This window comes from Pseudomonas cerasi (assembly GCF_027983475.1).
GTDB classification, from domain to species: Bacteria; Pseudomonadota; Gammaproteobacteria; order Pseudomonadales; family Pseudomonadaceae; genus Aquipseudomonas; species Aquipseudomonas cerasi.
This window is the reverse complement of sequence record NZ_JAQJVM010000005.1, coordinates 113,686-170,328: the sequence shown is the minus strand read 5'-3', so window position 1 is coordinate 170,328 and position 56,643 is coordinate 113,686. Positions and strand designations below refer to the sequence as shown.

Sequence of the window (56,643 nt, the reverse complement as noted above, 5' to 3'; positions counted from 1 at the left end):
AGGTGGTGCAGTTCTACACGCAGACCAAGACCGTCACCAGCCGCTGGTTCGATGACGACAGCGTCAACGATGGCGTGAACACCACGATCAATCTGCGCTGAGCGCTGGCGGTCAATTCGCCCGGGAGAACAACCATGAACATCGCATTTATCGGTCTGGGCAATATGGGCGCGCCCATGGCCCGCAACCTGATCAGAGCCGGTCACGCCTTGCAGGTGTTCGACCTCAACAAGAGCGTACTGGCTGAGTTCGCCGAGCTGGGCGCACAGGTCAGTGACTCACCCGCACAGGCGGCTCAGGGCAGTGAGCTGGTCATCACCATGCTGCCCGCAGCGGCACATGTGCGCAGCGTGTACCTGAGCGACGACGGCGTGCTGAAAGGCATCGCACGAGGCGTCCCGGCGGTTGATTGCAGCACCATCGACCCGCAGACCATCCGCGACATCGCCGCTGTCGCTGCGCAGCAAGGCGTGGTGTTGGGCGATGCGCCGGTGTCGGGCGGCACCGGTGGGGCGCAGGCCGGGACCCTGACCTTCATGGTCGGAGGCTCTGCCGGGCATTTCGCCGTGCTCAAACCGGTGCTGGAACAGATGGGCCGCAACATCGTGCATTGTGGTGACGTGGGCACCGGCCAGATTGCCAAGATCTGCAACAACATGCTGCTGGCGATTTCCATGATCGGCGTGGCCGAGTCTATGGCGCTGGGCAATGCACTGGGTATCGATACCCAAGTGCTGGCCGGCATCATCAATACCTCGACCGGTCGTTGCTGGAGTTCGGAGGCCTACAACCCGTGGCCCGGCATCGTCGAAACCGCTCCCGCGTCGCGCGGTTACAGCGGTGGCTTTGGTGCCGAGTTGATGCTCAAGGACCTGGGCCTTGCAACCGAGGCCGCGCGCGCTGCGCATCAACCGGTCATCCTCGGCGCAGTGGCGCAACAGCTGTACCAGGCCATGAGCCTGCGCGGTGATGGCGGCAAGGACTTCTCGGCGATCATTGAGGGGTATCGCCCGAAAGCCTAGGCGTCACCCGTGTCGGGAATCAGTGGGGCGTTGCTGTGTATCCGGTTTTTACATTAGGAAAACGTGGCAGAACCGGCTACTTTGGACCCCGTCAGATCAGCGCAGGGATGCTCGGTACGCTTCGATGAGAAGTGCCGCATCCTCGCCTGGAGGCTGGCGCTTCACTCATCAAACGTCCCTGACCCAGAAAAAGAAGAGATCGACCATGAAGTTCGAACCCCTCGCCAGATCGTTGATCGCGACGGCACTGATTGTCGCGTATTCCCCCACATTCGCGGCGTCACAAGCGCCGGTCGCTGCCGAAAACGGCATGGTCGTGACGGCTCAGCACCTGGCTACCCACGTGGGTGTCGATGTACTCAAGGCTGGCGGCAATGCGGTCGATGCGGCCGTAGCGGTCGGCTACGCGCTGGCGGTGGTCTATCCCGCTGCCGGCAACCTCGGCGGCGGTGGTTTCATGACCATTCAGCTGGCCGACGGGCGCAAGACCTTCCTCGACTTCCGTGAAAAGGCACCGCTGGCCGCGACTGCCAACATGTACCTGGATAAGGACGGCAAGGTCATCCCTGATCTGAGTGCCAAGGGCCATCTGGCCGTCGGCGTGCCTGGCACCGTCTCCGGTATGGAAATGGCCCTGAGCAAGTACGGTACCCGCAAGCGTGAGGAAGTCATCGCTCCGGCGATCAAGCTCGCCGAGGAAGGTTTTGTGCTGGGTCAGGGCGATGTCGACATGCTGTCGAGCGCCACGGATGTATTCAAGGCGGACATGGCCGATTCCGGTTCGATCTTCCTCGACAAGGGCGAACCGATGCAGGTCGGTCAGAAACTGGTGCAGAAAGACCTGGCCAAGACCCTCAAGGAAGTCTCCGAGAAGGGCAGCGACGGTTTCTACAAGGGCTGGGTTGCCAAGGCGCTGGTCGATTCCAGCCAGGCCGGCAAGGGCATCATTACCCAGGCGGACCTCGACCATTACAAGACCCGCGAGCTGGCACCGGTCGAATGTGATTACCGTGGCTACCATGTGGTCTCGGCACCGCCTCCGAGCTCCGGCGGTGTGGTCATCTGCCAGATTCTGAACATCCTCGAAGGCTACCCGATGAAAGAGCTGGGCTTCCGCTCGGCGCAGGGCATGCATTATCAGATCGAGGCCATGCGTCACGCCTACGCAGACCGCAACAGCTACCTGGGCGACCCGGACTTCGTCAAGAATCCGGTCGAGCACCTGCTGGACGTCAAGTATGCCGCCAAGCTGCGCGCAGCCATCGATCCGCAAAAGGCCGGTGACTCGAACAAGATCAAACCCGGCGTCGCGCCCCATGAAGGCAGCAACACCACCCACTATTCGATTGTCGATAAATGGGGCAATGCGGTTTCGGTAACCTACACCCTGAACAACTGGTTCGGCGCGGGCGTCATGGCCAGCAAGACCGGCGTGATCCTCAACGATGAAATGGATGACTTCACCGTCAAGGTCGGCGTACCCAACATGTACGGACTGGTGCAGGGCGAAGCCAACGCCATCGCGCCGGGCAAGACGCCGCTGTCGTCGATGAGCCCGACCATTGTCACCAAGGACGGCAAGGCTGTGATGGTCGTCGGCACGCCGGGCGGCAGCCGCATCATTACCGCCACGCTGCTGACCATGCTCAACGTCATCGACTACGGCATGAACATTCAGGAAGCGGTGGATGCGCCGCGCTTCCACCAGCAATGGCAGCCTGAGGAAACCAACATCGATACCTTCGCGGTCAGCCCTGACACGCTGAAGATACTTCAGAGCTGGGGTCAAAAGTTCGCAGGTCCGCAGCCGCTCAATCATGTGGCGGCGATTCTGGTGGGCGCGCCTTCGCTGGGTGGCAAACCGGTCGGTAACAACCGCTTCTACGGTGCCAACGACCCGCGTCGCAACACCGGGTTGTCGCTCGGCTACTGAGTCACGCTGCTAATCGCGCCACGGCCCTGAGCTTCAGGGTCGTGGCGTTTTGCGTTCTAAGGTCTGCTCAGTTACGCACCCAACGCTGCCTGCTCCAACCGCTCAAAGCGTCGACGGCCAACACCAGTATCAGCATCGCCAGAATCACGGTACTGGCCTGCGCTTCCTGAAACAGGCTGAGGCTGACATACAGCATTTGCCCCAGACCGCCCGCGCCGACAAAGCCCAGCACGCTGGCCATGCGAATGTTGTTCTCCCAGCGATACAGCGTATACGCCAGCAGCTGTGGCCAGAGGTTGGGCAGGGTGCCGTAGCTGAACGCCTGCCAGGCGCTGCCGCCCTGCAGACGAATCGCTGCAGCGGGTTGCGGCGCGGTATTTTCCAGCGCCTCGGCAAACAGACGGCCCAGAACGCCCGTGGTGTGCAGTGCCAGCGCCAGCGTGCCGGCATTGGGGCCGAGCCCGGCAGCCAGCACCATCAACACGGCCCACACCAGTTCCGGAATGGCGCGCAGCGCATTGAGCAGCAGGCGGCTCAGGCTGCGCAGGAACCAGCCGAAGCGTCCGGCCGCGGGCAGTGCCAGGAGCAGACCTGCAATGGCGGCCAGCAATGTGCCGAGTGCAGACATGGCGAGGGTTTCCAGGGTGCCCTGGCCGATTGCCTGCAGATGAGGGGCGCTCAGGTCCGGGCTCATGAAGCGCAGCGCGTAACGGCCCATCTGCGTCAGGTTGTCGTGGCTGCCCAGGGTGAACAGGTCGAGGCCGAGGTACACAAACGATGCGATCACTGCCGCAATCATCGTCAGCACCAGCAGCAGATTGCCTGCGCGCTTCATGTGAACTGCCTGCGCAGCAAGCGGCTGAGCTGGTCGGCGAGCAGCACCAGCAGCAGGAAGGTCAGCAGCATGCTCGCCACTTCGTCACCGGCGAACATGCGCATCGACAGGTCGATCTGCTGACCCAGTCCGCCTGCGCCGACGAAACCCATGACCACCGAAGCGCGCACGGCGCACTCCCAGCGGTACACAGTGTAGGACGTCAATTCGGCGGCCGCGTTGGGCAGGATGCCGTAAGCCAGCGCGGCCAGGCGACCGCTGCCTGCCTGGAGCAGCGCGTGGGCCGGGCGTTGGTCCACCGATTCGAAAATCTCCGCGTACACCTTGCCGAGCATGCCCGCATAGGTGATGGCGATGGCCAGCACGCCGGCCGTCGGGCCCAGGCCGACCGCGCGCACGAACAGCAGCGCCCAGACGATTTCCGGCACGCTGCGCAGGAAGATCAATACTCCGCGTGTCGGCCAGCGCAGGCATTGGCCGAGCCAGCCGGGGCGGCCTCCGTGTGAGGCGGCCGACAACGACAGCGCTTTGCTGGCGAGCAGGCTTGCCGGAACGGCCAGCAGCAAGGCAAGGGCAATGCCGGCCGTCGCGATCGCCAGGGTTTGCAGCGTCGCATCCAGCAGCAGCCCGAGGAATTCCGCAGAGTGCGCCACCGGCCAGAACCCGGAGAGAAAGCTGCCCATCGTCCGCGCATTATCGGCTTGCAGCAGTACCAGCGGATTCAGTTCGGCCAGACGAATGCCCGGCCAGAGCAGGGCGACCGCCAGCAACGTCAGCAACAGGCGTGGCGTTGCCGCCGGGTCGCGCTGATCCCGACTCAGCATCGTGGCGTCCAGCGTATTTCAGCCGCATCCGAAACCGCCTGAGGGCTGAGTTGTTCGTTGGCATACAGCGTGTCGAGATGCTCCCGGCCGACCTCGCTGGCGGCAAGGTCGAAGTGAATTCGCCCGTCACGCACCCCGATGACCCGCGGAAAGTGTGCCAGCGCCAGTTCCACCGCATGCAGGCTGGCGACCAGCGTCACGTTGTGCTCGATGGCGTGCTGACACAGCAGCGCCAGGGTGTGATCGGCGAGGCGCGGGTCCATCGCCGAAACCGGCTCGTCGGCCAGCAGCAGTTCGGGTTGTTGATACAGGGCGCGGGCAATGCCGACACGTTGCAGCTGTCCGCCGGACAACTGCTGGCAACGCTCGAACAATTTGTCTGCCAGGTCCAGACGTGCCAATACCTCGCGGGTGCCGCTGATGTCGAGGGGATGCAGCAGGTTCAGCAGGCTTTTGCCCAGCCCCCACTGACCAAGCCTGCCCGCCGACACCGCAGTGACCACCCGTTGGCGCGCTGGCAACGGCGGTGCCTGATGAATCAGCGCAATGCGGCTGCGCAGGCGCTGGCGTCGTGTGCTGGAGAGCTGCCAGGGATCAGTCCCCAGCACCTGCAGTTGCCCGGCACTGGGCGGCAGAGCGCTGGCCAGCAGGTTGAGCAGCGTGGTCTTGCCCGCACCGGATGGCCCGATGATCGCCACCCGCTCGCCGCGATCAATGCTCAGGTCCAGGCCGCGCAACGCCAGTGTGCCGTCGCTATGGCGCAGCTCGATGTCGGACAGACGCAAGGTCATTTCAGCAGGTCGGCAGCGCGTGCGGCTTCTTCGATGCCTTTGTAGTTCTCGGGCTTGGTCTCGATGAAGCGGCTGGCGGCCTGAAGGTCGAGGATCGCCTTCTGCTCCGGGTTGGCCGGGTCGAGGTCGAGGAAGGCCTGTTTGATCTTCGCTGCCAGTGCCGGGTCGAGGCTGCCGCGCACGGTCCAGTTGTAGTCGAAATAAGCCGGTGTGGTCTGGAAGACATGAACCTTGTTGGTGTCGACCTTGCCGCTGGCGACCAGTTTGTCCCAGACGCTGGCATTGAGCACGCCTGCATCGACCTTGCCCGCCTGAACCCACGCTGCGGTTGCGTCATGCGCACTGGAATAGGCGACGCGGCTGAAGAACGTTTCCGGTTTGATGTTTTCCTTGAGCATGAAATAACGCGGCATCAGGCTGCCGGATGTCGATGACACCGAGCCGAAGGCAAACGTCTTGCCCTTGAGGTCCGCCAGGGTTTTCACGTCCGGATCGGAGGTGATGAATTTGCTGGTGAATTTGGCGTCCTGCTCACGCTGTACCAGTGGCACCGCATTACCGGTCTTGAGGTTGACCTGAACGAAGGTGAAGCCGCCCAGCCAGGCCATGTCGAGCCGGTCAGTGGCCAGCGCTTCGACCACTGCCGGGTAATCCGCGACTGGAACGAACTCGACTTTCATGCCCAGCCGTTGCTCCAGATAAGCACCCAGCGGCTTGAACTTGCGCAGCAGTTCGGTGGGCGCTTCGTCGGGAATGGCCGAGACGCGCAGGGTGTCGGCAGCGTGGCTGGTCAGGGCGGAGAAGGACAGGGCAAGGCCGGCGGCGAGCGCCAGGGTACGCTTGAGCATGGAGGTTCTCCGGTTCAATAGCGGAAAAGGATAACGTGACGCCCGCCAGCACGAGCAGGCGGCGCTTCACAGGATTCGGTGGTGATGCGCGGGGATTATAAGAGGCATGGCGAGAAAGGCCAGTTCGGCAGATTCATCGCCCGAATGCACGATCGGCGCACGACGCGGTTTGCGCTGATAAGGGAACAGCCCCTAGACTCCACAGCCTGTTTCCCGGTAACCGAGAGTGTCGCAATGAATGAGCCAATCCGCCTGACCCAGTACAGTCATGGAGCAGGGTGTGGCTGCAAGATTTCCCCCAAGGTGCTGGACGTGATCCTCGCTGGCAGCGGCGCTCAGAACCTCGACCCCAGACTCTGGGTTGGCAATGCCTCGCGTGATGACGCAGCGGTCTATGCGCTGGATGACGAGCGCGGCGTGGTCTCGACCACGGACTTCTTCATGCCCATCGTCGATGACCCGTTCGACTTCGGCCGTATCGCCGCGACCAATGCCATTAGCGATATCTATGCGATGGGCGGCGATCCGCTGATGGCCATCGCCATCCTCGGCTGGCCGGTCAATATCCTCCCGCCAGAAGTGGCGCGTGAAGTCATTCGCGGTGGTCGTGCCGTCTGCGACGCTGCCGGTATTCCGCTGGCGGGCGGGCACTCCATCGACGCGCCGGAGCCGATCTTCGGTCTGGCGGTGACCGGCGTGGTGCAGAAAAAGCACATGAAACGCAACGACACTGCCTTGGCGGGGAGCACCTTGTACCTGACCAAGCCCCTGGGCATCGGCATCCTCACCACCGCCGAGAAGAAATCCAGGTTGCGCGATGAAGACATCGGTCTGGCGCGTGACTGGATGTGTACCCTGAACAAGCCGGGCAGCCGTTTCGGCAAGCTCGACGGAGTGCAGGCCATGACCGATGTCACCGGCTTCGGCCTGCTCGGGCATCTGGTTGAAATGGCGGACGGCGCAGGTCTGACCGCGCGTCTGGACTACGCTGCTGTACCGCGTCTGCCCGGCGTCGAGCATTACATTGCCGAGGGCTGTGTGCCGGGCGGCACATTGCGCAATTTTGAAAGTTACGGCGACAGGATCGGCACACTGACCGACGCCCAGCGTGACCTTTTGTGTGACCCGCAGACAAGCGGCGGTCTGCTGGTCGCGGTCAGCCCTGAAGGTGAAGCCGAGTTTCTGATCGTGGCCGCCGAACTGGGTCTGCTGCTCAACCCTATCGGCACCCTGCACGAGCGACAGACCCACGCCGTCGAGGTGTTCTGATGGCCGACAACAGCAGCGACTACCGCGCGTTGTTTCTCAACGACGTGCCGATGATGGACGCTCGTGCTCCGGTGGAGTTTTCCAAGGGGGCTTTTCCTGGTGTGATCAACCTGCCGCTGATGAATGACATCGAGCGGCAGAAGGTCGGCACCTGCTACAAGCAACACGGCCAGGACGCCGCTATCCAGCTTGGGCATCAATTGGTCTGTGGTCAGGTCAAGGATGAACGCGTCAATGCGTGGGTCGAGTTCGCCAAGGCCAATCCGGATGGCTACCTGTATTGCTTTCGCGGCGGGCTGCGCTCGCAGACGGTACAGCGCTGGCTGAAGGATGCCGGGGTCGACTACCCACGGGTTCTTGGCGGCTACAAGGCGATGCGCACGTTCCTGCTGGATACCCTGCACGAGGCGGTGAGCGAATGCGAAATCGTCGTGCTTGGCGGAATGACCGGCACGGGCAAGACCGAAGTGTTGACGCAACTGCGCAACAGCCTGGACCTGGAAGGCATCGCCAACCACCGCGGCTCCAGCTTCGGCAAGCGTGCCACCGGGCAACCGGCGCAGATCGACTTCGAGAACCGGCTGGCCATCGACCTGCTCAAGAAGCGCGCAGCCGGTATCGAACAATTCGTTGTGGAAGATGAAAGCCGTCTGGTCGGTAGTTGCAACGTGCCGCTGGAACTGCACCAGGCGATGCAGGGCTGCGCGATGGTCTGGCTGGAAGACAGCTTCGAGAATCGCGTCGAGCGGATTCTCGATGATTACGTGATCAACCTCTGCGCAGAGTTCATCACCGTCAAGGGCGAAGAGCAAGGCTTTGGCCTGTTCGCCGAGCGTCTGTTGCAAAGCCTGAACAACATTCACAAACGCCTCGGTGGCGAGCGTCACCAGCGACTGTCGGGCCTTATGCAGGCGGCGCTGGAAGAACAGCAGCGCAGCGGTGCGGTTGATCTGCACCGTGGCTGGATCGAAGGGCTGCTCGGCGAGTACTACGACCCGATGTACGCTTACCAGCGCGAACACAAGGCGGCGCGTATCGAATTCGCAGGTGATCAAGCGCAAGTGCTGGCCTACCTGCGCGAGCGCTCAGTAAAAGGTTAAGCCTCGACCTCTATCCATCTGGCAAGGGACGCCATGCACTCGATTCTCGATTTCTATCAAACGCTGGGCTGGGGCCTTTCGGCTCTGGTGATCGGCACCTTTCTGCTGGCCGGAACGGTCAAGGGTGTCATCGGCCTGGGCTTGCCCACGGTGGCAATGGGGTTGCTGGGACTGGCCATGCTGCCGGCGCAGGCTGCGGCGTTACTGATCATCCCGTCGACGTTCACCAATGTCTGGCAACTGGCGACGGGTGGCAATCTGCGGCCTTTGCTGAAGCGGCTATGGCCGATGCTGAGCATGATTTTCATCGGCACTCTGGCCGGGGCGTTCTGGCTGGGCATGAGTGGCGGTCATTCTATGACCCGCGCGTTGGGTGGCGCGTTGTTTCTCTACGCACTGAGCGGGCTGTTTTTGCCGACCTTCAGGGTTGCTGCCGCCGCCGAGCGCTGGCTGGGCCCGCTGTGCGGTTTGATCACCGGGGTTATCGCTTCGGCCACCGGGGTATTCGTGATTCCCGTGGTGCCTTATCTGCAGGCTCTGGGGCTTGAGCGCGACCAGTTGGTCCAGGCGCTGGGGTTGTCCTTCACCGCCTCGACGCTGGCGCTGGCGGCGGGTCTGTCGTGGAACGGCACGCTGGGCGGCGCGGAACTGGGCGCATCCACGCTGGCGCTGATTCCGGCCCTGTTGGGCATGCTGCTGGGGCAGTGGCTGCGTCAGCGAATCAGCGCGGTACTGTTCAAGCGTGTGTTCTTCATCGGCATGGGGCTGTTGGGGCTGCATCTGCTGATAAAGGGTTGAGCCTGATGGGGTAAACCCTTTAGCTGTTCACGCATTTCGGTCAATAGTCTTCCTGTCATTCGTGACTGTGAAGCAAGAGTATTTTGCCCTTTGCTGTCTTACTCATGGACGCACATCTCTTTACTCTCGGCTCATCCATTAATCACCTCCACCTCAGCCTCAAGACGGGCGGGGTCGGGTTGCGAGAGATCAGCCATGAAAAAAGTATTGTTCCTCAACGGCGGTAAACAGTTTGCGCACTCGGAAGGCCGCTATAACGCGACCCTGCACGAGGCGGGCGTAGCGTTCATGGACCGTGCCGGTTTCGATGTGAAGCAAACCTTCATTGACGGCGGCTACGACGTGGCCGAGGAAGTGCAGAAATTTCTCTGGGCCGATGTCATCGTCTGGCAGATGCCTGGCTGGTGGATGGGGGCGCCCTGGACCGTCAAGAAATACATCGATGAAGTGTTCACCGAGGGCCACGGCAGCCTGTATGCCAATGACGGCCGTACGCGTTCGGATGCATCGCAGACATACGGCAGCGGCGGCTTGCTGCATGGCAAACAGTACATGATTTCGGCAACCTGGAATGCGCCACAGAAAGCCTTCGACGACCCGTCCGACTTCTTCGAAGCCAAAGGTGTCGATGCGGTCTACTTCCCGTTTCACAAGGCCAACGAGTTTTTGGGCATGACAGGCCTGCCGACGTTTCTGGCAGTGGACGTAATGAAAATGCCCAATGTCGAAGCAGACGTGCAGCGTTACCAGGCTCATCTGGCCAAGGTGTTTGCTGCGCAGTGAGCGCAACCTTTGCACTGAACAGCGTTAATATCCCCTGAGTGTTGAGCAGGGGACAACAATGAAAGCCCGATCCGATGAGTTACAGGTGTTTGTCTCGGTTATCGAAAGCGGTTCGATCTCCGCCGCAGCCGAGAAAATGGGCCAGACGCCCTCAGGCGTCAGCCGCACCCTGTCGCGTCTGGAAGCCAAGCTGGAAACCACGCTGATCAACCGCACTACGCGGCGCATGGACCTGACCGAGGAGGGCAAGTTCTTTCTGGAGCGTGCGCGTCACATCCTTGAGCAGATGGAAAGCCTCGAAGAACGACTCTCCTCCTCCAGGCAGACGCCCGCCGGGCGCTTGCGTATCAACGCCGCGTCACCGTTCATGCTGCATTCCATCGTGCCGCACGTGGCAGAGTTTCGTCAGCGTTATCCGCATATCGAGCTGGAGCTCAACAGCGATGACTGGTTCATCGACCTGCTTGAGCAAAGCACGGATATCGCCATCCGCATCGGTGCGCTGTCCGACTCGACCCTGCATGCCCGCTCACTGGGCAGTTGCCTGCTGAATATCGTGGCCAGCCCGGCTTACCTGCAGCGCCACGGCAGTCCCAAAACTGCAGAAGAGCTGGCGCAGCACGTGCTGTTGGGGTTCACCCATGTAGAGGTCCTCAATCAGTGGCCGTTACGCCATGCCGGGGGCGATCGCCTGCCGATCAAGCCCTCCATCTCGGCATCCAGCGGCGACACCTTGCGTCACCTTGTGCTAGAGGGCGTGGGCATCGCCTGCCTGTCCGATTTCATGACTTGTGATGACCTGCGCGAGGGGCGGATGGTCTGTCTGTTGAAGGAGGCCAACAGCGGCTATCGTCAGCCGATCCATGCGGTGTATTACCGCAACTCTCGACTGGCACTGAGGATTCAGTGCTTTCTGGATTTCATGCAGGAGAAGCTTGAGGACTACGCGCGCTGAGGTCTTGAGTGCGTGTCCGGCTATTAATTGGCTTTCACCCGGGCAACAAAAAGCCCGTCACGCTGGACGGGCTTTTTACCGGGCGACTGTCAATGCGTGCGGGCGACTGCAAACTCGCTTAGTTCGACCAGTGCGTCGCGGTACTCGCTGGGCGGCAGTGCGTCCAGGCAGGCAATGGCACGGGCCGCGTAGTCTCGGGCGAGCTGTGCGGTGTAATCGAGGGCACCGGCGCTTTCCACTGCGTTGCGGATGCTTTCCAGATCTTCCAGGCCACCTTTCTGGATCGCCTGACGAACCAGTGCGGCCTGTTCCGGGCTGCCTTCACGCATGGTGTAGATCAGCGGCAGGGTCGGTTTGCCTTCGGCGAGGTCGTCACCGACGTTCTTGCCCAGTGTCTCGGCATCGCCACGGTAGTCCAGCAGGTCATCCACCAACTGGAAGGCCACACCCAGATGATCGCCGAACGTGCGCAGTGCTTCGCTCTGTTCCTGGGGGGCGTTGCACAGGGCCGCGGCGCTGTGCGTCGAGGCTTCGAACAGCATGGCCGTCTTGCCGCGAATCACTTCCATGTAGGTTTCTTCGGTGGTGCTGGCGTCACGAATCTTCGAGAGCTGCAACACTTCGCCTTCGGCGATGATGCGGGTTGCCTTGGACAGAATCTTCATGACCTCCATCGAGCCCAGTTCGACCATCATTTCGAACGAGCGCGAATAAAGGAAGTCGCCCACCAATACGCTGGGCGCATTGCCCCAGAGCGCGTTGGCAGTGGAACGACCGCGACGCATGCCGGACATGTCGACAACGTCGTCATGCAGCAGGGTAGCGGTGTGCAGGAATTCGATGGTGGCGGCGAGCAGGCGAACGTCATCGCCTTCGCGACCCAGTGCCTTGCCACACAGCAGCACCAGCAACGGGCGCAGGCGCTTGCCACCTGCCGACGTGATGTAATCACCGATTTTCGAGACCAGCGGTACGCGCGACGTCAGTTGCTTTTTGATGATAAGGTCAACGGCACTAAAGTCGTCCGCCACCGCGCGGTAGAAGGCTTGGGGTTGCATCAGCGACACGTGCTCCGGATAGGTTGCGCCGCATGCTAGGTCGCGGGGTAGAGCGTGTCAAGGTATGACGAGGCGCCTCTTGCAACGCGCGAATGCCTTGCGTACAATCGCGCACCCTAACTTTCCTGGGCAGCACCTGCCTTACGCAATGCAAACGGGCCGTTCCAGCCCCATGCAGCCATGCCAGCCGATACTCTTCTTATAAAGAGCTGGGTGAGCAGGATTTTCGGAGAAATACCATGTACGCAGTAATTGTTACCGGTGGCAAGCAGTACAAAGTCGCCCCAGGTGAATACCTGAAAATTGAAAAGCTGGAAATCGCTACTGGCGAATCCGTCACGTTTGACCGCGTTCTGCTGGTTGGCAATGGCGACGACGTCAATATCGGTGCTCCAGTTGTTGCTGGCGCTACCGTTGTGGCTGAAGTGGTTTCGCAAGGTCGTCACGATAAGGTTCGTATCATCAAGTTCCGTCGTCGTAAGCACCACATGAAGCGTATGGGCCACCGCCAGTGGTACACCGAGATCAAAATTACAGGTATTCAGGCTTAATTCAGCCTAATCCTCAACTGGAGAATTGACTCATGGCTCACAAAAAAGCTGGTGGTAGTACCCGTAACGGGCGCGACTCAGAAGCCAAACGCCTTGGCGTGAAGATGTATGGCGGCCAGGCTATCATCCCTGGCAACATCATCGTGCGTCAGCGCGGCACCCAATTCCACGCTGGCTACGGCGTTGGCATGGGTAAAGATCACACCCTGTTCGCGAAAGTGGAAGGCGTGATCAAGTTTCAAGTCAAGGGCGCCTTCGGTCGCCGCTACGTGAGCATCGTTCCGAAGACTGAAGTCTCCGCAGCGTAATCACGCAGTAGCTTAAGAGCCCTGTCTTGCGACGGGGCTTTTTTGTTTGTAGAGGTAGAGAGGCAGGTGAGTCTCTTGCAAAACTGTTTGTGCGGGCTGTTGTGATGTTGACCCGTGGGGTCGCTGGTTTCTGATCGGTATCGCAACGCTCATTTTTGCAAGAGTCTTATGTAATTTATGTGGTTCTGCTCGTCCCTGTGGCGGGAGGCGTGCGTTATGAAATTTGTAGATGAAGTTTCCATTCGAGTAAAAGCCGGTGACGGCGGCAACGGTTGCATGAGCTTCCGTCGCGAAAAATTCATTGAGAACGGTGGTCCCAACGGTGGTGATGGTGGTGATGGCGGCTCGATCTTCATGGTCGCCGACGTCAACCTGAACACGCTGGTCGACTACCGTTACACCCGTCACTTCGACGCCGAGCGCGGCTCCAACGGTGGCAGTGCCGACTGCACCGGTCGCAAGGGTGAAGAGCTGGTGCTGCGTGTGCCGGTCGGGACCACCATCATTGACGCTACTACTCAGGAAATCATCGGTGACCTGACCAAGGATGGTCAGCGCCTGATGGTTGCCCAGGGTGGCTGGCACGGTCTGGGTAACACCCGATTCAAGTCCAGTACCAACCGCGCTCCGCGCCAGACCACACCGGGCAAGCCGGGTGATCAGCGTGATCTCAAGCTCGAGCTGAAAGTGCTGGCCGACGTCGGTCTGCTGGGCCTGCCCAATGCGGGCAAGAGCACCTTCATCCGTTCGGTGTCTGCGGCCAAGCCAAAGGTTGCCGACTATCCGTTCACCACGCTGGTGCCGAACCTCGGCGTGGTCAGTGTCGATCGCTGGAAAAGCTTTGTGGTTGCTGACATTCCAGGTCTGATCGAGGGTGCATCCGACGGCGCAGGCCTGGGGATTCGCTTCCTCAAGCACCTGGCGCGTACTCGTCTGTTGCTGCACCTCGTCGATATGGCGCCGCTGGATGAAAGCAGTGCTCCGGATGCTGCAGAAGTGATCGTCAACGAACTGGAGAAATTCAGCCCGTCGCTGGCCGAGCGTGATCGCTGGCTGGTGCTGAACAAGTGCGATCAGATTCTTGAAGAAGAGCAGGAGGCGCGCAAGCAGGAAATCGTCGATCGTCTGGAGTGGACCGGCCCTGTTTACGTGATCTCGGCAATTGCCAAAGAAGGCACCGAGCAGCTGACTCGCGACATCATGCGTTACCTCGAAGAGCGCAGCCAGCGTATCGCCGAAGAGCCTGGTTACGCTGAAGAGCTGGCCGAGCTCGATCAGCGCATCGAAGATGAAGCCCGTGCCCAGTTGCAGGCACTGGACGATCAGCGTGCCCTCCGTCGCAGTGGCGTGAAGAGCATTCATGACATCGGTGACGATGACTGGGATGAGGAAGACGTGGACGATGAAGACGGTCCGGAAATCATTTACGTCCGTGACTGATCGCTTGAAGTAAACTTGAACGCCGCTACGATTGTTAGCGGCGTTTTTGTATCCCGAATTTGAAAATCTCTGGCTAGGGTTGGAAGAAGATGCGCAGCAAAGTGACGGGCGCCCAGCGCTGGGTTGTGAAGATTGGCAGTGCCTTGCTGACGGCTGATGGCAAGGGCCTGGATCGCAACGCCATGGGTGTTTGGGTGGAGCAGATGGTGGCGCTGCACGAGGCGGGTGTCGAGCTGGTACTGGTGTCTTCCGGGGCGGTGGCTGCCGGCATGAGCCGTCTTGGCTGGACGGCCCGACCCAGTGCCATGCATGAGCTTCAGGCTGCTGCGGCCATCGGTCAGATGGGCTTGGTGCAAGCGTGGGAATCGAGCTTTGCCGAGCATGGCCGGCATACCGCGCAGATCCTTCTGACCCACGATGACCTGTCGGACCGCAAGCGCTACCTGAATGCCCGCAGCACCCTGCGCACGCTGGTCGAGCTTGGGGTTGTGCCGGTCATCAACGAAAACGACACGGTGGTTACCGACGAAATCCGTTTTGGCGATAACGACACGCTGGCTGCGCTGGTTGCCAATCTGGTCGAGGCTGATCTGTTGGTCATCCTGACCGACCGTGATGGCATGTTCGATGCCGACCCGCGCAACAACCCGGAGGCGCAGCTGATCTACGAAGCGCGTGCCGATGATCCGGCGCTGGATGCAGTGGCGGGTGGTACGGGCGGTGCGCTGGGTCGCGGCGGCATGCAGACCAAGCTGCGTGCGGCGCGTCTGGCGGCGCGTTCCGGTGCGCATACTGTCATCGTCGGTGGGCGCATCGAGCGCGTTCTGGCGCGACTCAAGGGTGGCGAGCGGTTGGGTACGCTGCTGTCCCCTGAGCGTGGCATGCTCGCAGCGCGCAAGCAGTGGCTGGCAGGGCATCTGCAGACCCGCGGTACGCTGGTGCTGGATGATGGCGCGGTTGCGGCGCTGGCCAAGGATCAGAAAAGCCTGCTGCCGGTGGGTGTCAAACTGGTCCAGGGCAGCTTCCGGCGTGGCGAGATGGTGGTATGCGTCGCCCCGGACGGTCGCGAGATCGCTCGTGGCCTGAGTAACTACAGTGCCATCGAAGCCCAGAAAATCATTGGTCACTCTTCCGAATCCATCGTGCGCGAGCTGGGCTACATGGCCGAGCCCGAGCTGATTCATCGGGATAACCTGATCCTCGTCTGACTCAAGGCTGCAAAAAAAGGACTATTTGATGCGTTTCATTAAAGGTTTATTAGCGGCCGCGTTGCTGATGCCGGTGCTGGTTTCGGCCGAAGAGATCGGTCAGGTGTCGACCGTGTTCAAGATGGTCGGGCCCAACGATCGAATTGTGGTCGAGGCGTTTGATGATCCCAAGGTGGACGGGGTGACGTGCTACCTGTCACGCGCCAAGACGGGTGGCGTGAGGGGCGGTCTGGGATTGGCCGAGGACCGTGCCGAGGCGTCTATCGCCTGTCGTCAGGTCGGGCCGATCCGTTTCAAGGAAACCCTCAAGGACGGCGACGAGGTGTTCAAGGAGCGTACCTCGCTGGTCTTCAAGACCATGCAGGTGGTGCGTTTCTTCGACAAGAAGCGCAATGCGCTGGTGTACCTGGTCTATAGCGACCGGGTCATCGAAGGCAGCCCGCAGAATGCCGTGACCGCCATTCCTATCCTGCCATGGACAACCGCGCCCGCGCCTTGATGTGGCTCAGGGGTGGACGCAGAGCGTCCAGAACGGCATGCCGATGCGGAGCGTCGCACGATAGTTGAATTATCGTTCCTCACGCTCCAGTGTGGGAATGCCTGTCGTGACGCTCTGCATCACAAGTTTCCGTTGCACCGGCTACTTTCCAGCAGGCAATAAAAAACCGACCCTGAGGTCGGTTTTTTAACAAGCGGGTCGCTTAGGCTGCAGCAGCAAGGCTCAGAGCCTTGATGTGACCGTTCAGACGACCTTTATGGCGAGCAGCCTTGTTCTTGTGGATGATGCCTTTATCGGCCATACGGTCGATAACAGGAACAGCCAGAACATAAGCGGCTTGCGCTTTTTCTGCGTCTTTTGCGTCGATGGCTTTAACTACATTCTTGATGTAGGTACGAACCATGGAACGCAGGCTGGCGTTGTGGCTGCGACGCTTCTCAGCCTGTTTTGCACGTTTTTTGGCGGAAGGTGTGTTGGCCACCGTCGAGCTCCTCGAAAGACTTTGTGAAATAGCAAACAAAATAGGCCGCGAATCATGCCGATGAGTTGAAGTCTTGTCAAGGGCAGTTAAGGTGTTCCGCTGAGTGGTTGCTACATTTGACTGGAGGATTTATTTCCGGCCTGTGACCTGTAAACTCGCGGCCTTTGCTTCGGGCATTTTTGCGGCGCGAAGTATTGCATAAATGGCTGGCTTTATCGCCCATCCTTTGCCGAGGCGCACAACTCTTTCAATGAATCTACTCAAGTCACTCGCCGCCGTCAGCTCTATCACCATGGTTTCCAGGGTTCTGGGCTTTGTTCGCGACACCATTATCGCGCGCACTTTCGGGGCCGGAATGGCCACGGATGCGTTCTTCATCGCCTTCAAACTGCCCAATCTGCTGCGCCGTATTTTCGCCGAGGGTGCCTTTTCCCAGGCATTCGTGCCGATCCTGGCCGAATACAAGAGCCAGCAGGGGGAGGAGGCGACGCGTACCTTCATTTCTTATGTCACCGGACTGCTGACCCTGGCGCTGGCGCTGGTGACGCTGCTCGGGGTGATCTTTGCGCCCTGGGTGATCTGGGCCACCGCGCCCGGCTTTGTCGACACCCCGGAGAAATTCGCGCTCACCTCGGACCTGCTGCGCGTGACCTTTCCTTATATATTGCTGATCTCCCTGTCCTCGATGGCCGGCGCGATCCTCAATACCTGGAACCGCTTCTCGGTGCCGGCGTTCGTGCCTACGCTGCTCAACGTCAGCATGATTTTCTTCGCGCTGTTCCTGACGCCGTATTTCGATCCGCCGGTCATGGCGCTGGGCTGGGCGGTTCTGGTCGGTGGCCTGCTGCAACTGCTTTACCAACTGCCGCACCTGAAAAAGATCGGCATGCTGGTGCTGCCGCGTCTGAATCTGCGCGACACCGGAGTATGGCGGGTAATGAAACAGATGCTGCCTGCCATCCTTGGCGTTTCTGTCAGTCAGATTTCTCTGATCATCAACACGATCTTTGCCTCGTTCCTCGTCGCCGGCTCGGTGTCATGGATGTACTACGCCGACCGCCTGATGGAGCTGCCTTCCGGCGTGCTGGGTGTGGCGCTGGGGACGATTCTGCTGCCGATACTGTCCAAAACCTACGCGCAGCGGGATCGCCAGGAGTACTCGCGGATTCTCGACTGGGGCCTGCGACTGTGTTTCGTGCTGGTTCTGCCTTGCACGCTGGCGCTGGGGCTGCTTGCCGAACCGTTGACCGTTTCGCTGTTTCAGTATGGTAAATTTGACTCGCTCGACGCGGCCATGACTCAGCGTGCGCTGGTCGCCTACTCGGTCGGGTTGCTGGGGATCATCCTGATCAAGGTGCTGGCCCCCGGTTTTTATGCTCAACAAAATATCCGCACCCCGGTGAAAATCGCGATCTTCACCCTCATAGTGACTCAATTGCTCAACCTGGCCTTCATCGTGCCCTTGCAGCATGCCGGTCTGGCGCTGGCGATCAGTGTGGGGGCGTGCATCAATGCCGGGTTGCTGTTCTGGCAGTTGCGCAAGCAGGATCTGTTTCAGCCGCAGCCTGGCTGGACGAAGTTCCTGTTCAAGCTGGTAATTGCCGTCGCGATGATGTCGGCGGTGCTGTTGGGGCTCATGCATGTCATGCCTGCATGGGACGAAGGTCATATGCTGGAGCGTTTTCTGCGTCTGGGTGCGCTGGTTGCAGCCGGCGTCGTGACCTATTTCGCCATGCTTCTTTTATTAGGCTTCCGCCTCAGGGATTTTGCCCGCAAAGCCATTATGTAGGGCGCGTCGCAGCGGTTGACCTTCGGTTTTTGTCGCCACACGCCGAGAACCTTCATCCGGTCTTGGTGTGTTGCCTGTCGTCCACGGCCGTGTGTGGTTATAATCGGCCACTTTATGAGCAAGAAGTGCGTTATGCAGCTGGTTAGAGGCCTTCACAACCTGCGCCCCGAACATCGGGGCTGCGTCGCCACGATTGGCAATTTCGACGGCGTTCATCGCGGCCACCAGGCTATCCTGGCGCGTCTGCGCGAGCGTGCCGTCGAATTGGGTGTGCCCAGTTGTGTGGTGATCTTCGAGCCGCAGCCGCGTGAGTTTTTTGCGCCCGAAACGGCGCCGGCCCGTCTGGCCCGTCTGCGTGACAAGCTCGAGCTGCTCAGTGCCGAAGGCGTTGACCGGGTACTTTGCCTGTCCTTCAATCAGCGTCTGTGCAAGCTCAGCGCGGCGAGTTTCGTCGAAACCGTGCTGATCGACGGTCTGGGTGTTCAACACCTTGAAGTGGGCGACGATTTTCGTTTTGGCTTCGACCGGGTCGGTGACTTCGACTTCCTGCAACAGGCCGGCACGACGTATGGTTTTACTGTAGAAGCGGCGCAGACCGTTGAAATAGATGGCATCCGGGTCAGCAGTACCAAGGTGCGCAAGGCGCTGGCTGCGTCGGACTTTGCCCTGGCCGAGCGCATGCTCGGTCGTCCGTTCCAGATCGCCGGGCGGGTATTGCACGGCCAGAAGCTGGCACGTCAGCTGGGTACGCCCACCGCCAACGTACAACTCAAGCGTCGTCGTGTACCGCTGAGCGGAGTCTATCTGGTCAGCACGGAGATCGATGGCAAAGCCTGGCCGGGGGTCGCCAACATCGGCGTACGCCCGACGGTAACGGGTGATGGCAGTGCCCACCTTGAAGTGCATCTTCTGGATTTTGCCGGCGATCTTTATGACCGGCGTTTGACGGTGGCTTTCCACCACAAGCTGCGTGATGAGCAGCGTTTCGCCTCACTGGAGGCGCTCAAGACGGCGATCAATGCGGACGTCGCCGCCGCCCGTGCCCATTGGCATGGCTAACCGCTAAACAAGAGCCTGAAATGACTGACTATAAAGCCACGCTAAACCTTCCGGACACCGCCTTCCCTATGAAGGCCGGCCTGCCCCAGCGCGAGCCGCAAACTCTGCAGCGCTGGGACAGCATTGGCCTGTACCAGAAGCTGCGCGAGATTGGCAAGGATCGTCCCAAGTTCGTTCTGCACGACGGTCCTCCGTACGCCAACGGCAATATTCACATCGGTCATGCGGTCAACAAGATTCTCAAGGACATGATCCTGCGCTCCAAGACCCTGGCTGGCTTCGATGCCCCGTATGTGCCGGGCTGGGACTGCCATGGTCTGCCGATCGAGCACAAGGTCGAAGTGACCCACGGCAAGAACCTCTCCGCAGACCGTACGCGTGAGCTGTGCCGCGCCTATGCGTCCGAGCAGATCGAAGGCCAGAAGTCCGAATTCATCCGTCTGGGCGTGCTGGGCGACTGGAGCAATCCGTACCTGACCATGAACTTCGCCAACGAAGCCGGAGAAATCCGCGCGCTGGCCGAGATGGTCAAGGGCGGTTTCGTCTTCAAGGGCCTCAAGCCGGTCAACTGGTGCTTCGATTGCGGCTCGGCACTGGCTGAAGCCGAAGTCGAGTATCAGGACAAGAAGTCCTCGACCATCGACGTGGCGTTCCCGATCGCCGACGAAGCAAAACTGGCAGCTGCATTCGGCGTGCCGTCGCTGGGCAAGCCTGCGTCCATCGTGATCTGGACCACCACACCGTGGACGATCCCGGCCAACCAGGCGCTGAACGTCCACCCTGAATTCGAATACGCGCTGGTCGATGTCGGCGACAAACTGCTGGTACTGGCCGCCGAACTGGTCGAGAGCTGTCTGGCCCGTTACAAGCTGGAAGGCACCGTCATCGCGACCACCACCGGTCAGGCGCTTGAGCTGATCAACTTCCGCCATCCGTTCTACGATCGCCTGTCGCCAGTCTATCTGGCTGACTACGTCGAACTGGGTGCGGGCACGGGGATCGTTCACTGCTCGCCTGCCTATGGCGTAGACGACTTCACTATCTGCAAACAATATGGCCTGAGCAACGACGACATCATCAGTCCGGTGCAGAGCAACGGTGTGTATGTCGAGTCGCTGGAGTTCTTCGGTGGCCAATTCATCTTCAAGGCCAACCAGAACATCATCGACAAGCTGGTCGAAGTCGGCAGCCTGATGGACACCGAAACCATCAGCCACAGCTACATGCACTGCTGGCGCCACAAGTCGCCCTTGATCTACCGCGCCACGGCGCAGTGGTTCGTGGGCATGGACAAGCAGCCTGAAAGCGGCGAGACCCTGCGCAAGCGTGCGGTCAAGGCCATCGAAGACACTGAATTCGTTCCGGCATGGGGGCAGGCGCGCCTGCACTCGATGATCGCCAACCGTCCTGACTGGTGCATCTCGCGTCAGCGCAACTGGGGCGTGCCGATTCCGTTCTTCCTGCACAAGGAAAGCGGCGACCTGCACCCACGTACCGTCGAGCTGATGGAAGAAGTGGCGCAGCGTGTCGAGAAAGAGGGCATCGAGGCCTGGTTCAAGCTCGACGCCAGCGAGTTGCTCGGTGACGAAGCCGGCAAGTACGACAAGATCTCCGACACCCTGGACGTCTGGTTCGACTCGGGCACCACGCACTGGCATGTGCTGCGCGGCTCGCACCCGATGGGCCATGAAAGCGGTCCGCGTGCCGACCTGTACCTGGAAGGCTCGGACCAGCATCGCGGCTGGTTCCACTCCTCACTGCTGACCGGTTGCATGCTGGACGATCACGCACCGTATCGCGAGCTGCTGACCCACGGCTTTGTGGTCGACGAGAACGGCCGCAAGATGTCTAAATCGCTGAACAACGTGGTAGCACCGCAGAAGGTCAACGACTCGCTGGGTGCCGACATCATGCGTCTGTGGGTATCGGCAACCGATTATTCCGGCGAGATGGCGGTTTCCGACCAGATCCTGCAGCGCAGCGCCGACGCCTACCGTCGTATCCGCAACACTGCACGCTTCCTGCTCTCCAACCTGACGGGCTTCAACCCGGCGACCGATATCCTGCCTGCCGAGGAAATGCTCGCGCTGGACCGTTGGGCCGTGGATCGCACCCTGCTGCTGCAACGCGAGCTGCAAGAGCATTACGGCGAATACCGCTTCTGGAACGTGTACTCGAAGATCCACAACTTCTGCGTGCAGGAGCTGGGTGGTTTCTACCTCGACATCATCAAGGATCGTCAGTACACCACGGCGGCCAACAGCACCGCGCGTCGTTCATGCCAGACGGCACTGTTCCACATCTCCGAAGCGCTGGTGCGCTGGATCGCGCCGATCCTGGCGTTCACCGCCGACGAGCTGTGGCAGTTCCTGCCCGGCGAGCGCAATGAATCGGTGATGCTCAACACCTGGTACGAAGGCCTGACCGAAATGCCTGCCGACTTTGACATGGACCGCGCCTACTGGGAGCGGATCATGGCGGTGAAGACCTCGGTCAACAAGGAAATGGAAAACCTGCGCGCTGCCAAGGCCATTGGCGGCAACCTGCAGGCTGAAGTGACCCTGTATGCCGAGGAGTCGCTGGTGGCTGACCTGTCGAAACTGAGCAACGAGCTGCGCTTCGTGCTGATCACCTCGACAGCCAGTGTGGCGCCGCTCGCGTCCGCGCCAGCCGATGCCGTGGTCACCGAAGTTGCCGGCCTGAAACTGAAAGTGCTCAAGTCCAGTCATGCCAAATGCGCCCGTTGCTGGCACCACCGCGAGGATGTAGGGGTAAACCCCGAGCATCCGGAAATCTGCGGTCGTTGCGTAGACAACATCAGCGGTGCAGGCGAGGTTCGTCACTATGCCTAACGCCTCGTTTGGCCGTCTGGCCTGGCTGTGGTTGAGCGTGCTGGTTCTGGTCATTGACCAGGCCAGCAAGTATTACTTCGAGAACGCATTGACCCTGTACCAGCAGATCATCGTGATTCCGGATCTGTTCAGCTGGACCCTGGCCTACAACACCGGTGCCGCCTTCAGTTTTCTGGCTGATGGTGCCGGCTGGCAGCGCTGGTTGTTCGCCCTGATCGCAGTGGTGGTCAGCGCTGTGCTGGTCGTCTGGCTCAAGCGTCTGGGGCGTGACGACACGTGGCTGGCCGTTGCACTGGCGCTGGTACTGGGCGGCGCACTGGGCAACCTCTACGACCGTATCGTGCTGGGCCACGTGATCGACTTCATTCTGGTTCACTGGCAGAACCGCTGGTACTTCCCGGCGTTCAACGTCGCGGACAGTGCGATCACCGTCGGGGCAATCATGCTGGCGCTGGACATGTTCAAGAGCAAGAAAACCGGAGAGACCGTCAATGACTGAGCAATCTTCGACTCAAGGCTCGTCCAACGAGCTGCGCATCGGTCAGAATACGCAGGTCACTCTGCACTTCGCCCTGCGTCTGGAAAACGGCGATACCGTCGACAGCACCTTCGAAAAGGCCCCGGCCACCTTCAAGGTCGGTGATGGCAACCTGCTGCCAGGCTTCGAAATGGCGATTTTCGGCTTCAAGGCGGGTGACCGAAAGACCGTCGAGATTCTGCCGGAAAACGCCTTTGGTCAGCCCAACCCACAAAACGTGCAGATCATGCCACGCTCGCAGTTCGTGGGCATGGAACTGTCCGAAGGGTTGCTGGTGATCTTCAATGACGCCGCCAATACCGAGTTGCCCGGCGTGGTGAAAGCATTCGATGATGATCAGGTCACCATTGACTTCAATCACCCGCTGGCAGGCAAGACTCTGAGCTTTGAAGTGGAAATCTTCGAAGTGAAGGCGATTCTGGCTTCCTGACCTTCGCCGTCTAGCCCGGCCCAGGCCGGGCTACCCCGTACCAACCATGAGGCACTGCATGCAAATCAAACTCGCCAACCCCCGCGGCTTTTGTGCCGGAGTGGACCGCGCGATCGAAATCGTCAATCGCGCTCTGGAAGTGTTTGGTCCGCCGATTTATGTGCGCCATGAAGTTGTTCACAACAAATTTGTCGTCGAAGACCTGCGCTCTCGCGGTGCTATCTTCGTCGAAGAGCTGGATCAGGTGCCGGACGACGTCATCGTTATCTTCAGCGCCCACGGTGTCTCCCAGGCTGTGCGTACCGAAGCTGCAGGCCGTGGTCTGAAAGTGTTCGATGCTACCTGTCCGCTGGTGACCAAGGTACATATCGAGGTCGCCCGTTACAGCCGCGACGGCCGCGAGTGCATCCTGATCGGCCACGCCGGTCACCCGGAAGTCGAAGGCACCATGGGCCAGTACGATGCCGCCAATGGTGGTGCGATCTATCTGGTCGAGGACGAAGAGGATGTTGCCAGCCTGCAGGTGCGCAACCCTGAAGCCCTGGCCTTTGTGACCCAGACCACCTTGTCCATGGATGACACCAGCCGGGTGATCGATGCCTTGCGCAAGCGCTTTCCGGCCATTGGCGGGCCGCGCAAGGACGACATCTGCTACGCCACGCAAAACCGTCAGGACGCGGTCAAGCAACTGGCCGATGAGTGCGATGTGGTGTTGGTGGTGGGCAGCCCGAACAGCTCCAACTCCAATCGCCTGCGCGAGCTGGCCGAGCGCATGGCGACTCCGGCCTACCTCATCGACGGCGCCGAAGACATGCAACAGGACTGGTTCGACGGTGTAGAGCGTATCGGCATCACTGCGGGCGCTTCGGCCCCCGAAGTGCTGGTGCGCGGCGTGATCCAGCAATTGCAGGCCTGGGGCGCGACCGGTGCGGATGAGCTTGCCGGCCGCGAGGAGAACATCACCTTCTCCATGCCCAAGGAATTGCGCGTCAAGTCGCTGCTCTGAGGCTATTCAGCCACACAGCGCTGCATCGATTTTCGTGTCCTCGACCCTCACGCGGCCGGCCGGTGCGACTATCACTCGATAGTTGCTCACCGGCTGGTCTGCAGAGCAAATGTGCAACGTCCTGGCGGTTCTGCGCCGTAACGTCCCCAAACCGTTGAAACTGATTTCCTCTACACGCTTGCGGTTATCGACCACTCGCGTTGTGCCGCCATTGGCGCGTTCGATCAGCACCGGATCGTTTTCGTCGGGACCTTTGCCATCTGCGTCGAGTATGATCCGCCAGCCGTTGCTCCAGTCGTTCTCGATGGCATGAAGCGTAACGATCTGGTTGCGTGTGATTGCGGCCGCTCTCGCCGAACGAATGCCGCTGGCCAGCTCCCGGGCGGTCGCAAGGCCTCGGCTGGAATCAATGAGTTCCTTGAAAGAGGGGGTTGCGACGTTGGCCAGGATGGCCACCAGTGCAACGACGATCAATAATTCGATCAGTGTGAATCCTGCATGCTTCATATGCTTTCCTCCCTGGAAACCGCCGTTTCAACACACTGCGGGCGTTCGTCGTCGCAAAACAACCGTACGTCCCGCTATGGATTTTCCAGCGGCGTTGCTGCCTTATAGTCGTAACGTCTAGGAGACACTCAATGCGTCATATAGCCAAGGGATTCAGCCTCATCGAATTGTTAGTCACTGTGTCCCTGGTGGGCATCCTGGCGGCTATCGCTATCCCGAATTTCACCAGCTCCATCCAGAGCAACAAGGCCGATACCGAACTCAGCGATTTGCAGCGGGCGCTCAACTATGCGCGACTCGAGGCGATAAACAGGGGAGTGGCGGTGCGTATAGCGCCGACCAGCGGGACGGCGTGGACCAACGAATTGCAGGTGTATCTGGTTTCCGATACTCAGACGACGCCCACTGCGCTGCGAAAAGTAGCGGCCATGAGCAGCGGCGCCACGCTGGTGGCCGATAACAATGCCACAGCAATTGATTTCAACAACCTGGGCGCGCTCATTGCCCCGGCTGCGGCGGTGACCATGACTTACACCCGAGGCACCATTAGCAAAACCATAAAGGTCTGTCTGACCGGTCGTATCACCTTGGGTGGAGGCTGCTAATGGCTGGTGAAACCCGATATCGCCAGACCGGTATGACCTTGATCGAGGTACTGGTCTCGGTATTGATTCTGGCCATCGGCCTGCTGGGCGCCGCGGCCATTCAGCTCAACGCGCTCAAGTACACCGACAGCGCGACCATGAGCAGTCAGGCGAGCTTCATTGCTTACGACATGATGGACCGCATCCGTGCCAATGTTGATGGTAATGCCAGTGCCAATGGGTCGACCAATGTACTGGCGACTTATGCCTTGGCGAATCTGGATGCGGCGCCAGCGGCCAATCCGAACGATGCCAGAGCGCAGGATCTCTCTGATTTCAGAGGCAACATCATCAACTTTGCAGGCTCGAGCGGTACCGGCAGCATTGATATCACCGGAGCTCCTGAAGTGACCATTAACATCGGCTGGAGCGACACAAGGGCTGCGGGATCGAGCAATCAGGCAACCGGGAACACGACCGGCAGCCCGACCAACCGGAGTTTTACACTGACCTCGCGGATCGGGGTCAACCCATGAGAAAGCTTTCCAGAGGCTTCGGTCTGGTCGAAATCATGGTGGCGCTGGTCCTGGGGCTGGTGGTCAGCCTGGGTATCGTGCAGATATTCACGGCTGCCAGAGGCACCTACCAGAGCCAGAATGCCGCAGCGCGGATGCAGGAGGATGCGCGTTTCCTGCTGAGCAAACTGATTCAGGAAATCAGGATGACCGGCATGTATGGCTGCCTGAGCTTCAAAAACTACACGCCTGTATCTCCTGCTATCCCGTGGCCGATTGCACTGGATACTCCAATTCTCTGGGATAATCCGAGCAGGACGCTGACGCTGGTGACTGCCGACGTGGGGACCACAGGCAGTACGCCCACCTGGACCATCGTTTCAGACTGTCAGTCCAAGACGCAGCTTTACGCCAGTACTCGTGCGCCAGATGCGGGGCAGACGGCCTTTCCGTTGCGGCAGTTGGTCTACACGCTCAGTGGAACAGACTTGACCATAAAATATGGCACGGACGGCACTCCGCAGCCGCTGTTGCAGAACGTCGCGGACTTCAGTGTTTCTTTCGGCATGACGGGTAACCCGATGTCCTATACCACGGCTGTTACCAAGGCCAACGCCGACGCTGTGCGCAGTGTGCGTATCAGCCTGACGCTGCAGGATGGGCAGAACGGCATCGTCAAGCCTCAGCAGTACAACGTTGTCGCTTACTTGCGTAATCGCTTTTGAACGGGCCGGGCATGAACAGGATCGTGCGATTCAAATCGATACAGGCTTTCCCTGCACGGCAGGGCGGTATGGTGTTGCTGGTCAGTCTGGTGTTTCTGCTGCTGCTCACTCTGCTGGGTATCTCTTCCATGCAGAACGCCACGCTGCAGGAAAAGATGGCGGGAAGCGTCACCCTGCGCAATCAATCCTTCCAGAAGGCCGAAGCGGCATTAAGGCTGGGAGAGTCTTCGATCAAGATGACGGGCTTTACCATGGCCAAGTGTACAACTGCATCTTGTGCACCGCCTGTGGAATCCACTTCTTTGACGACGGCTGGGGTAGGAGCATCCGGGGTTAATTGGATCGCTGCGGCAGGCGGTTTCTACGGTATACAGAATCTGGGGACCACTGCGACACCTGTGAATCGGCCACCGATCTGTACCGGGACAGTAACGCTCTATCGCGTGACATCAGTCGCTATTCAAGGCACGTCGCGCACGGTGCTGGAGAGTATTTATGCCAATTGCTGAGAAACTCCGTCGCAGCCTGAAGTATCTCGGCGGTGCGCTTTTGGCTTTTTATGCCCTTACGCCCGTGTATGCGTTTACGCCAGCACAAGTACCGTTGCTCAGTGCGTCGGCCGTGCCGCCTAACCTGATGCTGCTGGTGGATAACTCCGGGAGTATGTACAACATCATCTGGGCCGCCGGCTTTGATCCGACGGTGACCAATCGTCCGTCGATTATCTATGCGCAGCCAGGGTCATGCGGTGTTTTTAACTGCAGAGGCGTCTCCATTCAGGGCGACGACACGCTCTCGCTGGACTCTGCCGGGCCTTACACGTGCAGAAGCGACTACACCTACGTTGCGCGTGACAACGTGGGTTACTGCCTGAAATTGCCCGATCCGGCCGGCAACGAGAGCACCACTCGCTACACTGCAGATTACCTCTCTTATCTGGTTGACCTGACGCGGGCCGCCAACACCACTACCAAAGACTTCACCGTCAATAACATCATTCCCAACGATTACCGTATCAATGTCGCGCGCAACGTTTCATTGAACCTCGTTGCCAACAACAAATCCCTGAGAATCGGTCTGGCCGGGTTCAACCCGCCGACCAACGCTGATCCCGGGCGTGGAGGGAAGATTTCCAGACCTGTTGCAGACCTGTCCCCTGTCGCCAGTAACCCTTACAACAACGGCGGTGTCAGCCAGGCTGATGCAAACGATAATGTCACTGCCCTCAATGCGGCCATCAATGCACTGCGAGGCGACTCCAATACGCCGTTGGCCGAAACGTATTATGAGATAACCCGCTACTTTCGGGGCATGACCCCGTATTACGGTTATAGCGGGGCACCGACGACCTACACCAGCCCTATACAGTACCGGTGCCAGAAAAACTTTGGCGTGGTGATTACTGACGGCTTGCCGACATACGATCGGACGTTCCCGACCAACGATCCGGAGGATGTACTCAATACCTCCCGCTCACTGCCCAATTGGGACTTGAATGCGGCCAATGACGGGGCCAATCTTAATGGTGATGGTGAGGGCGATACGCTTTATCTGGACGACCTCGCCAAGTTCGCCTATGACATCGACATGCGAAGAGCGAGCAGTACACCTGCCACTGACCTGACCAAGAAGAGTTGGGACACCGACGGCTTCTCTCAACAGAACATGACTACCTACACCATTGGTTTCACCGCCGCCAACCAGATGCTGATAGACGCTGCTGACAATAATCATGGGCACGGCAAGTATTTCCAGACCAATGACAGCGCCGGTTTGAACAACGCCTTGAACCTCGCATTGAGCGATATCTATGCCAAGGCCGGTTCGGGCGGCGGTGGCGTGGCAAACTCGTCCACCCTTCAGGCGGGCAGCCGCTTCTACCAGACGCTTTATGACCCGACGGACTGGCATGGCACGATCAAGGCTTACAATCTGGACGCTACGACAGGAGCGCTGAGCGCCCCTGTCTGGTCCACCGATACCACGATCACCAGCAGCACCAAGGCGCCTGTGTTCGAGTCATGGAGCACAGCGGCGACACCGACGAAAATCACCCTGGATTTTCTGAATTTCACGCAGGCGCAACGCGATGCCTTTACCGCTACGCTGCCGAGCGGAGTGACCGGCGCGGAGGTTATTGCCTGGGCCAAAGGCACGGCCAATGCCAAGCTTCGTACTCGTGCCACGCTCTTGGGCGATATCGTCAATTCATCATTGGGTGCCGGGCTGCCGACAGAGAAGACGGCGTCTGATTTGCTTGGCGACACCACTTACACGACGTACCTTTCTGCCAAGTCCAGCAACATGAGTTCCAGTCTGCTGGCCAACGCCAACGATGGCTTCTTCAATGTGATCGACGCCAGCTCCGGTGCGCGTAAATACGCGTATATGCCGTCCACGTCTCTGAGTTCATTGGCGACCATTTCATCCTCTTCCTACGGTTCCGGCGTTCACCGTTTCACGGTGGATGGTCAGATTGCAGTCTTCGATACGCAGGCATCCGCAGGGAGTGTATGGCGCACGGTGGCGTATTCCGGGCTGGGCGCTGGCGGCAAGGCTTTTTTTGCGATCAAGCTTTTCGAAGGTTCGGCAGACAGCATCGGGGCATTGTGGGAGGTCAAGGCTCCCGACACTTCAGACGCCAACAACAAGTTCAACAACCTTGGATACACCTACTCCAAGCCGGATGTAGCACGTATGGCCGATGGCACCGGGATCGTTGTTGTGGGCAACGGTTACGGCAGTTTTACCGGGAGGGCGTCTCTGTATGTACTCAACGCCAACACCGGACAGTTCATTGCCGAAATTCCGACTCCGGTCACTGGCAGCGAAACGGATAACGGGTTGTCTTCGGTGAAACTTCGGGTCAATTCGCAGAATGTCGTTCAAGCAGCCTATGCGGGCGATCTCAAGGGGCGCCTGTGGAAGTTCGACATGAGCGGGGCCGCAGCATCCAGCTGGAAAGTCGCTTTCAATGGCTCACCCCTGTTCACTGCACCTCAAGGCGCCAGTCAGTCGATTACCGTTCAGCCCTTGTTGCTGGACCATCCACTCAACGGCAAGATCGTGTATTTCGGCACCGGAAAATTCAGCGAAACCGCGGACAAGCAGACCAGCTCGCTGCAGGATTTCTATGCCATCTGGGATGGCGACAACGGTTCAGGCAACATCGTTGAGGCCAATCTGCAGCCCCAGGCCATTAACGGGACGGTAGTCGGAAGTGGCAATACGTATTACACCACGACTTCCAATGATGTGGATTGGGGCACCAAGAAAGGCTGGTACCTGCCGTTGGCAACCACGGCCCCCTATGTCGGCGAGCGGATTATCTATCCGGCACAAACCTCTCGCGGTCGTATCATCTTCACCACGGCAGCCGTCAACTCTACCGACCCTTGCGAAAGCACCGGGACCGGGCGCTTGTTCGAGCTGAACGCCGCGACTGGCAGCATGCTTAATTACCAGGTACTGGATACCAACAATGACGGCGATATCAACTCTTCGGATTTGATCATTGGCGGTCTCGGTATCGGTACCGGTATCCCGGTAGTGGCTTCTATCGTTGCCGGTACCAATGGGGCCAACGATAACAAGTACGTGATTGACTCCAGCGGCGGCCCGCCCACCAAGATTACTGAGAAGGGCGGTAGCGCTAACGTCTTCCAGCGCATCATGTGGCGACAAATCCAATAGGGAAACTAGACATGCGAGTGACATCCAGGGGCTTTACGTTGATCGAACTCATGATCGTCGTGGCGATTGTCGGTATTCTGGCGGCCATCGCGTACCCCAGTTACACCGAATACGTGAAGCGCACCCAGCGGTCGGCGATTGCCAGCCTGCTGTCTGAGCAAAGCCAGGCGCTGGAGCGGTTTTATTCGCAGAAGGGAAATTACTCGGATTACAAAGGAGTATCTGGTGGCAATACGTACTACAGGATAACGCTGACCCCAACTGCCACCGACTTCACCCTGACAGCTGACCCTCTCGCAGGCACGCTGATGGCTGGCGACAAGTGTGGCAGTTTCGTGATTACTAACACGGGGGCGCGTACCAACACGGGCGCAACCAGCGGCGTCACTGCCAAAGATTGTTGGGGCCGCTAAACCGTTTCCTTGTCACGAGACCAAGATGTCCAAGCAGAAAGTAGTCATCGTAGGCGGTGGCGTCATAGGTCTGCTGACCGCCTTCAATCTCGCCTCCGAGCAGGTCAGCGTCGTGCTGCTGGATCGTTCGGGCGTTGGCCAGGAGTCTTCCTGGGCAGGCGGCGGGATTGTCTCGCCGCTTTACCCGTGGCGCTACAGCACTGCGGTCACCGCGCTGGCGCATTGGTCGCAGGACTTCTACCCGCACCTCGCCGAGCGTTTGCTCGCACAGACCGGCATTGACCCTGAAGTGCACAGGACTGGCCTGTACTGGCTCGATCTTGATGACGAGCAGTCTGCGCTTGAATGGGCTGCCCGCGAAAAACGTTCGTTGAACCGCGTGGATATCTCGGCGGTGAATGATGCCGTGCCGGTGCTGGGTGAGGGCTATTCGCGGGCGATCTATATGGCCGATGTGGCCAACGTACGTAATCCCCGTCTGGTCAAATCGCTCAAGGCCGCCTTGCTGGCATTGCCCAATGTCGAGATTCGCGAGCACTGTGAAGTCAGCGGCTTTACCCGTGAAGGCAGCAGGATTTCGGGTGTGCAGACATCTGCAGGGGATATCACCGGTGATCGGGTGATTCTGGCGGCGGGTGCGTGGAGCGGCGAGTTGCTCAAGACCCTGAGTCTGGAACTGCCGGTCGAGCCGGTAAAAGGCCAGATGATTCTCTACAAGTGTGCATCGGACTTTCTGTCGAGCATGGTGCTGGCGAAAGGGCGCTACGCGATCCCGCGTCGTGATGGGCATATCCTGATCGGCAGCACCCTGGAGCATGAAGGGTTCGACAAAACCACCTCGCAGGCCGCATTGGAAAGTTTGAAGGCGTCGGCCGTCGAATTGCTTCCGCCATTGGCCCACGCCGAGCCCGTCGCCCAATGGGCAGGCCTGCGCCCTGGTTCGCCTGAGGGCATCCCGTTCATTGGCCCGCTGGAAGGTTTTGACGGCCTGTGGCTCAACTGCGGGCATTACCGCAACGGTCTGGTGCTGGCTCCGGCGTCTTGCCAGTTGATCACTGACCTGCTGCTGGACCGCGAGCCCATCATTGACCCTGCACCCTACGCGCCTGCGGGGCGCCTGGCAGGCTAGCCATCCTTTCGGTCATGCGGAGCGTGGGGCACGATGGTGTTCTCTCGCGCACCTATCGTTCCGCACGCTCCCGCGTGGGAACGCCTTTCGTGACGCTCTGCGTCACACGTTTTTCGCCGCGCAACGCATTCAATCCAGGCCCAGCTTCTTCAGGCGATAGCGCAGTGACCTGAACGACAAACTGAGCCTTTCTGCCGCCGCAGTGCGATTCCAGCGTGTTTCTTCCAGTGCCTGCAGGATGAGCTGGCGTTCGATGCTTTCCAGGTAGTCTTCAAGGTTGTCGATGTCGGCCAGGCTCGGGCCGTCGCTCTCCTGAGGGCTGGCGGACTCTGTCAGGCGCAGGTCGCTGGCGTGGATTTCATCGTTCTCGCACAGCGTGTAGGCGCGCTCCAGCATGTTTTCCAGTTCGCGCACGTTACCGGGGAAGCGGTAGCTCTTCAGCGTTTCCAGCGCCTGCGCGTTCAGGCGTGCGACGGGTTGTGCGCCGTTCCCGGCAAGGCGCTTGAGCACGCTGGCTGCCAGTTGGTCGATATCCTCACGGCGCTCGCGCAATGGGGGCACGCGCACTTCGATCACGTTCAATCGGTAATAAAGATCCTGACGAAACCGACCGGCCGCGACCTCTGCATTCAGGTTCTTGTGGGTGGCACACAGAATACGTACGTCGACAATCTGCTCTTGCTGGCCGCCGACGCTGCGGATGGATTTTTCCTGAATGGCGCGCAGCAGTTTGACCTGCATGGCCAGCGGCAGGTCGGCGACCTCATCGAGAAACAGCGTGCCGGTGTGCGCCGCCTGAAACAGACCGGGCTTGTCTTCGTGGGCACCGCTGAAGCTGCCTTTGCGATGACCGAAGAATTCGCTTTCCATCAGCTCGGAAGGAATGGCGCCGCAGTTCACCGGTATGAAAGGTTTGTCGATGCGCGGACCCTGCTCGTGGATCAGACGCGCTACAAGCTCCTTGCCGCTGCCCGACTCGCCGCTGATGTAGATCGGCGCCTGGCTGCGGGCCAGCTTGCCGATCTGATTGCGCAAGGTACGCATTGCCAGCGAGTCGCCCAGCAGGCGGTTGTCGATGCTTCGCGTCGGTGGTGCGCCGGGCAGGCTCAGCGCGCTATTGACCAGCTCGCGCAACCTGCCGAGGTCGACCGGCTTGGTCACAAAGTCGAAAGCCCCGGCCTTCAGCGCGTTGATCGCCGTGTCCAGATTGCCGTGGGCAGTGATCATCGCCACCGGCACGTGGGGGTAGCCGTGCTGTATGTGTTGCACCAGCTCAAGGCCATTACCGTCAGGCAAACGCATGTCGGTCAGGCACATGTCGAACGGTTCGCGGGCCAGCCAGTCGTGCGCTTCGGCGACGTTACGGGCACTGCGGGTGTCGAGTTTCATGCGCCCCAGCGTGATCTCCAGGAGTTCGCGAATATCCGGCTCATCATCGACTATCAGGATTTTTTGCCGTTGGGTCATGCTCAGCTCGTCTTGAACGGGTGGGCGAAGGTAATGCGCAGGCAACTGCCACCCGTGGGGCGGGGCGCATATTCCAGGTGCGCCTGATTGCTTTCGCACAGTTCACGTGACAGATATAGACCAAGGCCGGTGCCTTTGCTCTCTGTGGTGAAAAACGGTTCGAAGATCTTGCTCAGGTGTTGCTCGCTGACCCCCGGCCCGTCGTCCAGCACTTCCAGCGTAGGCAGCTCGCTTCTGGGGTCATTGTGCAGTTTCAGCCAGACCTGTGCTGATGGATGATTTTTGCCGCTGTAGCGCAGGCCGTTCTGCAACAGGTTGGTCATGATTTGCGTCAGTTGTCCAGAATCCATGCGGGTTGTCAGCGTGCCGGGGCTTATGTCGACATGAATCGACTGATTGGGCGCAGCGGAACTGCGAAATTCAGCGACAAAGTGTTCCAGCCAGGTTTTCAGGTCGAGCAGTTCGGGCTGCGCTTCGCGCCTGCGCGACAATTGCAGGACATTTTCGATGACCCGATCAATGCGTCCCGACTGCTCATGAATGATCTGCCCCAGGCGTCGATCCGCTGCACTGAGCTCTTCCGATTCATTAAGCAACTGCGCCGCATGACTGACGGCACCCAGCGGGTTGCGTATTTCGTGGGCAATCCCGGCGGTCAGGCGTCCCAGTGCGGCAAGCTTGAGCTGCTGCGCCTGATGGGCAATCTGCGACAGGTCTTCGAGAAAAACCAGCGTCTGACGCTGATCGCCACGGTTGAGTGTGGCGAAGCTCGGTTGCAGTACCAGCCCCACGGGGGCGGTGGTGATGCTGCGCGGCACCATGATCGGATTGACGAGCCACTGGCGCAGGCGTTCGACCAGTTGTGGCGAGCAGGTGTCGATGAGCTGGCCGACCAGTTGTTCCTGGCCCAGCAGGTGCAAGGCCCCCTGATTGGCCAGCAGCACCTGATGGTTGGCATCCAGCACCAGAATGCCGGTACGCATGCGTTGCAGAATGAGTGCGTTGAGTGCCTCCAGGCTGTCGACATCCGCCGCACGCTGCTCGGCCAGTACCTCGCTGACCTGCATGCGCGCTGTCAGCGCCTGCACCAGTAGGGCGGCGGCGAAGCACAGGGCGCCCAGCGAGCCAGCCTGCACGTAGTCGTTGGAAACCGAGGGTGTGCCGAAGCTGATGTAGAACGTCAGGTAGATGATGCCGATGGCCGAAACCGCAGCGATCAACAAGCCGATACGGCCGCGCAGCAACACATTGCTGATCGCTACCGAGGCAATCAACAGGTTGCCGATACCGCTGGAGGGCCCGCCGGCTGCATAGAACAGCGCGGAGAGCATGATCGCGTCTGTCATCGCCAGGCCGAAAAACTGTGCCTGACGGCTGGGGCGTTCCAGCAGCACGACGACCAGAATGTTGAACACCAGATACAACCAGCAGCCCGAGCGGAACAGGTTCGGGTTGGCCAGTTGCAGCAGCTCGGTTTCCAGGCTGCTGGAAATCAACAGGACCAGTACGACGCCGATGGTCAGTCGATAGAGGTGGTACAGCCGCAGAATCCGCTGCGCCTGCGGGCTGACAAGGGACGGTGAGTCAGCGGTCACGTGCCGCGGGGCCCTGCAGCCGGTGTGCCTCGCTGCAATACCATTGCTGTGCCTGGCTCAGCGCACGATCCTGCGGCAGATGAACGCCACACTGCGCGCATCGCACCATGGGTGTCGAAGCCAGTTCAGGCGGCTCGGCGCGGGATTTCGGCTTGGGGGGATTGATCAGACGCTTGACGAACCAGACCAACGCCGCGATCAACGCGACCCACATAAGTAAGCGAACCATGACTACCAGCTTAGTGATTGACGATGGCGCAGTGTAGCCAAGCCGCGAGCGGGCGCACAGGGGCAAAATTGATGCACAAAAAAAGAGGCCCGAAGGCCTCTTTTTTTTATGCACTCAGGATCAGTCGAACAGACCCAGGGTCATGTAGCTGAACCACGAACGGCTCTTGGTGCCTTTCGCTTCGGCGTCTTTTTCCGCCTGTTCGTCCAGCTCGGCCTGATTCTCCGGCAGTAGTTCTTTCGGAATGGAATCCTTGGCGTCCTGGTACTGCTTCTTCATGTCCTGATCGGCGCGGGTCTGGCCCGGTGGCAGCGGAGCGCTGCCGTCGATCAGGCCAAGGGTCGCTTTCGACAGCCATGAGCGGTTATCGGCCTCGGCTTCACGCGGGGTGAACTTGCCGTCAGCCAGTTGCGGGTGGTTCGGGTAGTTGGTCTTCAGCACTTCCAGGCTGGTGGCAGCCAGGTCGTCAAGGTGCAGACGCTGATAGGACTCGACCATCACCGCCAGACCGTCGCCGACCGAAGGCGTCTCCTGGAAGTTTTCCACTACATAGCGGCCACGGTTGGCGGCGGCGACATAGGCCTGACGGGTCAGGTAGTAGTCGGCTACGTGGATTTCGTAGGACGCCAGCAGGTTGCGCAGGTAAATCATGCGCTGCTTGGCGTCAGGCGCATAGCGACTGTTCGGAAAGCGGCTGGTCAACTGGGCGAATTCGTTGAACGAGTCACGCGCAGCACCCGGGTCACGCTTGGTCTGGTCCAGCGGCAGGAAGCGCGCCAGGAGGCCCACGTCCTGGTCGAAGGAGGTCAGGCCCTTCATGTAATACGCATAGTCGACGTTCGGGTGCTGCGGATGCAGGCGGATGAAACGCTCGGCAGCGGATTTGGCTGCTTCGGGTTCACCATTCTTGTAGTTCGAGTAGATCAACTCGAGCTGAGCCTGATCGGCGTAGCGACCGAACGGATAGCGAGATTCCAGCGCCTTGAGCTTCTCAGTGGCACTGTTATAGCTGTTATTTCCCAGGTCGGCCTGCGCCTGCTGGTACAGCTCGACTTCGCTGAGGTTTTCGTCGATGACTTCCTTCGACGAACAGGCCGCAGTCAATGCGAGGATGGCGATCAGCAGCAGGTGTTTCACTTGCATGGCGGCTTGCGTCCCTATAACGGCCTGCTGTCTTGGGCGGGGCCGTCCTGTTATGATGAGCGCCCCGCGATACCGGCGGGACAAAAGACGCCGTATTTAACCACAAGCGCGCTGCCGAAACCAAAGGCTAGCCGCCACCTAGTCTGGTCATGTCCGAAAATATAGAACTTCGCGCAGAGGTGCCGTCCGAATTGGGCGGTCAACGCCTCGATCAAGTCGCCGCACAATTATTCGCTGAGCACTCGCGCTCGCGCCTTTCCGCCTGGATCAAGGACGGCCGCCTGACTGTGGACGGAGGCGTTCTGCGCCCTCGCGACATCGTGCACGGTGGCGCTGTTCTCGAGCTGATTGCCGAGCAGGAGGCCCAGGGTGAATGGGTCGCTCAGGACATCGAACTCGACATCATCTATGAAGACGACCAGATCCTCGTCATCAACAAGCCCGCCGGGCTGGTGGTGCACCCGGCTGCCGGTCATGCCGACGGCACGCTGCTCAACGCCCTGCTGCACCATGTACCGGACATCATCAATGTTCCGCGTGCCGGCATTGTGCACCGTCTGGACAAGGACACCACCGGCCTGATGGTGGTCGCCAAGACCATTCAGGCGCAGACACAGCTGGTTACCCAGTTGCAGAGTCGCAGTGTCAGCCGTATCTACGAGTGCATCGTGATCGGCGTGGTGACCGCAGGCGGCAAGATCGACGCGCCCATCGGCCGTCACGGTCAGCAGCGCCAGCGCATGGCGGTGATGGAAGGCGGCAAGCAGGCGGTCAGTCATTACCGCGTGCTGGAGCGCTTCCGTTCGCACACCCATGTACGGGTCAAGCTGGAAACCGGGCGTACCCACCAGATTCGCGTGCACATGGCGCATATCAACTATCCGTTGGTCGGCGACCCTGCCTACGGCGGTCGTTTCCGTATTCCGCCAGCGGCCAGCCTGACCATGGTCGATTCGCTCAAGACCTTCCCGCGGCAGGCGTTGCATGCCCGCTTCCTGGAGCTGGATCATCCGACCACCGGTAAGCGCATGAGCTGGGAATCGCCATTGCCGGACGATTTCGTCTGGTTGCTGTCCCTGCTCAAGCAGGATCGCGAGGCGTTCATCGGGTGAATGACTGGCTGATACCTGACTGGCCTGCGCCAGCACAGATCAAGTCCTGCGTTACCACTCGCTCGGGTGGGGTCAGCCTGGCCCCGTTCGACAGCTTCAATCTGGGCGATCACGTCGATGACAGCCCAAAGGCCGTGGCGAGCAATCGCCAGCGCCTGACCGCCAGTCTCAAGGCTCAGCCCGCCTGGTTGAAGCAGGTGCACGGCGTAGACGTCGTACCTGCCGATCCATCCCGCGTCGTCGAGGCCGATGCCAGCTGGACGAGCACGCCTGGCGTGGCCTGCACCATCATGACCGCCGACTGCCTGCCCGCGCTGTTCTGTCGTCGTGACGGTACGCGTGTGGCTGCCGCGCATGCCGGCTGGCGTGGGCTGGCGGCCGGGGTGCTGGAAGCGACGGCCGACAGCCTGCAGAGTGCTGCCGAAGACATCATGGTCTGGCTGGGGCCGGCCATCGGCCAGCCGTCGTTCGAAGTCGGTCCCGAGGTGCGCGAGGCCTTTACCGCCAGCCACCCGCAGACAGCCGCTGCGTTTGTCGCCAGTTCGAATCCTGATCGTTTCATGGCCGACATCTACGCGCTCGCCCGGTTGCGACTGGCAGCCCAAGGTGTCTCTGCCGTGTATGGCGGCGGCCTGGATACCTTCACCGACCCGCGCTTCTTTTCCTACAGGCGTGCCGCGCGCACTGGCCGCTTCGCTTCGCTGATCTGGATCGAACACGCCTGATTGCCGGGCTGTTTTGCACATTCCAGCTAGACTTGCCTGAACACTCGTCTGATCTGTATCAACCCCGGCCCGCTTGAAACGCGCAGAATCGTCCGCATCTAACTGGCTATTCAGCAGGTTTTCTTTATAGGTGTGTTCATTGCTCCGGCCTGCATTAAAGGAAGGTGACTAATGCGTATTGACAGATTGACCAGTAAACTACAGTTAGCGTTATCCGATTCTCAGTCGCTGGCCGTTGGCCTCGACCATCCCGCCATCGAACCTGCGCACTTGATGCAGGCGCTGCTTGAGCAGCAGGGCGGTTCCATCAAGCCTTTGCTGTTGCAGGTAGGCTTCGACATCAACAGCCTGCGCAAGGAACTGAGTGCAGAGCTGGATCGGTTGCCAAAAATCCAGAACCCGACCGGCGACGTCAACATGTCGCAGGATCTGGCGCGCCTGCTCAATCAGGCTGACCGTCTGGCGCAGCAGAAAGGCGACCAGTTCATTTCCAGCGAGCTGGTGCTGCTCGCGGCAATGGACGAGAACAGCAAGCTCGGCAAATTGTTGCTGGGGCAGGGCGTCAGCAAGAAAGCTCTGGAAAACGCCATCAACAACCTGCGCGGCGAAGGTGCCGTGAATGACCCGAACGTCGAAGAGTCGCGTCAGGCGCTGGACAAGTACACCGTTGACCTGACCAAGCGTGCCGAAGAGGGCAAGCTCGACCCGGTGATCGGTCGTGATGACGAGATTCGTCGCACCATTCAGGTCCTGCAGCGCCGCACCAAGAACAACCCGGTGCTGATCGGCGAACCAGGCGTGGGCAAGACCGCCATTGCCGAGGGCCTGGCGCAGCGCATCATCAATGGTGAAGTGCCCGATGGCCTGCGCGGCAAGCGCTTGCTGTCGCTGGACATGGGCGCGCTGATCGCCGGTGCCAAGTACCGGGGTGAGTTCGAAGAGCGCCTCAAGTCGCTGCTCAACGAACTGTCCAAGCAGGAAGGCCAGATCATCCTGTTCATCGACGAGCTGCACACCATGGTCGGCGCCGGCAAGGGCGAAGGCTCGATGGACGCTGGCAACATGCTCAAACCTGCACTGGCGCGCGGCGAGCTGCATTGTGTCGGCGCCACCACGCTCAACGAGTACCGCCAATATATAGAGAAGGATGCGGCGCTTGAGCGTCGATTCCAGAAGGTCCTGGTCGACGAGCCAAGCGAAGAAGACACCATTGCGATCCTGCGTGGCCTGAAAGAGCGCTACGAAGTGCACCACAAGGTCGCCATCACTGACGGCGCGATCATCGCAGCGGCCAAGCTGAGCCACCGCTATATCACTGACCGCCAGTTGCCGGACAAGGCCATCGACCTGATCGACGAAGCGGCCAGCCGTATTCGCATGGAGATCGACTCCAAGCCTGAAGTACTCGACCGCCTTGAACGTCGCCTGATCCAGCTGAAAGTAGAAGCTCAGGCCCTCAAGAAGGAAAAGGACGAAGCGGCGATCAAGCGGCTGGAAAAACTTCAGGGTGAAATCCAGCGTCTTGAGCTTGAGTACGCGGACCTTGAAGAAATCTGGACCTCGGAAAAAGCCGAGGTCACCGGCTCGGCACAGATCCAGCAGAAAATCGAACAGTCTCGCCAGGAACTGGAAGCCGCGCGCCGCCGGGGCGATCTGAACCGCATGGCCGAGTTGCAGTACGGGATCATTCCCGACCTGGAACGCAGCCTGCAAATGGTCGACCAGCATGGCAAGCCGGAAAACCAGCTGCTGCGCAGTAAGGTGACCGAGGAAGAAATTGCCGAGGTTGTGTCGAAGTGGACCGGTATCCCGGTGTCGAAGATGCTCGAAGGCGAGCGCGAGAAGCTGTTGCGCATGGAAACCCTGCTGCACAACCGGGTGATCGGCCAGGAAGAAGCGGTGGTCGCCGTCTCCAATGCCGTGCGTCGTTCGCGTGCCGGGCTTTCCGACCCTAACCGTCCGAGCGGATCCTTCATGTTCCTCGGCCCGACCGGCGTGGGCAAGACCGAACTGTGCAAGGCGCTGGCCGAATTCCTGTTCGACACCGAAGAGGCGATGGTGCGTATCGACATGTCCGAGTTCATGGAGAAACATTCCGTGGCTCGCCTGATCGGTGCGCCGCCAGGCTATGTTGGTTACGAAGAGGGCGGCTACCTGACCGAAGCCGTGCGTCGCAAACCGTATTCGCTGATTCTGCTCGATGAGGTCGAGAAGGCGCATTCCGATGTGTTCAACATCCTCTTGCAGGTGCTTGAAGACGGACGCCTGACGGACAGCCACGGGCGCACGGTGGACTTCCGCAATACCGTGATCGTCATGACTTCCAACCTGGGCTCTGCGCAGATCCAGGAGCTGGTCGGTGACCGTGAGGCGCAGCGTGCTGCAGTGATGGACGCAGTCGGTACGCACTTCCGTCCGGAGTTCGTTAACCGGATCGACGAAGTGGTGATCTTCGAACCGCTGGCGCGTGACCAGATCGCCGGTATCACCGACATCCAGCTGGGCCGCCTGCGCAAGCGTCTGGCCGAGCGCGAGCTGTCGATGACCCTGAGCCCCGAGGCGCTGGACAAGCTGATCGCCGTTGGTTACGACCCGGTCTATGGCGCACGGCCGCTGAAGCGGGCGATTCAGCGCTGGATCGAGAACCCGCTGGCGCAGATGATCCTCTCGGGCAGCTTCATGCCCGGTACGACTATCACCGGCAAGGTGGTCGACGACGAGATCACGTTTGTCTGACAGCGCTCGTCAACGCTCTATAGAAGGGCCCTCGAACCGAGGGCTTTTTTTTGAGGCGTGGTCAGCAGTAGAATCAGGTCCGAGAGGCGATCTGAAAAAAAATCGCAAATCATTGTCTTAAAAAGCAATTTATAGGGTTGACAGGTGTTTTTAAAATTGTAGAATAGCGCGCCTCAGAGACGTGAACGCAACGATACAAACGAAGCGGAAAGGTCGATGAGATTGAAATCAACGAGTTAACAGCAAGCTGGTTTCAAGGCGACAGGTTGTAAAGTTGAATCTGAAATCGATAGTTCCGCGATAGCTCAGTTGGTAGAGCAAGTGACTGTTAATCACTGGGTCCCTGGTTCGAGTCCAGGTCGTGGAGCCAGATTTCGCAAGGTTCAATGCAGTTTCAGTCGGGGTATAGCGCAGTCCGGTAGCGCGCCTGCTTTGGGAGCAGGATGTCAGGAGTTCGAATCCCCTTACCCCGACCATATTTGGGTCGTTAGCTCAGTTGGTAGAGCAGTTGGCTTTTAACCAATTGGTCGTAGGTTCGAATCCCACACGACCCACCATTTTTGGTCAGTTTGTATCTGGCTGGATCTTAGGGAGTGACGCCACAAGCGTCACCCAAATAGAAAACGCCTCCTCGGAGGTGTTTTTTAGCATCATCGGGGTATAGCGCAGTCCGGTAGCGCGCCTGCTTTGGGAGCAGGATGTCAGGAGTTCGAATCCCCTTACCCCGACCATTTTCGCCCAGCTGTATCAGGGTTGAAGATCAGGACTCAAGAACAGTCGTTTTGAGTCCAACAGAAAAGGCGTCCTTCGGGACGCCTTTTTTGTTGGGTGCATTTTCATTTGAAATCGCGCTAAGCCGCCGTCTGATGCGAAATAGGGCACCGGCAAGCTCTGTGATGTCTGGAGCGCGCCGTACCGAGCGAGTGCTTGTGTACGGGGCCTCACGCATGACATCGGGTACTGGAATCAACGTGCTCGCAACTGACAGGCCGCTGCCTGCCTTACTGACTGGCGCGCGTCGGCGCTTTTTGACCCAGGCGTATCAGTTCGTTGGAGAAGCACAAACCAGCGATGATCAGGGCCGCTCCCGGATAGAGGCTTTCGCGCGGTACTTCATTGAGGGCTACAAATGCCAGCAATGCCGCAAACAGCGGTTCGGTGAGTTCAAGCGCTTGCACCTGGGATGGCTTGAGGTACTCAATGGCCTTGGTCGTGCAGAAAAAGCCGAGGATGGTCGGCAGGGCGGCCAGCGCCAGCAGTGCGGCAATAGCCATTGATGACAGCTCGCCGATCACGAAACCATCGGCAGCGGCCGGCATCAGCAGGTACAGGCTGCCGAAGAAGAGCAGTTGACGAGTGAAATGCAGGCCCCCCGAAACGCCCATTTTTTTCATGGCAACTGAAAACGCTCCGTAGCCACAGCCTGCGATCGAGGCCAGGGCTGCACCTTCCAGAGTGAAGCCCTGTTGCAAATCAGCGCCGAAGATCACTGCAATCCCTGAGATGGCAAGTGCGGCCCCCACTGTTGCGTTTGCAGTGATGGCATCCTTCAGTAACAGGCGCCCCAGAATGATCGACGAGATTGAGGCACTGGCCATGAGTACGACGACGACACCCGCCGCAGCGTAATGTCGGTAGGCGGACGTTTCGAAATGGAACAGCACGAAAATACCGAGGAACGCGCAGATCGCGGCCTGGCTCCATTTGGCGGCTGATGTCGGACGCTTGAGGAAGCGCAGCACGATCGAGAGCAGGATGCACCCCAGTATCGTTTTGATGACGGCAACGCTGCTGGAGGTGAAGCCATTGCTCATGAGTACCTTGCTTAGCACACCAATGGTTGCGTTCAGTGCGGCGGCGGAGAGCGCAAAGATAACGCCCTTGCTGAAATTGGATTGCATTGATGACGTTCCCTGTCGCTGGTTTGTCGTTTGAGAGGAGTGAAGCGATTGCGGGTGGCCTGCAGATCCACGCTGGCCTTGGCAATCATCGGTCAATGTTCGGCGAGTTAGATAAACCAGGTCAAGGCCTGAAAAGTTGTCGAATGCGGCAGCAACCCATAAAGCAGATAATCCTTGACGCCTGACACGAGCGTCAAAAGCAGTGCGAGCAAGACGTTGGCGCACGACCACGGAAAGCAGTTCCAGCTTACTGGGGCTGCGAATCAGCCGATTGACCAGCAGATACTTCAGGTTTGCCGGTGCGCCGATCAGCAGGCTTGCCAGTAGTAACAGCCGAGGCGTGGACTCGCCCAGGTAAATCGCCAGGCTGTGCCGGAAAGTTGATATTGTTTCGCCATCTTAATCGTCTGGGTTCAGTTGTTGATGTACGTTACAGAGACCGTGTTACCCGGGTTTACATTATGGACGATCATGATATATTAACGCGATAATGTGTTTAAAGGTGGATAAATTAAATTTAATTGTTGTTTCTCGATCAGTGAATGTACGCTCGTTTAAATATTGCCAGAGGGCGATAATGAGCATGCGTACGTCGAGGCGCTACAGGGCTTAATTCAATAGATTACCCGCTAATATGAGTGACTGCCATGAGTGATATTCTAAATAAAATAAAACATTACAAGCTTCAAGAGATAGAGGCGGCAAAAACTAACGTACCATTAAGTCGCATCAAGCAGCGTGCCCTCGAACAGTCCAGTCCCCGCGGTTTTTATAAAGCACTGAAAGCAAAAGAACAGCAGGGTCTGTTGGGGCTCATTGCAGAAATAAAGAAAGCAAGTCCATCAAAAGGCCTGATTCGCGAAGACTTCAACCCGCCCGAACTGGCGAAGGCTTATGAAACCGGTGGGGCCGCCTGTTTATCCGTTCTGACCGACACGCCCAGCTTCCAGGGTTCCCCGCAGTTTCTCATCGATGCGCGAAACGCTTGCGCCCTTCCTGTGTTACGAAAAGACTTCATGTTTGACACTTATCAGGTATATGAGGCACGTGCCTGGGGCGCGGATTGCATATTGCTGATCATGGCCTCATTGAGTGACGACCTCGCCGCCGAACTTGAAGATGCGGCCATGACGCTGGGGATGGACGTTCTGGTGGAAGTGCATAACGAACATGAAATGGAGCGTGCGCTCAAACTGTCTTCTCCGCTGCTCGGCGTCAATAATCGCAACCTGCATACCTTCGAAGTAGACCTCGGCACAAGCGAGCGACTGGCATCCATGGTGCCCGCAGGCAAACTGCTGGTCGGTGAAAGTGGCATCGGCAACCATAACGATTGCCTGCGACTCAAAAAATCCGGCATTACTACCTTTCTGGTCGGCGAAAGTCTGATGCGCAAAGAGGATGTTACTGCGGCCACAAGAACACTGCTGACCGGCAGTGCTGACTGACGCGTAGGAAACTCACGTCTCAGAGGGGCGTTAATGCGCTCCTCTGACCGTCCTGCACTTGTCCAGACGTATGCAGTTGATTGGCCCTGAATGCTGTGGAATCAGTATCCACAGCATCACGACCTGAAGCAGTAGAAAACCCTTAGAGCGAAAACCTGGCCACCAGCTTATTCATGTCTACAGCAAGCACTGAGAGCTCGGCACTGGCCGCCGCTGTCTGATTGGCCCCCGTTGCACTCTGGATGGAAAGATCGCGAATACTCATCAGGTTGCCGTCGACCGAACGTGCGACCTGCGCCTGCTGCTCCGATGCGGTCGCAATCATCAGGTTCATTTCGTTGATTTCATTGATTGCTTTCGCGATCAGGGTCAGTGCTGCTCCGGCTTCATGAGCGATGGTGAGTGTGCCACCGGCCTGATCGCAACTTTCACTCATGGCCTTGGTGGCCTGTGCAGTGCCCGTGAGGATGTCGCCAATCATTTTCTCGATTTCCTGAGTCGAGGTCTGGGTACGATGGGCCAGCGCTCTGACCTCATCAGCCACCACCGCGAAACCGCGTCCCTGCTCACCTGCCCGGGCGGCTTCGATAGCTGCGTTCAAGGCCAGGAGATTGGTTTGTTCCGCAATCGTACGAATGACTTCCAATACCTTGCTGATGTCCTTGGATTGCACGGCCAGACGCTCTACATCGACACTGGTGCTCTGCACGGTCTTGCTCAGTTTCTCGATGGCGTCGACCGTACTGGTAACCCGTGCTGCGCCGGTGCGGGTTGACTGATCAGAGGCTTTGGCTGCATCCGATGCAGCGGCAGCATTACGCGCCACCTCATCGACCGCAGCGGTCATCTGGTTAACGGCGGTGGCTGCCTGATCAATTTCGTTATTCTGGCGCAGCAAACCTTTGCTCGACTCCTCGGTGACTGCGTTCATTTCTTCAGCGGCGGATGCCAGTTGAGTGGATGAATCACCGATCAGCTTGATCGTATCGCGCAGATTGTTTTGCATGACCTGGGTAGAGCGCATCAGGTCGGAAAATTCGTCTTTGCCCGTGACGGTAATCACGCTGCGCAGATCACCCTTGGCGATGGTGTCGTTGACACGCAGCATGTCGCGCAACGGCGTGACGATACTTTTGGTGAACAGCACGGCCAGCACAATCGTCGCCAGCGTCGCGGCTGCAATAATGAAGATCACAAACGTTAAGCCGCTTTGATACGAATCCTCGGATTCTTTTCCTGAGTTTGCCGCCTCGTCAATGTTCATTTGAACAAGCCCGTTCACAGCGTCGTCGAGAAGACGGGTAACAGGCGTCACGTTTGAACTCAGGTAGGCCAGCGCTTCAGTGGTTGCGTTTTGACGGATAAGTGCAATCACCTGGTCGAATGCAACCAGTGCTTTATCGGTGTTTTCCGACACGGCTTTGAACAGTTGTCCTTCTTTATCGCTGGCGACAAAAGGGGCGTAAAGTGCTACCTGCTTTTTCAACTCCTCACTCAGCGAAGCGATCATGCCGGACGTGGTGGCCATGTCCTGCGGATTGGTCTGGGACAGCATTCTGCGGACTTCCAGGCGCAGGCGCAGCATCGTGGCATTGATTCGGTCTGCAACCACCACGCTGGCCAATGCATCGTTTTCAATGTCTCTGGCCGTCTCGCGGATTTCTCCCATTTTCCATACTGAAATACCACCCAAGGCGACCAATAAGAGTGCAATAAACATAAAGCTGAGTGCTGCGCGCGCAGATACTTTCAAGTTTCTCATTGTCACTGACCTCCTTGTAGAATTGATTTTTCACGGCTTTAGAACTATCGGCTACCAGAAATATTACTTGAGGTGGTCGGGTTTGGTTTCTGGATTAGTTCGTGCGTTAGTTGCGCACGGTTTTGTTCTTTAATTTGTTTAGTGCGCTTTTTTGGGGCGGGATTCATGTAAGTCAGAGGGTGTACAGCTCGCCTGTTTTGAGCGTGCAATCAGTAGGCGCTTGAAAAGTAAGAGAAAAGCTATCTTTTTAGAGTGGCCGGACAGCCAGGCGCTCTTACCCCTCTCAATCGTAACCATTTAATACGGTCAGCGTTTCAGGGGTGTAAATCAGGGCTCAAGAGCAGTCGCTTTTGTCTGGAGGGTCCCGTGACGACTTGCTGCGTGAGCTTTCCAACGCAAAGCTTCATAACGATTCTCTGATCACCAGCGGGCAGTCCACCGGCTGGGAGCCCGACACTTCAAGGCTTTCAATCAGGTGCCGGGCGGCGTTGCGACCGATCTCGTAATACGGCAGTTGCACCGTGGTCAGCGCAGGAATGAACAGCTCGGCGATGCCGATCATGTTGTCATAACCCAGTACGGCAACATCGCCGGGGATTTTCAGGCCTTGGCCCAGCAGCAACTGGTAGGCACAAAAGGCAATGCGGTCATTGCCGCAGATCAGAATGTCGAACTGCGGACGCCCATCTATCATGTGTCGTGCAAGGATAGCGGCGGTTTCCCAGTAGGCATCGTGTTCGGACAGGTTGTACTGCAAGAGTTCGTCGCGAGTCAGGCCGAATGCCTCGCAGGCACGCAACATACCTGCCTGGCGGATTTCCCAGGCCAGGCTCTGTTTTGGCAGGTTTATGAACAGCGGGCGTCGATAGCCCTTGCTGAACGCGTGGTTCAAGGCGCGGTACTGACCCGTTTCGTCGTCTGGCACATAACTGACCAGGCTGCTGTCATCAGCTACGCAGTTGGCGAGCACCAGCGGCTTGCTCTTCAGGCGCTGGGGGATACTCACTTTGCGTAACCCCATGGCGCTGAAGATCAACCCATCCGGGCGGTGCGACAGCATCAGGTCAATGTTCTGGTCGGTAGGCGGATTGCTTAGCAGGTTGAGAATAAATACGTTCCAGCCTGCCTGCTGCGCGGTCTGTTCGATTGATAGCAGCAGCTCGACCGCAAACGGCGTGGTTGCGGTGTCCAGGGCAAATACGCCGATGGTTCGGGTCTGCAGGTTGTCGCCGCGAATCCTGCGAGCCGACAGGCTGGGTACGAATTGAAGCTCATCGATCGCGTTGCGCACTCGCTGATAAGTCTCCGGACTCAGTTTTCCCGGATCATTGAGCGCCCGAGACACCGTCATCAGAGACACACCGGCCAGTTTTGCAACGTCTTTAACTGAGGTCATGCGAAGCGGGGCCTGTCGGGTTGACTGATGATTATCATGCTACAGAGACCTGATTTTTTTCGCGACTTCAATGATTTACCGACAGGTATCCCGAGGCGAGTTGCCATGCGTCGGCGATGCAGACCCGGCCTCCGGTTCCGTTGGCAATAAGTTTTACCCCCAGGCTGTCGGTCTGTGGATAAAAACGGCTGCTGAAGCTGAAACTGCCGTTTTGCTCGAACACCTCGATGGACGAGCGATCAAGGAAGATCCGCAGTTCAAGCTGATTCTGTTGTGGATCTATCGCTACACTGCGCTGACCGCTGACGTGGGTGCCCGACTGAGTACGGTCGAGTATCAAACGTTTCAGCGACGCATCGTAGTAAAGCAGCGTCTGCTCATTGCCATCCTCACTGCAACGCAAGGCCACACCCAGGTGACCTTCGATGCAGTCGAGCAGGTCCAGGTGCACGTGGATTTCGAGCATGTCGCCGTGTATGTCGGCCAGCGATTGGCTACCCGCTTCGCTCCACCAGGGGGTGCCTGGCAGTGACGCGTTGCGCAACGCTGTCAGCTCGCGCGCGGGCTGCACGCACAGGCGATCGGCGCGTACTTCAAGTTCTCGCGGCAGGCCCAGCATGCCGCGCCAGTGATGTGCCTCGGTTGGGGTCGGGCTTTCCCACATGTCGATCCAGGCCCACAGCAGACGCCTGCCATCGGCAGCCACCAGCGTCTGCGCCGCATAGAAATCGTGACCGCTGTCCAGCTCGATAAAAGGCCCGCCGGTGAACTGCCATTGACTGTCGACCTGGCCCACTCGATAGCCGGTGTGAAACCTGTTCAGTCGCTCGTAGCGCTGCGCCGGCATGCCCTGGGGGGAGTAAAGCAGTACGTCGCGTTCATTGAGGCCAAACAGGTCCGGGCATTCCCACATATAGCCGTCGCCTTCGCCGCCTGTGGACACATAACTGACGAAGTCCCACGCGTGCAGGTCCCTGGATCGATAGAGCGGCAGCAGCGGTTTGTCGCCCAGGCGTGCGCCGGCAATCAGGTACCAGTGGCCATCCTGTCGCCAGACTTTCGGGTCACGGAAATGAATCATCCCGTCTTGCGGCGGGGTGTCGATAACGGCGCCGTGTTTGATGAAGCTGATGCCGTCGCTACTGGTGGCCAGGCACTGCACCTGACGGATGAAACGCTCGTCGCCCACGTCACCCAGCCACGTGTGCCCGGTGTAGATCAGCGCCAGGGTGTCGTCATGTACCACTGCACTGCCGGAAAAACAGCCGTCCCGGTCGAAGTCATCACCGGGTGCCAGGGCAATGGGCAGGTGCTGCCAATGGACCAGGTCGGCACTCTTTGCATGGCCCCAGTACATCGGGCCCCATTTCGCGTCGAACGGGTGGTGCTGATAGAACACGTGATATTCGCCACGAAAGAACACTACCCCGTTAGGGTCATTCATCCAGCCCGCAGGCGGGGCCAGGTGGTAACCGGGGCGATAATCGTGGACGAGCTGCGACAGGCCCTCTTCCAGCGCATGGCGCGCGCGCTCGAGGGCGGGAGACATCGGCTTGCTCATGGCATTTGCAAAAAAACTCATAGGGTGCCTGCTTGTACGAGGTGCGGTGTGGTGCCGGGTGTCAGGTGTGGACTGGCGTCTGTGTGGCGCTTCAGGGCCAGACCATCGGCGTCGAACAGGTGCAGGTTGCTGTCGTCGAATTGCAGCGCGACCTGATCGCCTGCCTGCCAGCCGGCCTTTGCATCGCAGCGACAAATCAAGGGCTCGCTCGCCCCGGTAGCCAGATGCACATAGACCTCGCTGCCCAGGTATTCGACACCGGATACCGTGACGCCAACGCCGTTGTTCGCAGCATTGAGGGTGATGTGTTCCGGTCGAACACCCAGGGTCAGTTGAGCATCCTCGGTCAGATTCGAGCTGTCGAAGGGCAGGGATTTCATACCCAGTGCCAGGATGTCGATCAGGCTGTTGCGACCCGGTGCCTGCAAGCTCACGGGCAGAAAATTCATTCTCGGCGAGCCCAGAAAACCGGCGACGAAAAGGCTGGCAGGGCGTTCGTAGAGTTCGCGTGGTGAGCCGACCTGTTCGACCTGACCGCCGTTGAGCACGACAATCTTGTCCGCCAGGGTCATCGCCTCGACCTGATCGTGGGTGACGTAGATCATCGTCGAGCCCAGCCGCTTGTGGAGCCGTGCGATTTCGTTGCGCATCTGGACCCGCAGCGAGGCGTCCAGGTTGGAAAGCGGTTCATCGAACAACAGGATGTCCGGTTCCCGCGCCATGGCTCTGCCCATGGCCACGCGCTGACGCTGCCCGCCGGACAATTCCCGGGGCTTGCGCTGCAGCAGTTTGTCCAGTTGCAGGATCTGCGCGGTTTTCAGCACGCGTTCGCGCAGGCTGCTTTTTTCCGTCTTGGCCAGCTTGAGGCCAAAACTGATGTTGTCGTAGACGCTCATGTGCGGGTACAGGGCGTAGGACTGAAAGACCATACCGACACCACGCTCGCGCGGTTCCAGGTCATTGACCCGTCGTCCGTCGATCAGCAGGTCGCCAGCACAGATCGAATCCAGTCCGGCGATCAAGCGCAGCAGCGTCGACTTTCCGCAGCCCGAAGGGCCGACGAACACAACGAACTCACCCGCAGCGATCTCCAGGCTGACATCGCGCAGAATGCGCGTGCCGCCCAATTGCTTGTTGATGTTGGCTAGCTTCAATTTCATCACGATGCTGTTCCTTGTCAGTTGTGTGCATCAACCTTTCAACGCGCCGGCAGTGAGGCCGGAAACGATGCGGCGCTGGAAGATCAGCACCAGAATCACCAGTGGGACGGTCACCAGCACCGACGCCGCCATCAACAGGCCCCAAGGCAATTCGTGGGAGCTGCCACCCGAAATCAGGGCGATGGCGACCGGGACCGTTCGTTGCGCATCTGTCAGGGTGAAGGTCAGGGCAAACAGGAACTCGTTCCACGCGGCAATAAAAGCCAACAGGCCGGTCGTGACCAGTGCGGGCCACAGCAGCGGCAACAGCACGCGGGTCAGCGTGACCCAGGGCGATGCGCCATCCATGATTGCCGCTTCTTCCAGCTCATGCGGCAGTTGCCCCATGAACGTGGTCAGCACCCAGACGGTGAAGGGCAGGGTAAAAATCGTGTAGCTCAGGATCAGTGCCCATGAGGTGTTGTACAGACCCAGTGCGCGGATCACTTCAAACAGCCCCGACAGCACCGCGACCTGAGGAAACATCGAGACGCCGAGCACCATCATCAGCACCGTGCCGCGGCCTCGGAACTTGACCCTGCCCAGGGCGTAGGACGCCGTCAGGCCCAGGAACAGCGCCAGCACTACCACACTCAGCGCAACCACCAGCGAGTTGGCGATGGCCTGCAGGAATGACGCCTGACTGAGGACCGCTGCGTAATTGGAGAGGTCGGCTTCGGTGATCCAGTAGCTCACTTCAAACAAGGCACTGGACGGTTTCAGCGAGGTCAGGATGGCGTAATAGAAAGGGAAGATCGCGTACAGCAGCACGACCCCGACCAGGCCCCAGAAGGCCAGGCGCAGCAGCGCTTTCTTCAGTGGGTGCAGGTTCATGAGCGCACCTCCAGCTGGCGACGTCCGAGGTACAGATAAAGCATGGCAATCACTGCCACGACCAGAAACAGCAGGGTGGAGGCGGCGCTGCCGTAGCCGACGTCCTGGAACTCCACCAGGTGCTGGCGGGCATAGACCGACATGCTCATGGTGCTCGAAGAGTTGGAGGTCAGGACGTAGATGACGTCGAAGACCCGCAACGAATCGAGAATGCGAAAGATCGCGGCGACCAACAAGGCGGGCATCAGCAACGGCAAGGTGACTCGCCAGAACACCCGCACCGGATGAATGCCGTCGACCCGGGCGGCTTCGTAGCAATCGCTTGGCAGCATCTGCAGTGCCGCGAGCATCAGCAGGGTGACAAAGGGCACGGTCTTCCAGACGTCGACGATGATCACTGCCCACATCGACAGGTCCGCATCTGCCGTCCAGGCCAGCGGCGCGTCGATCAGGCCCAGGCTCAGCATCATATGGTTGATGATGCCGAACTGGTCATTGAGCATCCACGACCAGATCTTCGCCGAGACGATGGTCGGAATCGCCCAAGGGATCAGAATCAACGCACGGACCAGCGCGCGGCCGGTGAACTTGACGTTCAACAGCAACGCCACCATCAGTCCCAGGACCATTTCCAGCCCGACCGACACCACGGTGAAATGCAGGGTGTTGCGCACCGCGTTCCACCATTGCGGATCGACCAGCACGCCAGACCAGATGACGCCGTCGTAGAGCAGATAATTGCTCAGGCCCACGAATGAGCCACTGCCGGTATCCGACAGATCGGCATCGGTCAGGCTGAACCAGAATGTGCGCAGCAACGGCCAGGCCGCCACCAGGACCAGGCACACCAGCATCGGCGTCAGAAACAGCCAGGCGGCGCGTAGCCTGCGACGTTGTACAGGCGTTTCCCGGGTGACGAGTTCGTCGTCTCCGGGGAAGTCGGTAGAAGAGACGGGCATGTTGATTTCCTTACGTGTGGCTTACCAGTTCCGGCGTTTGATGCGGGTCAGTTCGCGTTCCAGTTCGACCAGTGCCTGATCGACCGGAATATCGCCCGCCAGCACGCTATGCACCCGATCGAAGAATGCGTTGGAGACGCGTGGGTAGCCGTTGGCCGTGATCGCGGCGGGGCGCATGACCCCATTGCTGAGGATGCTGTGCAACTGCGGGTAGTAAGGCATCGCCGCGAGCAACTCGGGGTCGGCATACAGGGACTCGATGACCGGGTTGTAGGCACCTGCCAGGGCACGCTGTTTTTGCTGCTGGGCGCTGGTCAGGTAGGCAACCAGTTCTGCCGCCAGTTTGGGGTTGCGGCTGTAGCGCGAAACCGCCAGGCCCCAGCCTCCGAGCGTTGAAGCGTGGGTGCCGTTCGCGCCGCCACTGGGCAGGGGCGCGACGCCGACCTTGTCTTTTATCGCGCTGTCCTTGCTTTGCACCAAGGCCCAGACGTAAGGCCAGTTGCGCATGAACAGCGCATTTCCCGACTGGAATACGCCACGGCCTTCTTCCTCGGTGTAGTTAAGTACGCCGGGCGGGGAGATCTCGCCGATCCAGCTTTTTGCCAAGGTCAGCGCGACTCGTGAGGCCTGGCTGTTGACCACGATGTCTCCGCGCGGGTTGACCAGTCCGCCGTCCGGCTGGCTGCTGATCCATTCCAGGGCGTTGCACGTCAGGCCTTCATAGGCGCGCCCCTGGAACACGTAGCCCCACATAGTGGCATTCCCCGCATCGCGTTCGGCTTTTTGCACTTTTTTGGCGGTAGCGGTCATGTCCTCCCAGGTCTGGGGGACCGGCTGCTGGTACTTGTCGAGCAGATCCTTGCGGTAATACAGCAGCCCCGAGTCGGTAAACCAGGGCATAGACACCAGCCGGCCGTCGACGGTGGCGTTGTCCACCTGTGCCTGGAAATAGCCTTGTGTCGCATTTGCCGGAAGCAGTTCGCGCAGATCCGTCAGGTGTTTGGCGAGCATCCCCGGCCACACCATGTCGATTTGAATGATGTCGATGTCGGTGGACTGGGCGCTGAGGATCTGCTGGTAGAACGACAGGCGCTCGGTTGCAGAGTTAGGCGTGGAAACCACCTGAACGTTGTTGCCGGTCTGTTTTGACCAGCTATCGACTGCCTCCTTGCACAGTTGCAATTCAGCGCCGACGGCCCCGCACGAGATCGTCAGATCGGCTGCGTTCGACAGCGCAGAAAACCCGGCGGACAGGGTGAGCAGCGCGGCGGGAAGAAGAGATTTCAGCTGTTTCATAGAGCCCTCTTTATTTTTGTTTTTATAAAAGTTAACGTTAACATCGTCAATGTAACAGCGTATTTTCGATGTGGCACCCTTTTTTCTCCGATTTGCACAATTTTGTGCTGAAGGAAAAAGGCTCGGCCAACGTCACGAAAACAATAAAAACAAAACAGGAAGTCCACATGCAGAACGCATCAAGATGGCTACTCGCAGGGGTACTCGGCACCTCGACAACCGTCTCTCAGGCCGCGACTCTGGAAGAGCGGATGGCCGCATTCGAAGCCCGTGCCAGCGCTGCGGAAAAACGTGCAGCCGCTGCCGAACAGCAAACCCAGGCGCTCGCCAGGGAGCTTCAGCAACTCAAACTCTCGACCCCCGTTGCGCAGCCTGCCGCACCCACTTCTGCGTCCACCGTTGCGGCCAATTCACAGCCGGCTCTGGATGATCGCGTGGCAAAACTCGAAGCCCGCCAGCAAAGCATGGAGAAGCCAGGCAGTGCCGGACACCTCACCGACGGGTTCAGCTTCAAGGGCTACGCTCGCTCCGGTCTGTTGATCAACGACGGTTTGGGCGGCGGTCGCGGTGGGCCTTATACAACCCCCGCAGGTTCAGTCGGTGGTGCGGTCGGGCGCCTGGGTAACGAAGACGACACCTACATGCGCTTCGATCTGTCGAAAGAGATCTACGCGCAGAACGGCACGCGCTCCAAGTTCACCGTCTCCATCGCCGACGGCGTTGAAAGCTATAACGACTGGACGGCCACCGAAAGCAGCCTGAACGTGCGTCAGGTATTTACCGAACTCGACCACATTGCCGCTTTCAAGGGGAATTCAGTGTTCGAAAACGCCACGCTGTGGGCCGGCAAGCGCTTCGACAGGGATAATTTCGATATCCACTGGCTGGACTCGGACGTGGTCTTTCTGGCTGGGACCGGTGGCGGTATCTACGATGTGCAGATGACCAAGGACTGGCGCTCGAACTATTCCCTGATCGGACGTAACTACGGAGATTTCAGTGAGGGCGGCGTCGATGCCGATGTGGAAAGCTATATCCTGACCTCCAACCAATTCTTCGACAATGGTCAGTGGCAGTGGATGTTCAACGCCATTGGTGCAAAGAAAAACGACGTCGGTACGCGCACCAATCAAGCCGGTTTTGCGCCCGCAGATTCAGGCCTGCACACCATGTTGGCCAATCACCAGAAGGACTTTTTCGGTCGGGAAGGCTTCTTCAAGACGGCGTTGCTCTATGGGCAGGGCCTGGGTGCGCAGGTCAAGGACATTGGCGCGGATGGCGAACTGATCGACGACGCCCGCGCAGTGCGTCTGGCCATGTATGGCGAGACACCTATCGCGCCGGGATGGCGCATCGGCCCGAGCCTGCTGGCCGAACAGAGCAAAGACCGCTACGTCAAAGGCGACGATTACCGCTGGCTCACGCTGAACATGCGCCTGGCCAACGAGATCAACAGCAACTTCGAGATGGCCTACGAGCTGAGTTGGCAAACCATGGACCTCGACCCCAAAGGCTATCTGCAACGCAATGCGGTTGACGGTAACTTCTGGAAGTTTACGGTTGCGCCGACCTTCAAGCCGGACATGGGTGACCTGCTCACACGCCCCGAACTGCGAGTGTTCGCAAGCCTCATGAACTGGTCTTCGGATCTGGACCGCTACAGCACGACCGGCAACTTCGGCAAAAGTGATTTCAACTCCGGTGGTGTTTGGCAGTTCGGCATCCAGATGGAGACCTGGTTCTAGGCTCTGCAGGTAAAGCCCGGCACCGTGTGCCGGGCTTTGAATCGGTTTACGGCTACCCGATGAGCATCGGGACAGTTCGTCCTACTGACCCGCTACGCTCTTCATCACCTGCACCCTGAGCACCTTGTTGGCAGCGGTAATGTACGCCCAGCTTGCCTGCTCGCTGGAGCAGAACGTCAGGTTGCTGGTATCGGCAGCCGCGACCAGCAGTTTTCCGAGTGGCTTGCCTGCTGCGGAAAACACCTGAATACCTTCCTTGCTGCTGCTCCACAGGTTGCCAAGCGCGTCGACTTTGATCCCGTCAGGGATGCCGGGCTGGATGTCAGCGAACACCTTGCCGTTGATCAAGCGACCGTCGCGCACCTGATAGACCATGATGCGATGTGCCAGCTTCTTGTTGGTGAAGTCGTGGGCCATTTGTGAGTCGGCCACATAAAGCAGCTGCTGATCCGGCGAGAAGGCCAGGCCGTTGGGCGAGTGGACTTCGGGAGTGTCGAGACGGGTGATCTGCCCGGTGTCGGGTACGTAGCGATAGATGAACTCGCCGCCTTGCTCAGGCTTGCCGCCATAGCCCTCGCTTTTGCTCAACACCCCGAAGGTGGGATCGGAAAACCAGAGAGCGCCGCTTTTATCCGCCACTACATCGTTCGGACTGTTCAGTCGTTTGCCCTGGTAGGTGTCGACCAATGTACGCCACTCACCATTGGGCTCCTGCCGCACGATGCCGCGCTTGCCATGGGAGGCCGCCACCACACGGCCCTGGCCGTCGAGCGTATGCCCATTTTGAAAGTCGGCTTTTTCCAGCCAGGTGGACACGCCATCCTTTGCCTGCCAGCTGCTGACCTTGTTGGCCTTGATGTCACTCCAGATCAAACGGCCATCGGCCAGGCACAGCGGGCCTTCTGCCCACTTCGCCTGATCGGTGAGCAGCTCGACGTGGGCCTGTGGGGCAACCAGTTGGCTGAAGGCCGGGTCGATAACGACTTGCCGGACAGGGGCGACGGCGTCGGTTGCGCCTGCTGAACCCGCAGCCAGGAGCGCACTGCCCAATAGCCATGAGGAGGGGCGCAGAAAGCGATTTTTACGGGTCGGTTTCATAGATTCAGGTCCGTATGCGATCAGTAGGCACAGCTGCCGTTGGTACGTTTGTCAGCCGCACCCGGTTTAAGTTTGATGATCAGTTGAACATTGGGTTGATCACCCACGGTGCGCGTCAGGTGGCCTACACGTTCGTCATCCGGACGCGGCCGGGACCGGGTGTCGGCATTGAACTGCATCTCTCCCGGTCCTTGCACCAGCACACTGCCATCGGTGGTCTCCACCGACCATTGCCCCTGCAGGGTGACGACCCATTGTGGCCCCGGCGCGTGGTGCCAGTTGCCGACGTATCCCACCGGCAGCACCGCGTAGGCGATGCTTTCGATATCGTCAGGGGAGACGCCGACCCATTGCGGCGCGGCTGGCGGGGCATAGCTTTTGAACTCCAGGCCTTCCAGGCGGCAGTGGCCCACATGCGTGGCACCGTTTTCGTCAGCCCACAGCGTGGCATATGAAACAGGTGGTTGCAGTTGACCGTTACTGTGAGTCATTTG

At 59.3% G+C, this 56,643-nt stretch carries 52 protein-coding genes and 4 tRNA genes (2 of these 56 cut by a window edge); 35 read left to right on the top strand and 21 right to left on the bottom strand.

The genetic code is table 11. From position 1 onward, the window contains the following. From PI739_RS24670 to ggt, 3 genes are all read left to right on the top strand, one after another. On the top strand, positions 1–101 hold the end of the coding sequence (locus PI739_RS24670; RefSeq protein WP_003435572.1) for a CoA-acylating methylmalonate-semialdehyde dehydrogenase. Its footprint begins 1,426 nt before the window's first position; the window shows 101 of its 1,527 coding nt (coding positions 1,427–1,527); its start codon lies off the left edge, out of view; the stop codon is at positions 99–101. Between the two features lie 33 nt (positions 102–134). Next, the gene (gene mmsB / locus PI739_RS24665) at positions 135–1,022 is read left to right on the top strand and encodes a 3-hydroxyisobutyrate dehydrogenase (protein ID WP_003435574.1); all 888 of its coding nucleotides are present in this window, start codon (positions 135–137) and stop codon (positions 1,020–1,022) included. 205 nt (positions 1,023–1,227) lie between these two features. Next, complete coding sequence (gene ggt / locus PI739_RS24660) at positions 1,228–2,955, top strand: gamma-glutamyltransferase (RefSeq protein WP_003435590.1); 1,728 nt, start codon at positions 1,228–1,230, stop codon at positions 2,953–2,955. 67 nt (positions 2,956–3,022) lie between these two features. On the opposite strand, the gene phnE is transcribed toward ggt, so the two are convergent. From phnE to PI739_RS24640, 4 genes are read right to left on the bottom strand one after another with little or no spacing between them, the layout of a single operon-like run. Next, positions 3,023–3,790, bottom strand: coding sequence for a phosphonate ABC transporter, permease protein PhnE (gene phnE / locus PI739_RS24655; RefSeq protein ID WP_003371074.1), 768 nt, complete (start codon positions 3,788–3,790; stop codon positions 3,023–3,025). Next, complete coding sequence (locus PI739_RS24650) at positions 3,787–4,614, bottom strand: PhnE/PtxC family ABC transporter permease (RefSeq protein ID WP_003435592.1); 828 nt, start codon at positions 4,612–4,614, stop codon at positions 3,787–3,789. Before PI739_RS24650 ends, phnE begins: the two co-directional genes overlap by 4 nt. Beyond that, positions 4,608–5,405, bottom strand: coding sequence for a phosphonate ABC transporter ATP-binding protein (locus PI739_RS24645; protein WP_271352235.1), 798 nt, complete (start codon positions 5,403–5,405; stop codon positions 4,608–4,610). The genes PI739_RS24650 and PI739_RS24645 overlap by 7 nt, the downstream gene beginning before the upstream one ends. Beyond that, positions 5,402–6,253: a putative selenate ABC transporter substrate-binding protein gene (locus PI739_RS24640; protein WP_271352234.1), complete on the bottom strand. Its 852-nt coding sequence runs from the start codon at positions 6,251–6,253 to the stop codon at positions 5,402–5,404. The genes PI739_RS24645 and PI739_RS24640 overlap by 4 nt, the downstream gene beginning before the upstream one ends. 234 nt (positions 6,254–6,487) lie before the next feature. Between PI739_RS24640 and selD the strand changes: the two genes are divergently transcribed. From selD to PI739_RS24615, 5 genes are all read left to right on the top strand, one after another. Further along, entirely contained in the window at positions 6,488–7,522 is a 1,035-nt protein-coding gene (selD, locus tag PI739_RS24635; protein WP_060708646.1) for a selenide, water dikinase SelD, read from the top strand. Continuing rightward, positions 7,522–8,622 carry a tRNA 2-selenouridine(34) synthase MnmH gene (gene mnmH, locus PI739_RS24630; protein ID WP_003435603.1) on the top strand — a complete coding sequence of 367 codons (1,101 nt, stop codon included), beginning with the start codon at positions 7,522–7,524 and terminating at the stop codon, positions 8,620–8,622. The genes selD and mnmH overlap by 1 nt, the downstream gene beginning before the upstream one ends. 33 nt (positions 8,623–8,655) lie before the next feature. Next, positions 8,656–9,420 (top strand): sulfite exporter TauE/SafE family protein, encoded by a 765-nt coding sequence (locus tag PI739_RS24625; protein WP_271352232.1) that lies wholly within the window; start codon positions 8,656–8,658, stop codon positions 9,418–9,420. 195 nt (positions 9,421–9,615) lie between these two features. Beyond that, positions 9,616–10,203 (top strand): NADPH:quinone oxidoreductase MdaB, encoded by a 588-nt coding sequence (locus PI739_RS24620; protein ID WP_003371089.1) that lies wholly within the window; start codon positions 9,616–9,618, stop codon positions 10,201–10,203. A 58-nt stretch (positions 10,204–10,261) separates the two neighbouring features. Next, a complete protein-coding gene (locus PI739_RS24615; protein ID WP_099266487.1) occupies positions 10,262–11,158 on the top strand; it encodes a LysR family transcriptional regulator in 897 nt (298 codons plus the stop codon). 89 nt (positions 11,159–11,247) lie between these two features. Here the strand turns inward: PI739_RS24615 and PI739_RS24610 are convergent, their stop codons facing one another. Further along, entirely contained in the window at positions 11,248–12,216 is a 969-nt protein-coding gene (locus PI739_RS24610) for a polyprenyl synthetase family protein (RefSeq protein WP_003344609.1), read from the bottom strand. A 239-nt stretch (positions 12,217–12,455) separates the two neighbouring features. Between PI739_RS24610 and rplU the strand changes: the two genes are divergently transcribed. The 5 genes from rplU (at position 12,456) to PI739_RS24585 (ending at position 16,222) form a co-directional block, all read left to right on the top strand. Further along, on the top strand, positions 12,456–12,767 hold the full coding sequence (gene rplU, locus PI739_RS24605; protein WP_002551971.1) for a 50S ribosomal protein L21: 312 nt from the start codon (positions 12,456–12,458) through the stop codon (positions 12,765–12,767). Between the two features lie 32 nt (positions 12,768–12,799). Continuing rightward, a complete protein-coding gene (gene rpmA, locus PI739_RS24600; RefSeq protein WP_002551972.1) occupies positions 12,800–13,075 on the top strand; it encodes a 50S ribosomal protein L27 in 276 nt (91 codons plus the stop codon). A gap of 216 nt (positions 13,076–13,291) precedes the next feature. Further along, entirely contained in the window at positions 13,292–14,515 is a 1,224-nt protein-coding gene (gene cgtA / locus PI739_RS24595) for an Obg family GTPase CgtA (RefSeq protein ID WP_003435611.1), read from the top strand. Between the two features lie 89 nt (positions 14,516–14,604). Further along, positions 14,605–15,723: a glutamate 5-kinase gene (gene proB, locus PI739_RS24590; protein WP_003318792.1), complete on the top strand. Its 1,119-nt coding sequence runs from the start codon at positions 14,605–14,607 to the stop codon at positions 15,721–15,723. Between the two features lie 28 nt (positions 15,724–15,751). Continuing rightward, positions 15,752–16,222, top strand: a complete 471-nt coding sequence (locus PI739_RS24585; protein ID WP_003435634.1) for a CreA family protein — start codon at positions 15,752–15,754, stop codon at positions 16,220–16,222. Between the two features lie 202 nt (positions 16,223–16,424). Here the strand turns inward: PI739_RS24585 and rpsT are convergent, their stop codons facing one another. Then, complete coding sequence (gene rpsT, locus PI739_RS24580) at positions 16,425–16,703, bottom strand: 30S ribosomal protein S20 (protein WP_003344603.1); 279 nt, start codon at positions 16,701–16,703, stop codon at positions 16,425–16,427. 250 nt (positions 16,704–16,953) lie between these two features. Between rpsT and murJ the strand changes: the two genes are divergently transcribed. From murJ to ispH, 6 genes are all read left to right on the top strand, one after another. After that, positions 16,954–18,492, top strand: coding sequence for a murein biosynthesis integral membrane protein MurJ (murJ, locus tag PI739_RS24575; protein WP_003371103.1), 1,539 nt, complete (start codon positions 16,954–16,956; stop codon positions 18,490–18,492). Between the two features lie 132 nt (positions 18,493–18,624). Then, the gene (gene ribF / locus PI739_RS24570) at positions 18,625–19,551 is read left to right on the top strand and encodes a bifunctional riboflavin kinase/FAD synthetase (RefSeq protein WP_003371105.1); all 927 of its coding nucleotides are present in this window, start codon (positions 18,625–18,627) and stop codon (positions 19,549–19,551) included. 20 nt (positions 19,552–19,571) lie between these two features. Then, positions 19,572–22,403 (top strand): isoleucine--tRNA ligase, encoded by a 2,832-nt coding sequence (gene ileS, locus PI739_RS24565; protein ID WP_003435638.1) that lies wholly within the window; start codon positions 19,572–19,574, stop codon positions 22,401–22,403. Beyond that, positions 22,396–22,902: a signal peptidase II gene (gene lspA / locus PI739_RS24560; RefSeq protein ID WP_003371110.1), complete on the top strand. Its 507-nt coding sequence runs from the start codon at positions 22,396–22,398 to the stop codon at positions 22,900–22,902. Before ileS ends, lspA begins: the two co-directional genes overlap by 8 nt. Next, positions 22,895–23,371 (top strand): FKBP-type peptidyl-prolyl cis-trans isomerase, encoded by a 477-nt coding sequence (locus PI739_RS24555; RefSeq protein WP_003371112.1) that lies wholly within the window; start codon positions 22,895–22,897, stop codon positions 23,369–23,371. Before lspA ends, PI739_RS24555 begins: the two co-directional genes overlap by 8 nt. 58 nt (positions 23,372–23,429) lie before the next feature. Next, positions 23,430–24,377: a 4-hydroxy-3-methylbut-2-enyl diphosphate reductase gene (gene ispH / locus PI739_RS24550; RefSeq protein WP_003371115.1), complete on the top strand. Its 948-nt coding sequence runs from the start codon at positions 23,430–23,432 to the stop codon at positions 24,375–24,377. A 6-nt stretch (positions 24,378–24,383) separates the two neighbouring features. Here ispH and PI739_RS24545 read toward each other — a convergent pair whose 3' ends face one another. Then, complete coding sequence (locus PI739_RS24545) at positions 24,384–24,884, bottom strand: GspH/FimT family pseudopilin (RefSeq protein WP_003371117.1); 501 nt, start codon at positions 24,882–24,884, stop codon at positions 24,384–24,386. Between the two features lie 131 nt (positions 24,885–25,015). Between PI739_RS24545 and PI739_RS24540 the strand changes: the two genes are divergently transcribed. The 7 genes from PI739_RS24540 to thiO are packed head-to-tail and all read left to right on the top strand — an operon-like array spanning position 25,016 to position 31,943. Then, a complete protein-coding gene (locus PI739_RS24540) occupies positions 25,016–25,489 on the top strand; it encodes a GspH/FimT family pseudopilin (RefSeq protein ID WP_003371119.1) in 474 nt (157 codons plus the stop codon). Then, positions 25,489–26,004, top strand: a complete 516-nt coding sequence (gene pilV, locus PI739_RS24535; protein WP_054082202.1) for a type IV pilus modification protein PilV — start codon at positions 25,489–25,491, stop codon at positions 26,002–26,004. The genes PI739_RS24540 and pilV overlap by 1 nt, the downstream gene beginning before the upstream one ends. Then, complete coding sequence (locus PI739_RS24530; protein WP_054082203.1) at positions 26,001–26,708, top strand: PilW family protein; 708 nt, start codon at positions 26,001–26,003, stop codon at positions 26,706–26,708. Before pilV ends, PI739_RS24530 begins: the two co-directional genes overlap by 4 nt. Positions 26,709–26,719: 11 nt before the next feature. Beyond that, the gene (locus PI739_RS24525; protein WP_054082204.1) at positions 26,720–27,217 is read left to right on the top strand and encodes a pilus assembly PilX family protein; all 498 of its coding nucleotides are present in this window, start codon (positions 26,720–26,722) and stop codon (positions 27,215–27,217) included. Beyond that, positions 27,204–30,401: a pilus assembly protein gene (locus PI739_RS24520; RefSeq protein ID WP_054082205.1), complete on the top strand. Its 3,198-nt coding sequence runs from the start codon at positions 27,204–27,206 to the stop codon at positions 30,399–30,401. Before PI739_RS24525 ends, PI739_RS24520 begins: the two co-directional genes overlap by 14 nt. A gap of 11 nt (positions 30,402–30,412) precedes the next feature. Beyond that, complete coding sequence (locus PI739_RS24515) at positions 30,413–30,814, top strand: type IV pilin protein (protein ID WP_044310108.1); 402 nt, start codon at positions 30,413–30,415, stop codon at positions 30,812–30,814. A 25-nt stretch (positions 30,815–30,839) separates the two neighbouring features. Next, positions 30,840–31,943, top strand: a complete 1,104-nt coding sequence (thiO, locus tag PI739_RS24510; protein WP_054082206.1) for a glycine oxidase ThiO — start codon at positions 30,840–30,842, stop codon at positions 31,941–31,943. A 129-nt stretch (positions 31,944–32,072) separates the two neighbouring features. Here the strand turns inward: thiO and PI739_RS24505 are convergent, their stop codons facing one another. The 4 genes from PI739_RS24505 to PI739_RS24490 form a co-directional block, all read right to left on the bottom strand. Then, entirely contained in the window at positions 32,073–33,410 is a 1,338-nt protein-coding gene (locus PI739_RS24505) for a sigma-54-dependent transcriptional regulator (RefSeq protein ID WP_044310107.1), read from the bottom strand. Positions 33,411–33,412: 2 nt separating this feature from the next. Further along, a complete protein-coding gene (locus PI739_RS24500; protein ID WP_003435661.1) occupies positions 33,413–35,005 on the bottom strand; it encodes a sensor histidine kinase in 1,593 nt (530 codons plus the stop codon). After that, positions 34,995–35,234: a PP0621 family protein gene (locus tag PI739_RS24495; RefSeq protein WP_032609810.1), complete on the bottom strand. Its 240-nt coding sequence runs from the start codon at positions 35,232–35,234 to the stop codon at positions 34,995–34,997. Before PI739_RS24495 ends, PI739_RS24500 begins: the two co-directional genes overlap by 11 nt. A 120-nt stretch (positions 35,235–35,354) precedes the next feature. Then, positions 35,355–36,377: an outer membrane protein assembly factor BamD gene (locus tag PI739_RS24490; protein ID WP_003371138.1), complete on the bottom strand. Its 1,023-nt coding sequence runs from the start codon at positions 36,375–36,377 to the stop codon at positions 35,355–35,357. Positions 36,378–36,526: 149 nt separating this feature from the next. On the opposite strand from PI739_RS24490, the gene rluD reads away from it, so the two are divergent. The 7 genes from rluD (at position 36,527) to PI739_RS24455 (ending at position 41,681) form a co-directional block, all read left to right on the top strand. After that, positions 36,527–37,489 carry a 23S rRNA pseudouridine(1911/1915/1917) synthase RluD gene (gene rluD / locus PI739_RS24485; RefSeq protein ID WP_002551999.1) on the top strand — a complete coding sequence of 321 codons (963 nt, stop codon included), beginning with the start codon at positions 36,527–36,529 and terminating at the stop codon, positions 37,487–37,489. After that, positions 37,486–38,214 carry a peptidoglycan editing factor PgeF gene (gene pgeF / locus PI739_RS24480; protein ID WP_054082207.1) on the top strand — a complete coding sequence of 243 codons (729 nt, stop codon included), beginning with the start codon at positions 37,486–37,488 and terminating at the stop codon, positions 38,212–38,214. The genes rluD and pgeF overlap by 4 nt, the downstream gene beginning before the upstream one ends. A gap of 171 nt (positions 38,215–38,385) precedes the next feature. Continuing rightward, positions 38,386–40,950, top strand: coding sequence for an ATP-dependent chaperone ClpB (clpB, locus tag PI739_RS24475; RefSeq protein WP_044310104.1), 2,565 nt, complete (start codon positions 38,386–38,388; stop codon positions 40,948–40,950). A gap of 294 nt (positions 40,951–41,244) precedes the next feature. After that, positions 41,245–41,320 (top strand) — tRNA-Asn (locus tag PI739_RS24470). A gap of 29 nt (positions 41,321–41,349) precedes the next feature. Then, positions 41,350–41,426: transfer RNA gene (locus PI739_RS24465), tRNA-Pro, on the top strand. Positions 41,427–41,431: 5 nt separating this feature from the next. Then, positions 41,432–41,507, top strand: a tRNA-Lys gene (locus PI739_RS24460). A gap of 97 nt (positions 41,508–41,604) precedes the next feature. Then, positions 41,605–41,681: transfer RNA gene (locus PI739_RS24455), tRNA-Pro, on the top strand. A 270-nt stretch (positions 41,682–41,951) separates the two neighbouring features. On the opposite strand, the gene PI739_RS24450 is transcribed toward PI739_RS24455, so the two are convergent. After that, on the bottom strand, positions 41,952–42,851 hold the full coding sequence (locus tag PI739_RS24450; RefSeq protein WP_003371145.1) for a DMT family transporter: 900 nt from the start codon (positions 42,849–42,851) through the stop codon (positions 41,952–41,954). 647 nt (positions 42,852–43,498) lie between these two features. Between PI739_RS24450 and trpC the strand changes: the two genes are divergently transcribed. Then, complete coding sequence (gene trpC, locus PI739_RS24445) at positions 43,499–44,299, top strand: indole-3-glycerol phosphate synthase TrpC (protein ID WP_054082209.1); 801 nt, start codon at positions 43,499–43,501, stop codon at positions 44,297–44,299. Between the two features lie 142 nt (positions 44,300–44,441). Here trpC and PI739_RS24440 read toward each other — a convergent pair whose 3' ends face one another. From PI739_RS24440 to PI739_RS24410, 7 genes are all read right to left on the bottom strand, one after another. Further along, positions 44,442–46,061: a methyl-accepting chemotaxis protein gene (locus tag PI739_RS24440; protein WP_042930956.1), complete on the bottom strand. Its 1,620-nt coding sequence runs from the start codon at positions 46,059–46,061 to the stop codon at positions 44,442–44,444. A gap of 403 nt (positions 46,062–46,464) precedes the next feature. Further along, on the bottom strand, positions 46,465–47,457 hold the full coding sequence (locus tag PI739_RS24435; RefSeq protein ID WP_003371156.1) for a LacI family DNA-binding transcriptional regulator: 993 nt from the start codon (positions 47,455–47,457) through the stop codon (positions 46,465–46,467). Between the two features lie 67 nt (positions 47,458–47,524). Further along, positions 47,525–49,039 (bottom strand): glycoside hydrolase family 32 protein, encoded by a 1,515-nt coding sequence (locus tag PI739_RS24430; protein ID WP_054082210.1) that lies wholly within the window; start codon positions 49,037–49,039, stop codon positions 47,525–47,527. Then, positions 49,036–50,181 (bottom strand): ABC transporter ATP-binding protein, encoded by a 1,146-nt coding sequence (locus tag PI739_RS24425; RefSeq protein WP_269458050.1) that lies wholly within the window; start codon positions 50,179–50,181, stop codon positions 49,036–49,038. Before PI739_RS24425 ends, PI739_RS24430 begins: the two co-directional genes overlap by 4 nt. Positions 50,182–50,208: 27 nt before the next feature. Next, a complete protein-coding gene (locus tag PI739_RS24420) occupies positions 50,209–51,051 on the bottom strand; it encodes a carbohydrate ABC transporter permease (RefSeq protein WP_054082211.1) in 843 nt (280 codons plus the stop codon). Beyond that, positions 51,048–52,010, bottom strand: a complete 963-nt coding sequence (locus tag PI739_RS24415; RefSeq protein WP_003430789.1) for a carbohydrate ABC transporter permease — start codon at positions 52,008–52,010, stop codon at positions 51,048–51,050. The genes PI739_RS24420 and PI739_RS24415 overlap by 4 nt, the downstream gene beginning before the upstream one ends. 21 nt (positions 52,011–52,031) lie before the next feature. Next, positions 52,032–53,306 carry an ABC transporter substrate-binding protein gene (locus PI739_RS24410; protein ID WP_054082212.1) on the bottom strand — a complete coding sequence of 425 codons (1,275 nt, stop codon included), beginning with the start codon at positions 53,304–53,306 and terminating at the stop codon, positions 52,032–52,034. Between the two features lie 167 nt (positions 53,307–53,473). Here PI739_RS24410 and PI739_RS24405 point away from each other — a divergent pair, with 167 nt between their 5' ends. Next, on the top strand, positions 53,474–55,051 hold the full coding sequence (locus PI739_RS24405; RefSeq protein WP_032609082.1) for a carbohydrate porin: 1,578 nt from the start codon (positions 53,474–53,476) through the stop codon (positions 55,049–55,051). 81 nt (positions 55,052–55,132) lie between these two features. On the opposite strand, the gene PI739_RS24400 is transcribed toward PI739_RS24405, so the two are convergent. Next, a complete protein-coding gene (locus PI739_RS24400) occupies positions 55,133–56,149 on the bottom strand; it encodes an SMP-30/gluconolactonase/LRE family protein (protein ID WP_054082213.1) in 1,017 nt (338 codons plus the stop codon). Positions 56,150–56,169: 20 nt separating this feature from the next. Then, positions 56,170–56,643, bottom strand: partial view of a cupin domain-containing protein gene (locus PI739_RS24395; RefSeq protein ID WP_003430782.1) — the 3' portion only. The gene runs 96 nt beyond the window's last position; the window shows 474 of its 570 coding nt (coding positions 97–570); the start codon falls outside the window, past its right edge — the gene reads right to left on this strand; the stop codon is at positions 56,170–56,172.

What these genes read in the sequence shown, in the direction of transcription:
- PI739_RS24545 (WP_003371117.1), bottom strand. Translation starts at nt 24,884, where the DNA reads ATGAAGCATGCAGGATTCACACTGATCGAATTATTGATCGTCGTTGCA.
- PI739_RS24610 (WP_003344609.1), bottom strand. Translation starts at nt 12,216, where the DNA reads ATGCAACCCCAAGCCTTCTACCGCGCGGTGGCGGACGACTTTAGTGCC.
- murJ (WP_003371103.1), top strand. Translation starts at nt 16,954, where the DNA reads ATGAATCTACTCAAGTCACTCGCCGCCGTCAGCTCTATCACCATGGTT.
- cgtA (WP_003435611.1), top strand. Translation starts at nt 13,292, where the DNA reads ATGAAATTTGTAGATGAAGTTTCCATTCGAGTAAAAGCCGGTGACGGC.
- rluD (WP_002551999.1), top strand. Translation starts at nt 36,527, where the DNA reads ATGTCCGAAAATATAGAACTTCGCGCAGAGGTGCCGTCCGAATTGGGC.
- PI739_RS24450 (WP_003371145.1), bottom strand. Translation starts at nt 42,851, where the DNA reads ATGCAATCCAATTTCAGCAAGGGCGTTATCTTTGCGCTCTCCGCCGCC.
- PI739_RS24515 (WP_044310108.1), top strand. Translation starts at nt 30,413, where the DNA reads ATGCGAGTGACATCCAGGGGCTTTACGTTGATCGAACTCATGATCGTC.
- PI739_RS24405 (WP_032609082.1), top strand. Translation starts at nt 53,474, where the DNA reads ATGCAGAACGCATCAAGATGGCTACTCGCAGGGGTACTCGGCACCTCG.
- PI739_RS24440 (WP_042930956.1), bottom strand. Translation starts at nt 46,061, where the DNA reads ATGAGAAACTTGAAAGTATCTGCGCGCGCAGCACTCAGCTTTATGTTT.
- PI739_RS24435 (WP_003371156.1), bottom strand. Translation starts at nt 47,457, where the DNA reads ATGACCTCAGTTAAAGACGTTGCAAAACTGGCCGGTGTGTCTCTGATG.
- PI739_RS24430 (WP_054082210.1), bottom strand. Translation starts at nt 49,039, where the DNA reads ATGAGTTTTTTTGCAAATGCCATGAGCAAGCCGATGTCTCCCGCCCTC.
- PI739_RS24400 (WP_054082213.1), bottom strand. Translation starts at nt 56,149, where the DNA reads ATGAAACCGACCCGTAAAAATCGCTTTCTGCGCCCCTCCTCATGGCTA.
- mnmH (WP_003435603.1), top strand. Translation starts at nt 7,522, where the DNA reads ATGGCCGACAACAGCAGCGACTACCGCGCGTTGTTTCTCAACGACGTG.
- PI739_RS24540 (WP_003371119.1), top strand. Translation starts at nt 25,016, where the DNA reads ATGCGTCATATAGCCAAGGGATTCAGCCTCATCGAATTGTTAGTCACT.
- PI739_RS24645 (WP_271352235.1), bottom strand. Translation starts at nt 5,405, where the DNA reads ATGACCTTGCGTCTGTCCGACATCGAGCTGCGCCATAGCGACGGCACA.
- PI739_RS24585 (WP_003435634.1), top strand. Translation starts at nt 15,752, where the DNA reads ATGCGTTTCATTAAAGGTTTATTAGCGGCCGCGTTGCTGATGCCGGTG.
- clpB (WP_044310104.1), top strand. Translation starts at nt 38,386, where the DNA reads ATGCGTATTGACAGATTGACCAGTAAACTACAGTTAGCGTTATCCGAT.
- PI739_RS24410 (WP_054082212.1), bottom strand. Translation starts at nt 53,306, where the DNA reads ATGAAACAGCTGAAATCTCTTCTTCCCGCCGCGCTGCTCACCCTGTCC.
- PI739_RS24620 (WP_003371089.1), top strand. Translation starts at nt 9,616, where the DNA reads ATGAAAAAAGTATTGTTCCTCAACGGCGGTAAACAGTTTGCGCACTCG.
- PI739_RS24495 (WP_032609810.1), bottom strand. Translation starts at nt 35,234, where the DNA reads ATGGTTCGCTTACTTATGTGGGTCGCGTTGATCGCGGCGTTGGTCTGG.
- ispH (WP_003371115.1), top strand. Translation starts at nt 23,430, where the DNA reads ATGCAAATCAAACTCGCCAACCCCCGCGGCTTTTGTGCCGGAGTGGAC.
- mmsB (WP_003435574.1), top strand. Translation starts at nt 135, where the DNA reads ATGAACATCGCATTTATCGGTCTGGGCAATATGGGCGCGCCCATGGCC.
- PI739_RS24625 (WP_271352232.1), top strand. Translation starts at nt 8,656, where the DNA reads ATGCACTCGATTCTCGATTTCTATCAAACGCTGGGCTGGGGCCTTTCG.
- PI739_RS24525 (WP_054082204.1), top strand. Translation starts at nt 26,720, where the DNA reads ATGAACAGGATCGTGCGATTCAAATCGATACAGGCTTTCCCTGCACGG.
- selD (WP_060708646.1), top strand. Translation starts at nt 6,488, where the DNA reads ATGAATGAGCCAATCCGCCTGACCCAGTACAGTCATGGAGCAGGGTGT.
- phnE (WP_003371074.1), bottom strand. Translation starts at nt 3,790, where the DNA reads ATGAAGCGCGCAGGCAATCTGCTGCTGGTGCTGACGATGATTGCGGCA.
- rplU (WP_002551971.1), top strand. Translation starts at nt 12,456, where the DNA reads ATGTACGCAGTAATTGTTACCGGTGGCAAGCAGTACAAAGTCGCCCCA.
- ggt (WP_003435590.1), top strand. Translation starts at nt 1,228, where the DNA reads ATGAAGTTCGAACCCCTCGCCAGATCGTTGATCGCGACGGCACTGATT.
- PI739_RS24505 (WP_044310107.1), bottom strand. Translation starts at nt 33,410, where the DNA reads ATGACCCAACGGCAAAAAATCCTGATAGTCGATGATGAGCCGGATATT.
- PI739_RS24490 (WP_003371138.1), bottom strand. Translation starts at nt 36,377, where the DNA reads ATGCAAGTGAAACACCTGCTGCTGATCGCCATCCTCGCATTGACTGCG.
- PI739_RS24420 (WP_054082211.1), bottom strand. Translation starts at nt 51,051, where the DNA reads ATGAACCTGCACCCACTGAAGAAAGCGCTGCTGCGCCTGGCCTTCTGG.
- pilV (WP_054082202.1), top strand. Translation starts at nt 25,489, where the DNA reads ATGGCTGGTGAAACCCGATATCGCCAGACCGGTATGACCTTGATCGAG.
- trpC (WP_054082209.1), top strand. Translation starts at nt 43,499, where the DNA reads ATGAGTGATATTCTAAATAAAATAAAACATTACAAGCTTCAAGAGATA.
- proB (WP_003318792.1), top strand. Translation starts at nt 14,605, where the DNA reads ATGCGCAGCAAAGTGACGGGCGCCCAGCGCTGGGTTGTGAAGATTGGC.
- PI739_RS24415 (WP_003430789.1), bottom strand. Translation starts at nt 52,010, where the DNA reads ATGCCCGTCTCTTCTACCGACTTCCCCGGAGACGACGAACTCGTCACC.
- thiO (WP_054082206.1), top strand. Translation starts at nt 30,840, where the DNA reads ATGTCCAAGCAGAAAGTAGTCATCGTAGGCGGTGGCGTCATAGGTCTG.
- rpmA (WP_002551972.1), top strand. Translation starts at nt 12,800, where the DNA reads ATGGCTCACAAAAAAGCTGGTGGTAGTACCCGTAACGGGCGCGACTCA.
- ribF (WP_003371105.1), top strand. Translation starts at nt 18,625, where the DNA reads ATGCAGCTGGTTAGAGGCCTTCACAACCTGCGCCCCGAACATCGGGGC.
- PI739_RS24650 (WP_003435592.1), bottom strand. Translation starts at nt 4,614, where the DNA reads ATGCTGAGTCGGGATCAGCGCGACCCGGCGGCAACGCCACGCCTGTTG.
- PI739_RS24555 (WP_003371112.1), top strand. Translation starts at nt 22,895, where the DNA reads ATGACTGAGCAATCTTCGACTCAAGGCTCGTCCAACGAGCTGCGCATC.
- PI739_RS24520 (WP_054082205.1), top strand. Translation starts at nt 27,204, where the DNA reads ATGCCAATTGCTGAGAAACTCCGTCGCAGCCTGAAGTATCTCGGCGGT.
- PI739_RS24530 (WP_054082203.1), top strand. Translation starts at nt 26,001, where the DNA reads ATGAGAAAGCTTTCCAGAGGCTTCGGTCTGGTCGAAATCATGGTGGCG.
- lspA (WP_003371110.1), top strand. Translation starts at nt 22,396, where the DNA reads ATGCCTAACGCCTCGTTTGGCCGTCTGGCCTGGCTGTGGTTGAGCGTG.
- ileS (WP_003435638.1), top strand. Translation starts at nt 19,572, where the DNA reads ATGACTGACTATAAAGCCACGCTAAACCTTCCGGACACCGCCTTCCCT.
- PI739_RS24640 (WP_271352234.1), bottom strand. Translation starts at nt 6,253, where the DNA reads ATGCTCAAGCGTACCCTGGCGCTCGCCGCCGGCCTTGCCCTGTCCTTC.
- PI739_RS24615 (WP_099266487.1), top strand. Translation starts at nt 10,262, where the DNA reads ATGAAAGCCCGATCCGATGAGTTACAGGTGTTTGTCTCGGTTATCGAA.